Source organism: Vibrio sp. 10N.261.55.A10 (genome assembly GCF_041470825.1).
GTDB classification, from domain to species: Bacteria; Pseudomonadota; Gammaproteobacteria; order Enterobacterales; family Vibrionaceae; genus Vibrio; species Vibrio crassostreae_C.
In genome coordinates, this window is record NZ_JBFRNC010000021.1 from 1 (window position 1) to 57671 (window position 57671).

Below are 57671 nucleotides of genomic sequence, written 5' to 3' on the forward strand. Positions count from 1 at the left end.
CGTATTTTAGGACGAGACATCAAACACGACATTGTGCTGATGAATGAGCAACCCAAATAGGCGGTCGCTCAAACTCAATAATTAGTCGCGGAAGTTGTCAAACTGGAAAGGTTGACCAAGTTCACCGCCGCGAACTAGAGCCATAACAGCTTGTAGGTCATCACGCTTCTTACCAGTAACACGAACTTTGTCGCCTTGGATAGAAGCTTGAACTTTAACTTTGTTGTCTTTGATTAGCTTAACGATCTTCTTAGCGACATCAGTTTCAATGCCTTGCTTAAAGATAACCGTTTGGTGCCAAGTGCGACCTGTTTGGTCTGCCGCTTTCGCTTCCATCGCGTTAGGATCAACATTACGCTTCGTTAGGTTGCTGCGAAGGATATCGCGCATTTGCTTCAGTTGAAAATCGTCTTGAGCAGTCAATTTTACTGATTCATCTTTGTAATCAAAGCTAGCGTCAACGCCGCGGAAATCGAAACGAGTCGATAGTTCACGGTTTGCGTTGTCTACTGCGTTACGCAGTTCTACTGCTTCTACTTCAGAGATAATGTCAAATGATGGCATTGTGTTGTTTCCTTAAGCTAAGTTTCTATCTTTAATTGCTGTTGCAAGCATGTCTAGCATTGTTGCAGTATCTTCCCAGCTTAGGCATGGGTCAGTAATCGACTTGCCATATTCTAGGTTGTTGATATCTGTCATTGGCTGGTTGCCTTCAATAATGAAGCTCTCTGCCATAATGCCTGCAATTTGGTTCTTGTTAGATTTAATTTGCTCACAAATGTCTTGTGCAACTTCTAACTGCTTACGGTGTTGCTTCTGACAGTTAGCGTGGCTAAAGTCTACAACCAAACGTTGAGGTAGATCGAATTCAGCCAGTTGCTTACATGCAGTATCTACAGATTCAGCGTCGAAGTTAGGGCCTTTATCGCCACCACGTAGAATAACGTGACCGTATGGGTTGCCAGAAGTACGGTAAACCGTCATGCGGCCGTTCTTATCTGGAGAGTAGAAGTAGTGTGAAGCATGTGCTGCACGAATTGCATCGATAGCAATCTTGATGTTGCCGTTGGTCGCGTTCTTGAAGCCAACAGGGCAAGACAGTGCAGAAGCCATTTCACGGTGAATCTGAGATTCAGTTGTACGAGCGCCAATCGCACCCCAAGTGATAAGGTCTGCAATGTACTGACCTGTGATCATATCAAGGAATTCAGTCGCGGTAGCTAGGCCAAGCTTGTTGATATCTAGCAGAAGCTTACGAGCTTTGTTCAAGCCTGTTTCAAGTGCGTATGAACCATCAAGGTTAGGATCTGTAATCAAACCCTTCCAACCTACAACAGTACGAGGCTTCTCGAAGTAGGTTCTCATTACAACGAACAGTTCATCTTTGTACTGGTCTTGAATTTTGCTTAGGCGCTCAGCGTAATCAAGTGCCGCATCTGTATCGTGAACAGAGCAAGGGCCTACGATAACTAATAGGCGGTTATCACGACCAGTTAGGATATCTTCGATTTGGCGGCGAGAATTTTTAATGCGCTCAGCAACGTCGTCAGTAATAGGGTGTGAATTGCCTAGTTCGGCAGGAGTTGGCATAGGACCCAGAGCTTGGGTTCTCAACTCATCAGTTTTTAATGGCATGTGATAGCTTTTTTATTCTATTGCGAAGTGGTTAAGATAACGGAATTGAACAGAGGAATAAACTCTATTGAGTCAAAGTTATCTCAGTTATTGCTAATATTCTTATTTTTATCAGCAGGCCAGCGTCAAATAAGGGATTTTCACTTGTATTAACAGGCAGCTATCGGTATTTTCGTTTGAACACAAAATAAAAATGCTGGAGCAGCAATGACTCAAGAAAATCAAAGCACTTTGCACCCAGAACTCGTCTTAGGTGATGTGCTGCCTTCTTACAACGATAATAATAATTCTAACCACTTATACGTTTCATTATCAGAATTAGTGATGGATCGTGTCTTCTACCACCCAAGTATCGAGAGTCACTTAGATACTTTGACTGATATTGAAAAAACGTCTTTAGAAGCGATCCTTGGCGATAAAACAGTCGATGAGCATTTTGTTTCGACCTTAGTGATTGCCATTCAAGCTGCCGTTCAGCCAAATCACACTTCTGTTCGTATCGCATTAAGCAGTGCAGACAGCTATGGATTCCGTTCGCTGCTTGGCGGGAACTGTGAAGCAGAAGAGATTAACCCTGCACTAGGTGTTCGTGGCGTTGCTCGTTACGCGACACCAGAATACAGCAAGGCTTTCGCTTTAGAATGTCAGGTTATTAAGGCATTACGTGAGCAGGGCATCAACGTTGAAGTAGTTGTGCCTTACGTTCGTGCGTTAAGCGATGCCGCTAAGATTATTGACCTGCTTGCCGAGCAAGGGCTACCACGCGGCCTTAACGGTTTGAAAGTACTGTTCTCGTGCGATGTGCCGTCTGCAGTGCTACTGAGCGAACGTTTACTGCATTACTTCGATGGTGTAGTGGTAAACGTTGATAGCTTAGCGTCTTTCACTTTAGGCGTAGACAAACACAATGAAGCTCAGCAGCACGCTTTTGATCCACAAAACGAAGCGGTTATTACCTTGTTGGATATGATTGTTAAAGCAACCCTGAACGCGAAGAAGCCAGTGCTGCTAGTAACTCAAGGCTTAGTGGATTACCCACGTCTACAAGGTTACATAGCTGATCTTGAATGCGTAGAAACGGTCGTGACTGCGTAAATCGATTAGCTTGCCTGATAAGCCGACTTAAGGCGCTAATGCTTTGAGAATGAAAGAGATATCATTGTGCGATGATATCTCTTTTTTGTAACATTTTTTTGACATTCTTATCGCTAGTCGATTAACTGGTCTGATGACTAACTTGGCTAGGTAATTCGAATGTTGACCCCTCTACAAAAAGCAAATTTCTACTTAAGCATGTTTGGCTTTTTCAAAGTCCCACTTATCTGGTTGTGCCGACCAAAACTACTCGCGTTGGACAACCAACATGTTGAAGTGAAAATCCCGCTTAGAAGGCGTACTAAGAATCACCTTAACAGTATGTACTTTGGCGTTTTGGCTGTAGGTGCGGATGTCGCGGGTGGGTTTCTTGCGATGAGCAAATCTCAGCAGCAAGGTGAAAAGATCTCGTTGGCTTTTAAAGAGGTGACGGGTAACTTTTTGAAGCGCCCTGAAGGTGATGTGCATTTCACTTGTAACGACGGTGAGCTGATCAACACTATGCTGGCAGAAACCATGTCGACCGGAGAACGGGTCAATCAACCCGTAACCATTATCGCGACTTGCCCATCTTTACATGGTGACGAGCCGATGGCGGAGTTCACGCTTACGCTTTCAATTAAGAAAGTCCCTTCAAGAAAATAGCGATTAAATAATAGATTTTGGTTTAGAAGTCATGGGTAACGTTGAAGAGATAAAACAACGGTATGTGAATGGTTTCCACATACCGTTATAGAGAACTTTATAACGGCTCTATGACTCTTGAGTGATCTGCTCAATATCAACTATTTTTGAACGGTTCATAACGATCTTCCAACGGTAGTAGGTTGGTTCGTTATCATGGTTGTTCTCTTTAATGATCAGGTTGAGAAGATGACGCTTTTCTACTGATTCGCGGCTCACTTGTCCTTCATTCAAGCGGTAGATCTTGTTTGAGCCTTTATCCATCAACCGTGTCAGCGCTCTTAGGCTGATCGATAACGTTTCACGAGTCTCCTCATAACCACTCATAAAGGTCGATGTCGACATCTCAGTATGAGAGCGGTAATGCAAGATTTGCTCTTCACGTTGTACCACACGCTTTTTACGGATCGACTGAATGCGATCTGCAAGCTTAGAAAAATTTGCGTAGTCCAACCATTCCAGTTTATGGCCTACTGACTTGTTGGTCGTTGGATCATAGTAACGACGCTTCCATTTTGGCTTGCCTTTACGCAGCCAGCGCCAAAGGATGTCTCTCAAGTCATCTTTAAAGATCTCACGCAGTGCGTAAATGAAAGACATTGCCACGATGAAAGAGGCGGTAATCTCACCAAGAAAGTCACGAGCCAAGATAACAGTAGTGGTCACGACAACCATCACCAAACCGGTCGCGATGCCTTTCACGGCACGCTTAACGTTCTTACCCATCGACGTTGTCTTTTCTTTAAGCACGATAGGGTGTTCAATCAAACGACGCAGCAAACGCATCTTGTTACTCAAGCGGGTAACGTCCTCTCGAACTCTTGCTGAGTTGTAGCGGTTCAGTTTACGGTGCGCGGTCTCTTTATCACAAAGCGTTAAGAGTCGTTCTTTAATCGTTGAATATTCACTACCTCGTGGCATGTGTGAAACTAGCGATAGGAACTTTTGCTCGGTATACCAAGATAGGTAGTTATCGATATTAGCGTAGTAGCGCTTGAGATTTTCTTCGTAAGGGATGCTTCGGCGTAGCTTCTTCAAGATATCTAAAGCCAATTCAATGACTTCATCTACTTCATCAGCCGTTACGTCGTCACTATCAGTTTTATTTAAGCTGCTGACTGCTTTATCTAACGCGATAACATATTGGTAGGCAAACAGACTCAAACTGACACGATACTGTGTTGTAGATAAGCGTCCACGTTTTGCCAAGCGACTGTGTACCAAAGGTAAAAGTGTTTTGTCACTATAGTAGGCACGTTTTTGAGTGATTGAGCTGTAGAAAAAGGCACTTTCAGAAAGCACTTCAGGAGTCAGTCCAAGTTCACCGGGAATGAATAGATAAACGTCCATGTCGAGCTTTTTGGTCTTAGCCATGGCATGGTTAATTTTAAGTGTTATCGCATCTTGTTTATCAACGGTGATCAACGATGTCTCCTAGAATGTAAAAATATGAATGAAACTAGCGAAAGCATATCAGAGATCACGTATAATCTCCGCCAAATTTAAAGTAGAGACAACCTTGATGATTAATATTGGTCAAATAAACAACTTAGAAGTAGTAAAACAAGCAGACTTCGGTGTATTCCTTGACGCGAGCGACTATGGAACCGTGTTGCTGCCGAAACGATTTACTCCTGAAGGTGTTGAAATTGGTCAAAAGCTAGATGTTTTCTTATACATAGATTCTGACAACCAGATCGCTGCAACGACTGAAAAACCAATAGCTCAAGTAGGCCAGTTTGGTTTGATGACGGTTGAAGGTGTTAACAGCACTGGTGCATTCATGAGCTGGGGCGTGAAAGGTAAAGACCTTCTTGTTCCTTTCAGCGAGCAGCGTGGCCGTTTAAACGAAGGTCAGTCAATCTTAGTATATGTGTATATCGATAAAGCATCGAGCCGTATCGTTGGTACAACGAAGTTCAACAAATGGTTAGACAACACGCCTGCGACTTATAAGCAAAATGAGCAAGTTGATCTCATTATCGCTGAGCGCAGCCAATTGGGTTACAAAGCGATCGTGAACGGTGAACACTGGGGTATGATTTTCCCATCTGACATCATCGGTAAGCTGTTCATTGGTAAAACACTAAAAGGCTACATTAAAAACGTTCGTGAAGAAGACGGTAAGATTGATTTGTCTCTTCAGAAGGTTGGTGTGGCTAAGATGGATGACCTAAGCACTAAGGTTCTTGACCTGCTTGAGAAGAAAGGCGGTTACCTGCCTTTGAATGATAAGTCTTCTCCTGAAGTTATTTTCTCTGCATTCAGAACCAGCAAAGGTACGTTCAAGAAGACAATTGGTGGTCTATACAAATCTGGCAAGATCACTATCGACAAAGAAGGTATCAGCTTAGTTAAGTAAGCGGTCCTTTCGGTCAAAAAAAAGCCCAAACCTTCCTGTTTGGGCTTAGGGGAAAGGGCTCCGAAGAGCCTACGCTAATCGTTTTAATCTTTTGACTGTTAGATTGAAGTCTAGTTTAGATTCTCTAAATTGCGATTTTTCTTTTTGGAAATAGTGACTTGAATTGATATTTATATAATTAGCTGTTGATTTACAAGCGCTCGCACACTGACTTATATGGCCGATAGAATAGAAAAAGCCCAAACAATTAACGTTGTTTGGGCTTTTTGTTTATTAAGGTGTACTCAGTGCGAACGCTTTTAGAAAAGGTTCTTATCGCGCACGAGTTCGCGTGGTAAACCGTTCTTCACTCGGTTGCCAACCCACTTACCAAGGCCGATGATTGCACCATTGTACTTCACTAGTACTTCACCTTTTCCTGACAAGTTTTCAGGGCGAACATCGCGGCCCATGAACCATTCACGAGCATCTTCAATACTAAGCTCTACAACATTAGCTTCATTACCTGTTGCGAGCGTTGTCGCTACTTGGTGCTGCCAGCGGTAACCTTTTTTATGGGTTTCAGCGATCTTGATTCCCATGCGAGAAAAACGGAACTCACCGATCATCGGCTCTAGCGCTTCTGGGAATAGCCAAACGTCTTTGTCGCGAATCCAAACCTGAGTATCGCTTGGCAATTCGATATCGAGAGTACTCATTAGTTGTTCAGCGACTTCTTGCTGAGTTTTCTTTGATGCTTTTTCAAATGGGAATTTACCCATACGTTTTTTAACTTCTGGTGGAGTAACAGACGCTAGTTTACGGATACGTGCAACAAAGAAACCTTCAGAGTCATAGACCTGTGGGAAGATGTGAAGAAAGCCTTCTTCTGTCGTGGTTGCTTTTGCGTTGTCGAATAGTGATTCCAGAGATTCGAATTCAACCGCATCACCAAAGGTTTCTTTTAGGTGATGACACACTTGTTGGTTCTCTTCGGTGCTAAGCGTACACGTTGAGTAAACCAAAACACCATTAGGTTTAAGAGCATGGAATGCACTTTCAATCAGATCTTTTTGCGTGTCGGCAATGTCGACCACTGATTGATACGTCCAGTTCTTCATCGCATCGGCATCTTTACGAATGGTGCCTTCGCCAGAGCAGGGTGCGTCTAGCAACACAGCATCAAACTGTTCTGGTAACCAACCACCAAAAACTCGACCGTCAAAGTTACTTAGAGCGGCATTACGAACGCCACAACGTTCGATGTTGGCGTGAAGGACTTTCACACGGCTTGCTGCATACTCATTGGCAACCAATACACCGCGATTATTCATTAGCGCAGCGATTTGCGTTGTTTTAGAGCCGGGTGCAGCCGCAGTGTCTAGCACCGCTTGGTAATCAGCTTCGCCTTGGAAAAGTGCCGAGGGTGGCATCATCGAGCTGGCTTCTTGGATGTAGAAAAGACCAGACATGTGTTCTGCCGTATTACCTAGTGGCGCTTCACTTTCGTCCGCTGTAATCCAAAAGCCCGTTTCACACCAAGGTACAGGTTCCAGTTCCCAGCCTTTCTCTTTTGCTCGTACTAGGAAGTCTTCAACACTGATTTTCAATGTGTTGATTCGAATACTTTTACGAAGTGGTTTTTGGCATGACGCAACAAAAGCAGCCATATCTAGATGACTAGGCATGATTGCTTCGATGTGCGTTAGGAATTCTTCAGGAATATATACGTTAGCGTGCAAAAGAGTATCTCGATTTATTGCATTAATGCGGGGAGTTTAAAGCAAAATGAGGCCGTCCTAAACCATATTTGCAGCAAACAACAAAAATGCAGCCTAATGGCTGCATTTTGATGAAGAATTAATCTTCCAGAAACGTCAGAGAGTTCACTCTATGGACGAGGAATTGCGGTTCTCCATGATTTCCACTCATCTTCGGCTTGAGGATAGAGGTAGAAAGACTGATCTTCGCTTGCTACTGGTTGAAGTTCATTTGTCGGTGGCGTTGAGAATGTAATACCACCTCTTAACAAGCTGTCTACCGTTCCGGCTTTGATGTTTGCGCCTGACAGGCCGATAGAGACATCGACGCCCGACACGTTCCAGAACACGGTGTTTGCGCGGATTAGATACGCGTAGTCAGGTTCTATTTGAATCGTAGATATGATGCGATCAGCAAACTCGCCCAGCTGAACATCTATAACACTGCCAATTTCTAGTTCACGGAATAGGATAGGTGTACCTTCAGATACTGAGCCGCGCGTTTCGCTTTGCAGTTGGAATATCTTGCCTTCAGGCTGCACAGGTCCTTTGCTAAGCTCAAATTTCGTGTTTCTTTCACCTTTGCCCGGGTCTACGTTGATGTGTTTAGAGAGCAGCGCAGAGACGTTTTTGATGCCATTAAGGCCAATCTCAGGTTCTGCCAACCAGAAGTGACTGTTCGTCACGGCAATCTTGTCGACGTACTCAGGTAAAATACGCGCAGTAATTTCAATGCCGCCCTTGTTGAAGTTCGGAATCACCAAAGTAACCTCACCAACAGTGACACCTTGATATTTGATCGCCATGCCCTTGTTGACTTCTTGATCGCCAGAAGAGGTGATAGTAATCGCGCGGCCAAATTTTCGAGCGGATTTCGAATCTTTATAAAGCTTCCACACATCACCAAGTTTGTTGTCGATTCCCGGCAGAGAGTCAAAAGCAATACCGCCTTGGATAAGAGTTTTAACTGGCGCCGCTTTAATACTGATACCCGATAGTGACGCATCAACCTCAACGCCTGAACGGTTCCAGAAAACGGTATGCTTATTGAGCAAGTGCGTATAACGATTTTCGATCGTGACTTTGATTCTTACACCACCGTCTGCAAGCTGAAAATCAGAAATACTACCCACTTGTAGGTTGCGATAGAGTAGTGGGCTGCCTTTAGAAATTGAAGGTAACTCACTGGCAAACAACGAAAGCGTCTTTGAGCCGGACTGATTAAACTTAGCGATTTCTGCTAACGATTTACTTTGGAAAAGTTGGTAGTCCGTTCGAGCTTCAGATTTACCTTCACTTACAAAGCTAATCGAGCCAGTCAGAAGCTGTTTTGCTGGTGGAACAGTAACACTCAAACCTGATTCGGTAAGCTCCGCGGTCGCACTGCCTGTCACGAAGAAACGGTTGTGACTTTTGATAAGGTGCGCGTACTCGTTGTCGATAAGCGCATCCATGAACACTTCGTGCTTATCAGAGCCCGTACCAACACCATCAACTAATCCCACATGGATGATAGAGCCAACGGCAATGCCTTTGTAGAGAAGTTGTGTACCGACATCTAACCCGAACGAATTGTTCGACGTTAAGCGAATCGCAACGGATTTCTCTTGTTCCTGACTGAATTCATTTTTGCGGATTGCAGTAAATCGACGCGCCTTTTCACCTTCACCCGGTACCAAGGTTAAAAAGTTACCTGTCACTAAATTGGCAATGTTTTTCATGCCAGTAAGCGACAGTTCAGCCTCTTCTAGAACGAATTTACTGCCGCTGTTTAAAAAGTCACTGAATGCCGGTTGGATAGCGGCAGATGCAACGACGTTTTCACGCCCTTCACTTAGCGATAAATCAGTGACTTGACCGATTTCAATGCCGCGATACATGATCGGAGCACCTGTTGCACTGATTTTATTATCATCGGGAACGGCAATCTTGATAGAGATACCTCGACCCGCTGTTTTCAGATCTGGGTAGAGTTTGAACTTAGTATTCATCTCAACCGGTTGGCCTTCTCCTGGAGAGTCGACCGCAATTGAACCGCCAAGCAATGCACTTAGGCTCTCTAAGCGAACATCAACACCAGAAAAGCCAATACTGGCACCTAAGCCACTGACATTCCAAAAACGGCTTTGGTCGGTAATGATATGGCTGTATTCATCTTTAATCGACGCTTGAATCGTAACGGATTTCGCGTTGTCGTTTAACTGGTAGTTGTAAACCTCACCAATTGGGATTTTACGGTAAACGATTTGAGAGCCAACAGACACGCCGCCCAGATCTTTGGTCGTCAGTGAAATGTTCAAACCTTCAGAAGCCAGTAAGTCAGAAGGGGAGGATTCTAACGCTTGGAAAACGGTTTCTGGGTCTTGTTTGGTTTCGCTCGGGTGGATAGCAATATAGTTACCTGAAACAAGCGCGTCCAATCCTGAGATACCCGACAAACTAGCGGTTGGTTTTACTAGCCAAAACCGTGTGCCTTTTGAGAGTAGCTTCTTCGCTTCTGGGTAGATGTCAGCATCGACATAGATGCTCGATAGATCTTTGGATAAAGTGATGTCACGCACCATACCCACCTCTAAGCCTTGGTAACGAATCGTTGTTCGACCTGCGACTAAACCTGCGGCATCTGAGAAGTATATCTGCACACGTTGTCCAGCATCGTGTATCGATTTCATGACCAACCAACCGGCTAAGGCGACGGTTAATATCGGCAGAATCCACAAAGGTGAGATGCCTTTGTTTTTCCTTACTTCTGGTGAATATGACGTTTGTGATTGGTTATCGTTGTTCATTCACTGACTCATCTTTAGAGGTGTAGTTATCCCAAATTAGCCTAGGATCTAAGCTTTCCGCTGCTAGCATCGTGAGAACAACTACGACGCCAAAAGCGACTGCACCATAACCTGGTGTAAAGTTTAAAATTTGCCCGCGGTCGACCAAGGTCATCATGATCGAAATAACGAACAGATCCATTACCGACCATTTCCCCACCCATTTCACGATGAAATAGATGGTCATACGTTGCCTGTGGTAAACGGCGCGCTTCATCTTGATACAGATTAAGATGTACGCGAGGCCCAGTATTTTCGCGACTGGCACGACGATACTGGCAATGAAAATGATCGCAGCGATGCCATACATATCGCTATTAATCAGCGAAGCGACACCGGAAATGATGGTGTCTTCTAGCCTTTGACCGTTGGTAATAAGAATAGAAATAGGAATGACATTGGCTGGCACGATAGCCACTGATGCGGCAAACAACAGTGCCCATGTCTTCTGTATAGAGTAGGGCTTGCGGTGGTATAAGTCATGGTGACAACGCACGCAAGTATGCCCATCCGGTTGAGATAGGTGGCAGTTGTGACAGTGTACGTTCTTACTTTCAGTAAATGAGTAGTCAGATTCTTTTGTCCAAGCTTCCCAGTAGCGACGCACGCTGATGCGGCTTACCAACAATACACTGAAAAGCTGCAGAAGAATGAGGCCAACCAATCCAGGGCCGACAAAAATATCTGAGTAATCTTGCAGTTTGAAACATGAGACCGCCAAACTTACCAGAAACACATCCAACATCATCCAATGTTTTAATGTCTGGATGATGGCTAACGCATACCTAAATGGTGTAAAAAATTTGAATCGCAATGATAAATGGGTAATGAGTACCGATGTACACACGAGCAACGGAGCGATCGAACTGCAGAACAGGATCAGCAAACCAAGTAGAGGAAAGCCTTCGCCCATTAAGGTAAAAACACCCGATGGTAACGTCGCGGGTATCATGACGCCAATCAGGCGAATACTGATGAATTCAAAAAAGTGCGATGGGATAAACAGTAATAAGCAGGTAATTGCGATTGCTAGGTTTCCAGAGAGGCTAGGGGTACCGCCTCTATAAAGCTGAGTTCCGCATCTTGGGCAGTAAGCTGATTTCCCTAAAGGGATGTCCATTTTATCTACGGGAAGTTCGCAGCCCTGGCAAAGACGCACTGAGCTGCTGTCGCATTGGTGTTTTGTTGATAAAGGGTTGGTTACGGATGGGGAGGTCACGCGACCTCCCAAGTTGAAACGTAAGTTAGGTTAGCAACCCGACTTAAAGACTCAGAGCCACAAACATCAGGCGTGCGATTGCACACTGCCGTAGAGTGTTTGATAGAGTCCTTGTTGTTCAACCAATTCACCATGTGTTCCCGTCTGTGTGACTTGTCCATCTTCTAAAACATAGATTAGATCGGCTTGTTTCACCGCTGATAATCGATGAGCCACTATCAAAGTTGTGCGACCTTTCAAAAACTCGCTCAACGCTTTATGCAGTGCTGACTCTGTTGCTGTATCGAGTGCAGATGTCGCTTCATCAAGAATAACAAACTTAGGATTGCTCAGCACCATACGAGCTATTGCTAAGCGTTGTCGTTGACCACCAGACAGTCGAACGCCATTCCTACCAATTTGTGTATCTAAGCCATTGCTCAGTTGCTTGATGACATCTTGCATTTGAGCGACTTCAAGCGCACGCCACAACGACATTTCGTCGTATTCAGCACCAAGGGTCAGATTATGCCTTAATGTATCGTTAAAGAGTATAGGTTGTTGTAAAACAACGGCAATTTGATTGCGTATTACATCAAAGCTGATGTCATCGGTTGTTTCACCGTTATAGCGAATGCAACCTGAGTCTGCTTGGTAAACCCCAATCAGCAACTGGATTAGCGTGGATTTACCCCCTCCACTCGCACCGACCAAAGCGACCTTTTTACCTGCAGGGATGTGCAGCGATAGCCTATTTAAAACAGTGTTTTCTAATGTGTAAGAGAATGTAACGTCTTCGATGTCAACTGTCACTTCTTGATCTTCAGTAAATGGGTTCACTTTACTGATAGGGCGCTTCTCTTCTTCTAACTGAAGAAGATCGTTGATGCGTTGCAGTGCCGCTTTCGCGCTATACCAAGAGAATTGAATCCCTAGTAGCTCTTGGACCGGGCCTAACATGAACCACAAGTAGCCAAATACCGCGAAAATCTGACCAATGGTTAAGTCACTGAATAACACCATTAGCATAGCGACGGCACGGAAAAGCTCGAAACCTAGTAAGAACAGCAGAAACGAAACACGGCCAGCAGCTTCAGATTGCCAAGCGTATTTGTCGGCATCGATTCTTACTTGGTTTGCTTGAACCTTAAGTTCATCGAGAAAGATACGTTCTTTATTCGCCGCACGCAGTTGGTAAATGCCGTCTAAGGTTTCCACCAAACGGTTTTGAAAGCGCTCAAAAGATTGGTTTTCGTATTTCTTAAGGTGTTTGACCCTGCTGCCTAGTTTACGGGAGAAATAAATTACAACAGGATTGACCAATAAAATGAACAATCCTAAACGCCACTCTAACCACAACAGCACGATCGCTGTCCCGAACACGGTCAGGAAGCTGATGATAAATTTAGAAAGAGTCGAGCCAATGAACTTATCTATTGTCTCTATGTCTGTTATTAGGTGGGCGTTAATACCGCCACTGCCTTTGGTTTCGTATTGTCGAATACTGATGCGGCCAAGCTTATCTATCATCTTGCTGCGCATTTGATAGGTAATTGTTTTGGACACAAGCGTAAACTGCCGCCCTTGCAGAATGTTCAACGCTTGGCTAACGGAGCGCATGATAATCACTAACAACAAAGTTAGTGCTATATAGCCAGTCGGTGTTTGTAATGAAGATGGAAGTAGGTGGTTCATCATCTCTAAGCCTGAAGCGGGCTTATCGAGTAATACTTCATCAACCATTAATGGCATGAGCAACGGGATAGGGACACTAATGAGAGTTGCAAATATGGCAATAATGTTAGCAAACAGTAATTTGGACTTGTGTTTTTTTACTTGAGTTATTAACCAAGAACGGCTAATAGTGTCTTCTGAATTGTTCATTGTAATGAGAATAAGTCCTATTTAGTTTGATAGCCGCATTCTACTGCGTTCTCTTGATAATGGAAGTCTCAATTTAATTGGAAGTTAATATGAAAATAGAACATTACCAACGCTTAACCAAACAAGCCGTTGCATTAATTGAATCAGAAACCGATCTAACTGCTAATCTTGCTAATATCAGTTCATTATTATTCATGGAATTGGATGACTTGAATTGGGCGGGTTTCTATTTAATGAAGCAGGATTTAGCTAAGGAAAAAGACGAACTTGTACTGGGCCCTTTCCAAGGTCAACCTGCTTGTGTGCGAATTCCGGTCGGGCGTGGTGTGTGTGGAACTGCGGTTGCGACGAATACAGTTCAGCGCATTCATGATGTTCATGAGTTCGAAGGTCACATCGCTTGTGACGCTGCAAGTAACTCAGAAATCGTTATTCCGTTCTCGATTGGCGGAAAAATCGCGGGTGTTCTTGATATTGATAGCCCAAATGTTGGTCGTTTTTCTCAAATTGACGAGGACGGATTAACATTTTTCATGGCAGAAGTGGAAAAGCTGCTTAATTCGCACGCGAACAAGGCATAAATTATTCTCTTACTGTGGTTTTTCCCAAGCATCTCTCTATAATACGTAAAAATATTTTCTTAATGCTCGCGGAAAACCGCAAAAACCAGGAACCCACATGGAAAACACTGAAAAGTTAAAAAACAGCAAAGAAGTTATCGCATATATTGCTGAATGTTTCCCTAAATGCTTTACTCTAGAAGGTGAAGCGAAGCCACTTAAAATTGGTATTTTTCAAGATCTTGCTGAACGTCTAAATGAAGACGAAAAAGTAAGTAAGACTCAGCTTCGTGCAGCGTTAAGACAGTACACATCATCATGGCGTTACCTGCACGGCGTAAAAGCTGGCGCAGAACGTGTTGACTTAGACGGCAACGCGTGTGGCACTCTAGAAGAAGAGCACGTTGAACACGCTAAAGCTACACTTGCAGAAAGCAAAGCGAAAGTTCAGGCTCGTCGTAAAGAACAAGCACAAAAAGCTCGTGAAGAAGGCAAAGCGAAACCTAAGGCGAAGAAAGCTCAACAGCCTCGTCGTCAAGCGCCTAAAGCACCAAAAGTAGAAAAGCCTGTAGAAACACGCGCTTTGAACGCTGACGAATTCATCGCTGGCAAAGAAGTAAATGTGAACATGGGTAAAGGAAACATGGCTGCGACCATTGTTGAAATCAATAAGGAAGATGTGCGTGTTCAGTTAGCAAACGGCCTACAAATGGTTGTTAAAGCGGAGCACTTGCGCGCTTAAAGGAGATACTCCTACGCATGAAATGCCGTTCAAAATTGACACTGATTGCTGCTAGCTTTTGGCTAGCAGCTTCAGCTCAGGCTCTTGAAGCCAAATTAGATCAGGACGATTTACCTCTACTCGCTCCTGAGGTCCAACACGAAACTGCTAGTAAACGTGTTACTTCTCGATTTACTCGTTCTCACTATAAACACTTCAATCTCAACGATGATTTCTCTCAAGCTATCTTTAATCGTTACTTAGAGATGCTGGATTATAATCGTAATATCTTCACTCAAGCTGATATTGACTCTTTCGCTGCGTCATCTACACAAATTGATGATCAACTGAAAGCAGGCAATAACCAGATTGCATTCGATGTTTATAATTTGTCTATGCAGAAGCGTTTTGAACGTTTTCAATATGCATTGTCTTTGCTAGATACAGAGATTAAGTTTGATACCGATGAAAGTATTGAGCTCAATCGTAGTGAAGCGGAATGGCCAAAAGATATCGCTGAAGTGAATGAGCTTTGGAGAAAACGCGTTAAATATGATGCGTTGAATCTAAAACTTACTGGTAAAGAGTGGCCAGAGATTCAAGAAGTTTTGGAAAAGCGTTACAACAATGCGATGAAGCGTATTACGCAATCGCATAATGAAGATGCTTTCCAGATCTACATGAACGCATTTGCGCGTGAAGTTGATCCTCACACAAGTTACCTTTCTCCAAGAAATGCAGAACAATTCCAATCTGAGATGAACCTATCTCTAGAAGGTATTGGTGCTGTGCTTCAGATGACAGACGACTACACCGTTATTCGCTCTTTAGTTGCTGGTGGCCCTGCGTCAAACAGCAAACAATTGAGTGATGGAGACCGCATTGTTGGTGTTGGTCAAGATGGCGAAGAAATTGTTGATGTTATCGGCTGGCGTTTAGACGATGTAGTACAACTTATTAAAGGCCCTAAAGGGACCAAAGTTAAGCTACAGATCTTGCCAGATGGTAAAGATGCAAAAAGTCACGTTGTCACAATTGTTCGCGATAAGATTCGTTTAGAAGACCGCGCTGTTAAATCAGAAGTGATCGAGAAAGACGGCAAGAAAATTGGTGTATTAGAAGTACCAAGTTTCTACGTTGGCCTTTCTAAAGATACCGATAAACTGATCACCGAGCTTAAAGAGCAAGGTGTTGAAGGTATTATTGTTGACCTCCGAAACAACGGTGGTGGTGCACTGACTGAAGCAACTGAACTCTCTGGTTTGTTTATCAAAGAAGGACCTGTTGTTCAGGTTCGTGATAGCTACGGTCGTGTCAAAGTGAACAGCGATACTGATGGTCAAATCAGTTACCAAGGCCCGTTAACGGTATTGGTGAATCGCTACAGTGCTTCAGCGTCTGAAATCTTTGCAGCAGCGATGCAAGATTATGGCCGTGCAATTATCTTGGGTGAAAACTCTTTCGGTAAAGGTACGGTGCAACAGCATCGCTCTTTGAATCATATTTATGATTTGTTCGATAAAGAGTTAGGCTACGTTCAATACACAATCCAAAAATTCTACCGAATCAATGGTGGTAGTACGCAAAACAAGGGTGTAGTACCTGATATTGCTTACCCAACGCCAATTGATCCTGCAGATACTGGTGAAAGTGTTGAAGACAACGCTCTTCCTTGGGACAGCATCGACAAAGCGAAGTACTCAGTGTTACAGCGTAACGATGAGCAGATCGCAGCGTTGACGGCTAAACACGAAGCTCGTATCGCAACAGACATGGAATTTGGCTTTATCGCGCAAGATATTGAAAAATATAAGGCAGATAAAGACGACAATGACCTTTCTCTTAATGAAAAGGTTCGTCAACAAGAGAGTGATGATGCGGATGCGCTTCGTCTAGAGCGTATTAACCAACGTCAAAAAGCCGCTAAGTTAGAGGCATTTAAAACGTTGGATGATATTCCAAAAGACTACGAAGCCCCGGATGCTTATCTTGATGAATCAGTTGCTATCATGCTGGATATGATCAAGAAATAAACAAAATACCTGTTATAAGGTGATTGTTTAAAGACGTACTATTTGAAAAGCGAGCTTAGGCTCGCTTTTTTTGTACCTGTGTTCTTGCCTCGAATAATGTCATGTTAACGGCATGCTTCCTCGCTTTTTAACTTGCTGCAGAACCACTGTTATTTGATTTTCGGCTGTGAAGTACACTGTAAAAATAACTAAACTTAAGTATTATTTTTCGAGTGATAATGACATTTAAGTTACTTCGCACTTAAAATTTAGTGACTTAGATCATATTTTTTCGCTTTCTATTCATTACGTGCCTAAGCTTAAAGAAAACGAGGGGACGCTTATGAAATGGATTCTACTATTTTTATCTTGTTTAAGTTTTGTGGCTTTTGGGAGCGAGGTCGCTTCGAGTAACCAACAATCAAAAAGTGATAGTAATCTATCTCATTTTGACCTTCCTTTGCTGCTTGGTGATTGGTATTTGATGAATCCTGATCCTGAGCAAGGCACTGAAAACTTTAGAGCGATCAAGCTCACTCTTGATTCAAACTACTCATTCACTATCGATATCCAAAAGAAAGACTACAGTGTCGATCATTGGGAAGGTTTGTATAACGCCAATGAAGACACGATTATTTTGGGTTTGAATACCTCAGAACCTCAGGTTTACGCGTACAGCAGTAATCACAACATGCTGAATCTTAACGGTGTTATGTTCACTAAGGCCTTGCCAAATGCATTGGCGGGAATCTGGTCAAGTGCCCAACTGTCTGGAAGCGATCTACGTGCGAGTAACATTCAAAAAATGGATTTAGTCCTTCAGCCGGACTTTATATTCATGTTCCGAGTATCAGATGAAGAAGGTGGTGAAGTCATTCGTCGCGGGGTGTATTACACAGAAGGCGATCAACTAGTGTTACTTTATGAGAACGGTGAACACGGCACTCGATATACACTGAACAGCGATGTGTTAACGCTGCAAGGTGAAGAGGGAGATATGTTTGCGGTACTCAATCGCATTCGATAATCGTGAGTTTTAGCAGTAACGGCGTACTCGTTGATAATATTGTGCACAGTTCATTTCTTAGGCGTTCCTGTCTGATTTGATTGATAAAATAGCAAAACATGGAGGCATTTTCTTACAATGCCTCCTTTTTTTAATATTCCCCTTGTTTTATTGGCGCTCAACCTTTAGATATATACAGTTAAAAAATAATTACGTATAACGATCAAAAGGAACCCGTCATGGCACATACACCTCAAGCCAAGTATCGTAAAGATTATCAATCACCATCTCACACGATTTCTGAAATCGATCTTACTTTCGATTTGTACGACTCAGCATCCATTGTTACGGCTGTTTCTAGTGTTAAGCAGGAGAAAGACAGCACGACATTAGTACTTGATGGTGAAGGCTTGAAGTTGGTTTCTGTTTTGGTTGAAGGCAACGAATGGACTCAGTACGAGCAGTCTGAAACTCAACTTACGCTGAATGACCTTCCAAAAGAATTTACTCTAACCATCGTTACCGAAGTTAACCCTGAAGGGAACAGTGCACTTGAAGGCTTGTACAAGTCGGGTGGCGCGTTCTGTACTCAATGTGAAGCTGAAGGTTTCCGCCGTATCACTTACTACATGGATCGCCCAGATGTGTTGGCGAAATTCACTACAACGGTAATTGCAGACAAAGCAGAGAACCCATTCTTATTAAGTAATGGTAACCGTGTAGATGAAGGTGAAGGTGAAAACGGTCGTCATTGGGTGAAGTGGCAAGACCCACATCCAAAACCAGCGTACTTGTTTGCTTTAGTAGCGGGTGACTTTGATGTACTTCGTGACGCATACACTACACAATCGGGTCGTAAAGTTGACCTAGAAATCTTTGTTGATAAAGGCAATCTAGACCGTGCGAGCCACGCGATGGTTTCTTTGATTAACTCAATGAAGTGGGACGAAGAACGTTTCAATCTTGAATACGACTTAGACATCTACATGATCGTAGCCGTTGATTTCTTCAACATGGGTGCGATGGAAAACAAAGGCTTGAACGTATTCAATTCGAAGTTCGTTCTAGCAAACGACCAAACTGCAACGGATACAGATTACCTAGGTATTGAAGCAGTAATCGGCCATGAATATTTCCACAACTGGACAGGTAACCGAGTGACGTGTCGCGATTGGTTCCAGTTAAGTCTGAAAGAAGGCTTAACGGTATTCCGTGACCAAGAATTCTCATCTGATCTTGGTTCTCGCGCAGTAAACCGTATTAACAATGTACGTATCATTCGCGGTCCACAATTTGCAGAAGATGCTAGCCCAATGTCTCATCCAATTCGTCCAGAAAAAGTGATAGAAATGAATAACTTCTATACTTTGACCGTGTACGAAAAGGGCAGTGAAGTGATCCGTATGATCCACACATTGTTGGGCGAAGATGGTTTCCAAAAAGGCATGAAGCTGTACTTCGAACGTCACGATGGTACGGCTGCAACATGTGAAGACTTCGTCGCGGCAATGGAAGATGCGTCGGGCATCGACCTATCTCAGTTCCGTTTATGGTACAGCCAATCTGGTACGCCGACGCTGTCTGTTGAAAGTAAGTACGACGCAGAGAAGAAACAGTACACGTTAACAACTCGCCAAGTAACAGCGCCAACTCATGAGCAAACGGAAAAGCAGGCTCTGCATATTCCTCTTGATATCGAGCTGTACACAGCTGCGGGTGAAGTTGTTGAGTTACAATGTAACGGTAAGCCAGTTCATAATGTATTAGATGTGAAAGAAGCAGAGCAAACGTTCGTGTTTGAAAACGTTTCTGAGCAACCGATCCCATCATTACTTCGTGAATTTTCTGCGCCAGTGAAATTGGAATATGACTACTCAGATGAAGAACTGATCTTCTTGATGGTGAATGCTCGCAATGAATTCTCTCGTTGGGATGCGGGTCAAATGCTATTAGCGAAGTACATCCGCAGTAACGTGGAGAAAGTTCAGCAGGGTCAAGCGTTTGAGCTTTCTGATTCTGTTGTTGATGCATTCCGTGGCGTACTGCTGAGTGATTCACTAGAGCCTGCGTTTATTGCAGAAATGCTTTCTCTACCAAGCCACAATGAAGTATCGGGTTGGTACGAGCGCGTTGATATTGATGCGGTCGCATCGGTTCTTAACTCAATGAAAGTCACACTAGCTGCAGAACTTGAAGACGAGTTAGCGGCGGTTTATCACAGCCACGCACTAACAGAATACACGGTCGATCACGATTCGATTGGTAAGCGTACTCTACGTAAAGTTTGCTTAAGTTACTTAGCTCATACTGGGCAGGGTAATGACTTGGTTGTTGCGATGTATCAACAAGCGAATAACATGACAGATACGATGGCAGCAATGGGCGCGGCAAACAGTGCACAACTACCATGTCGTGAAACCTTGATGGTGGATTACAGTGACAAGTGGAAACACGATGGTCTTGTTATGGATAAGTGGTTTGCATTGCAAGGTACAAACCCAAGTTCAAACGCACTTGAAGTGATCAAAGCGTCGATGTCGCACCAGGCGTTCAGTTTGAAGAACCCGAACCGTACCCGTAACTTGGTCGGTTCATTCTTAAACATGAACCCGGTTCAATTCCACGACAAGTCTGGTCAAGGCTATGCATTTGCAGGCGAGATCTTACGTGAACTGAACAGCAGCAACCCGCAAGTGGCTTCACGTCTGATTGACCCGCTACTTAAGTTCCGTAAGTACGATGATGAACGCCAAGCTCTGATCAAAAAAGAACTAGAGACGTTAAAGAACATGGACAACCTAGCAAAAGACTTGTTTGAGAAAGTGACGAAAGCACTAGAGGCTTAAGTCAGCGCGCATTCAGGTAACTGTTTGCTATAATGAAAGGTCATCAGTGGTAGAGAATATCTGCCACTGATTTTTTGTTTCTGGTTCATCGAATTTTCGATAAGCTAGAGCAGCTTCAAGTTCAGTTTCACCGTCAGACATCTAAAAGTGCCAAAAAACACTGGCACTGTATATTTATACAGGTATCGTATGAATCGCTATATTTTCCAACTTAACATCTCATATCAGCAGTTTTTGGCCAGCTATTCTGGCGCCGCAAGTAAAGTTCAAGTGATAACAACAACAGGTTTACGCTTACAGTTACCTGCAACTCGGTTCAGACCATTTCTTACACAAATAGGGGTTAGAGGGCAGTTTAGGCTGACAACTGACCAAAAAAATAAGTTTATTAAGTTAGAAGCTCTGTAAACCTTGGCGTGCCTAGTGAGTTAAAAGGAATCTTAATCACATAATCAAACATTTCAGCTCTTACCACCTCCAAAACAATTAACTATTTTTCAATAATGCTTTTACAATAAATGAATGCATTACCTTTGCTTAACTCGTTAGTAGAAAAGCGCTCAACGGCACGTTTCAAACACCAGATTAAGTGATCCCCCTAATAATAAAATATAATTCTAATTGTGGAGTGTGACTATGACCGCACGTGAAACTGTGGTTCCAGTTTTACTTGAAAAAGTTTACAAGCTGATTCAAGACAAACTTGACCTTGCTCATCGACCTCTCGTAACTCAACTTGCTCAACACTTGTTTAGTAACGTTTCTCACGACGATCTAACTCAGAGAAACGAATCCGATTTATATGGTGCTGTAGTTAGCTTATGGCATCACATCAATGAAAAGAAAGCCGACGAAATCTCTGTACGCGTATTCAACCCGACGGTAAGTCGTCAAGGTTGGCAGTCTACTCATACTATCGTTGAGATAGTCGTTCCAGACAGTCCATTCCTTGTTGATTCCGTAAAAATGGCATTGACTCGCCTAGACCTTTCTTCTCACCTTATGCTTCATAACCCAACACAAATCTCTCGCTCAGATAAGGGCAGTGTTGTCGGTGTAAGCAATAACGAAGGTGCATTCCAATCGCTTTTCCATATTGAGGTTGACCGTCTTAGCAGTAAAGCTGAAATGACAGCTCTTAAAACGGAGCTACTGGATATCTTTACCGATACTAGCTTAGTTGTGAACGATTGGTTGAAGATGGTAGAACGACTTGAAGAAGTAACCAATCAAGTAGAAAAGCAGAAAGAGAGCATTCCTGTAGATGGCCAACGTTTTGATGAAACGTTGGCGTTTCTTCGTTGGTTAGGTGAACACAACTTTACATTCATGGGTTATAAGGAATATGACCTAGTTTCAGTTAACGGCGACACTGAACTGCAACCGACCAAGGAGCAAGGTCTTGGTTTGTTTGCGAACTCAGATCGTGTACGTAACGTTAAGCTATCTGAGTTTTCTGATTCGGCACGTCTTGAAGCGAAAAAGCCTTATGTGCTTATCGTAACCAAGGGCAACACGGCTTCACGCATTCACCGCCCAGCTTACAACGATTACATTGGTATTAAGAAGTTCGATAAGAACGGTAAGGTCATTGGTGAGCACCGCTTTACTGGTCTTTACACATCTGCCGTTTATAACCAAACCGTTGAAACGATTCCTCTTGTTCGCGAGAAAGTAGAACGTATTTTGGATGCGAGTGGTTACCGTGAAGGTTCATACTCTTACAAAGCGCTGCACAACATTCTTGAAAACTACCCACGTGATGAACTGCTGCAAGCTCGAGAAGAAGAGCTACTAGAAGTCGGTACGGGCGTAGTACAAATGCAAGATCGCGATCTCCTGCGTTTGTTTGTTCGCAAAGACCCGTTTGGTCGTTTCTTTAGCTGCATGGTTTACGTAACAAAAGATCGTTACAACACTGAGCTTCGTCGCCAAACACAGCGCATCTTGAAACAGTACTTTGGTTGTGAAGAAGAGGTTGAATTTACAACGTACTTCTCTGAAAGCCCGCTAGCAAGAACGCACTATATTGTTCGTGTTGATAACAACAACATGGATGTGGACGTGAAAACAATTGAGCAAAATTTAATGGAAGTATCGTCTACGTGGGATGACCGTCTGTCTGAATCTATCATTGCAAACTTCGGTGAAAGCAAAGGTCTTCCATTGTCGAAAGAGTACATGCGTGCATTCCCACGTTCGTACAAAGAAGACATGATGCCAGGTTCTGCTGTTGCCGACATTGAACGTTTAGAAGCGCTAAGTGAAGACAACAAACTGGGTATGCTTTTCTACCGTCCTCAAGAAGAAGCGGCAGATTCAAAAGCCGTTCGTTTGAAGTTGTTCTATCACAGCGATGAGCCAATTCACCTTTCTGATGTTATGCCAATGCTTGAAAACTTTGGCCTACGCGTTATCGGTGAATCTCCATATGAAGTGCGTAAAACCAACGGTGTGACCTATTGGATCCTTGATTTCTCTATGCTGCACAAGAGCGATAAGACCATTGATCTTCGTGAAGCTCGCGATCTTTTCCAACAAGCCTTTGCGGCAATCTGGGCGGGTGAGTTAGACAGCGATGGTTTCAACCGCTTAGTACTTGGCGCTGGTCTTTCTGGCCGTGAAATCTCAATCTTACGTGCTTATGCTCGTTACATGCGTCAAGTTGGTTTCCCATTCAGCCAACAATACATTGAAGACACATTGTCTCATTACCCAGAATTAGCGAAAGGGCTAGTGAGCCTATTCGGCAAGCGTTTTGACCCGAAACTGAAGGGCAGCGTAAAAGGCCAACAAGATCTTATTAAGAAGATCACTGAACAGTTGGATCATGTAGAAAGCTTGGATGATGATCGTATCATTCGTCGCTACATGGAAATGATCACTGCAACGCTTCGTACTAACTACTACCAAGTAGACGAGAATAAGCAGTCTAAACCTTGGTTGGCTCTGAAAATGAGACCAAGCGAGATTCCAGATATCCCTGCGCCGGTTCCTGCGTTTGAGATCTTCGTTTACGCACCAGACATTGAAGGTGTGCATTTACGTGGCGGTAAAGTAGCACGCGGTGGTTTACGTTGGTCAGACCGTCAAGAGGACTTCCGTACTGAGATTCTAGGCCTAGTTAAAGCGCAACAAGTTAAGAACACGGTTATCGTACCGGTTGGTGCTAAAGGTGGTTTCGTTTGTAAGCGTCAACACATGATGTCTGGCCGAGACGAGATCTTTGCTGAAGGTCAACGTTGTTACAAGCGCTTCATCCGTGCATTGCTAGACGTTTCAGACAACATCATTGAAGGTGAGGTTATCCCACCTAAGAGCGTTGTTCGTCACGATGAAGATGACCCATACTTGGTTGTTGCAGCCGATAAAGGCACCGCGACATTCTCAGATCTAGCGAACTCAGTAGCTGAAGAGTACAACTTCTGGCTAGGTGATGCGTTTGCATCGGGTGGCTCTAACGGTTACGACCACAAAGCCATGGGTATCACGGCGAAAGGTGGCTGGGAATCGGTTAAACGTCACTTCCGCGAAATGGGTATTAACTGTCAAAGCACAGACTTCACTGCCATTGGTGTGGGTGATATGGCGGGTGACGTATTTGGTAACGGTATGCTGCTATCTAAGCACATTCGCTTGCAAGCTGCGTTTAACCACATGCACATCTTCATTGACCCGAATCCAGAATCAGCATCAAGCTGGGTAGAGCGTGACCGTCTGTTTAATCTGCCTCGTTCAAGTTGGGAAGATTACAATAAAGACCTGATTTCTCAAGGTGGTGGCATCTTCTCTCGCCGAGCGAAGTCTATCTCTTTGACACCTGAAATTCAGAAAATGCTGGGTACCAAGAAAGCATCAATGGCACCAAACGACTTGATCAAAGCGATCTTGTCTATGAAAGTTGATCTACTTTGGAACGGCGGTATTGGTACTTACGTTAAGTCTTCTAGTGAGACTCATACCGATGTGGGTGACCGTGCAAATGACGTGCTACGTATCGATGGCCGTGACCTGAAAGCTAAGGTTGTTGGTGAAGGCGGTAACTTGGGTATGACTCAATTGGGTCGTATTGAATACGCTCTAACGGGCGGTCGAGTTAATACTGACTTTGTCGATAACGTTGGTGGTGTAGATTGCTCGGATAACGAAGTTAACATTAAGATCTTCTTGAATGGCTTGGTGTCTAATGGTGATCTTACCGTTAAGCAACGTAACCAAGTTCTTGAATCTATGGAAGATGAAGTAGGTGAAATCGTACTAGACGACGCTTACTGCCAAGCTGAGTCTATCTCTGTTACTGAGCATCAAGGTGTAGGCTTAGTGAAAGAGCAAATCCGCTTTATCCACACAATGGAAAAAGCCGGGTACTTAGACCGTGGTTTGGAATACATCCCAGATGACGAAACGCTGCTAGAACGTGAGAAGCAGGGCCAAGCACTAACAAGACCAGAGCTATCAGTATTGATCGCTTACGGTAAAATGGTTCTAAAAGAAGATCTTGTGAGTGATGACATTGCGAATGATGAGTTCCATGCTCAACAACTGATGCAATACTTCCCAACAGAGTTACGCCGTAACTACTCTCAGCACATGGATAACCATCCACTTCGTGCAGAGATCATTGCGACTGCGCTTGCTAACCAAATGGTTAACGAGATGGGCTGTAACTTCGTGACTCGCTTGCAAGAAGAGACGGGCGCGAACATTGTTGATATTGCGAATGCTTACGCGGCATCACGTGAAATCTACGGCCTGGGTAAGGTATTGAAGAGCATCCGTGAACTGGACAACATCTCAAGTTCTGAAGCTCAATACGAATTGCTTTACCATGTACGTCGTACGCTTCGTCGTCTAGCACGCTGGTTGCTAAGAAACCGTACCGGTAAACAGTCAGTGAATGCATTGATTGAGCTTTACCAAGGTGATGTCGTCGCAATTACTGAGAAGCTGGATGAAAACCTAGTGGCTTCAGAAGTAGAAGAGCATCAAGCAATGGCTCAAGTATGGATTGACCAAGGTGTAAACGCTGAGCTGGCTAATTCAGTGGCTCGTTTGTCTAGCCTGTACTCAGCACTGGATATATCTACAGTGGCTCGTGAAACAGGTAAAACAGTACAGCAAGCGTCTAAGCTTTACTTCAACCTAGGCGACCGTTTGTCACTGCACTGGTTCTTGAAGCAAATCAATGGCCAAGCTATAGACAACAACTGGCAAGCACTGGCGCGTGCAGCATTCAGAGAAGATCTGGATTGGCAGCAACGCCAGTTAACTGGTCAAGTACTTAACTGTGGTTGTGCTTCAGATATCGATGTGATTAAAGCGCTTGATGACTGGATGGAAAGTAACTCTGTTTCTCTACATCGTTGGGAAAGCATCCTAAACGAATTCAAAGTAGGTTCTGTTCATGAGTTTGCTAAGTTCTCAGTAGCACTGCGTGAATTGATGCTGTTGAATCTAAACTGCATGTCAAAAGACTAGTTACTAGATAAGACGAAAAAGTATAAGGGCAGGCCAAAAGGTCTGCCTTTTTCGTTTCGGTAAAGTGGAAACAATAGGCCTAACGACTTTTGAAGAACAAACTTCGACGCAAACGTTGTTTGTTGTTAAGTGACCTGATGGCTGTACTAAGGTTGAGATTAGAAATGGCTTAATAACTTGAAGAAACGATAACGTTTGCTTAATAATGAACCTCATTCGTTAGCAAACTTGATTATCTTACCCTTACAGACAGTAATAGATTGAATAGTTGGGTAAATAAGTAAATAATAGCGCCCCGTTTACACGGGGCTTTTTTCTATCGGAGGCACAATGCTTTACCGTCTAGCCAGAACTGGCTTTTTCCAACTTGATGCCGAAAAGGCACATGATCTTGCAATTCAAAATTTCAAGCGCTTCACAGGCACACCTATTGATCTTTTGTATCGCCAACAATTACCTCACCGACCTGTAGAGTGCATGGGTCTTACTTTTAAAAACCCAGTTGGCCTTGCTGCTGGCCTAGATAAAAACGGCGAATGTATTGATGCATTTGGCGCAATGGGTTTTGGTTTCGTAGAAGTAGGAACAGTGACTCCGCGTCCGCAAGCGGGTAACGACAAACCTCGTTTATTCCGTCTTGTTGAAGCTGAAGGTATCATCAACCGCATGGGTTTTAACAACCTAGGCGTCGACAACCTTGTTGAGAATGTTAAGAAGTCGAACTACGATGGCATCTTAGGCATTAACATTGGTAAGAATAAAGACACACCAATTGAAAAGGGCGCTGAAGATTACTTGATCTGTATGGAGAAGGTATATCAATACGCTGGTTACATTGCTGTGAACATCTCTTCACCAAACACTCCAGGACTTCGTTCTCTACAATACGGCGAAGCTCTAGACGATCTATTGTCTGAACTTAAAACGAAACAATCTGAACTGGAAGAGAAGCATGGTAAATATGTTCCTCTTGCTCTTAAGATTGCTCCGGATCTAAGCGACGACGAAATTCGCCAAATTTGTGAATCATTGATCAAAAATAAGATCGATGGTGTGATCGCAACAAACACAACATTGGATCGTTCAATCGTTGAAGGTATGAAACATTGTGATGAAGCGGGTGGCCTAAGTGGACGTCCTGTTCAATCTCGTAGTACTGAAGTAGTTCGTAAACTTCACGAAGAGCTGGGTGACAAACTGCCGATCATTGGAGTAGGTGGTGTTGACTCGTATGTTGCTGCAAAAGAGAAAATGATGGCGGGCGCGAAGCTTGTACAGGTTTACTCTGGTTTCATCTACAAAGGCCCAGGCCTAGTTGGCGACATCGTTAAAAATCTATAAGCTGAAAATTGCTTTTATTTTTGAAAAGCGACAATCTGGCATCGTCTTACTAAAAGAGACACTGTAACTCACTGAGTTGTAGAGAAAAGCGATAAGAAAGAGGAATTCATTTCCTCTTTTTTTTTGCCTATTGCTCAGTAAAATTACTGTAATTGAAGGTAATTTTGCGTTTTACCTAATGGAATGGTTCAACAGTGTGAGACGAAATGATGCTTAAACCTAGCGATACATGGAGTTGGTATTACGATGAGCAGCAATGTTCATTAATGCTAAACCTCGGAGAGGATATGATTTTCAAAACGAATCTGGTCCGAAATAAGCTGGTGGACTGCGCGTTTAGAGATAATGAATTCACCGTTGATGACGCATCTTCATACCAAACCTTCAAAGAACAAATTTCTGGCTTAGAACTGTCTGAGCCTCGCCAAGCTGAACTCGCGCTTTATTGCGTGGCAGCAAAGCGCTTCCACAAGCCTGTACAGCCTAAGAGTTGGTTCTTCGACTCACAGGGCGTTGGCCACGAATACCCTCAAGAAGGGGATATCGTACAAATGAATAACGAGCATAGCTTAGGGTATTTCATTGTATTAGAAGTGGGAGAGTGTGCGAGCCTATGTGCATTTGTCGATCTAGAAGAGTTTCTGCTTACACCTTCAAAAGGGTTACGCTTTGGCGACTCGATTAAGGTCATGCACGATAGAATGATAGACGCGAACGCTATTCTTCATCAAACGCACATTGCGATGGTCGGTTAGCCTTCAATCTAGTCCATCATTTCTCAAACACATCGCAACGCATCAACCTGTCAAATCTTCCCCAAAATCGGCTCATTAGCCGATTTTTTTTGTGCCTAAAAAACCTCATCCTGATAAATACATCACTGCTTAACCATTTAAATAGTGAACTTACGACTATTTTTTCGCCTTAATTTCTGCCTGTTTTTATCTCCAGAAGTGTAATTTACCCATCTTTATTCCCTGTTTATGTCCTTTTGTAGCTAACTTCCACACTAAATTCACTCTTGGTATATACCAATTTTAGGGTGAATATAAATTCACATTGTCGCTTTGGTCGGTATTTGGTCCTGAATCGTGTTGGTTTGATAGGTCTTATGTTCTAAGGGAATGTGGGTAAGCGATCGCTTCAACACTGTGCGTTTGCTAGCCAGTTAGAAGAAAGATTCAATGAAAAGACGAGTTTAGTGTGATGCTCTAGTAACAAATTCAGGTATAATCGAGCTCATTTTTATCAATAAAAGAACACTATGAATCAATATCTAGCGGTTACCTCAAATGGCCTTGAGAATTTATTAGTTGAAGAACTAACCCAACTAGGGATTACAAACGCAAAACCTGTTCAGGCAGGTGTTAAATTCAAAGCCACCAATGAGCAAATTTATCGTTGTTGTTTGTGGAGCCGTTTGGCTTCTCGATTTGTACGTGTCCTTTCTGAATTCACTTGTATGGACGACATGGATTTGTACCTATCAACCACTGCGGTTAACTGGGTAAATCAATTCCATAGCTCTAAGCGTTTTGTTGTTGACTTCAATGGTACGAACAACGAAATCCGTAATAGCCAATACGGTGCAATGAAAGTAAAAGATGCCGTTGTTGATTGCTTTGAGAAGAAATCTCTGCCTCGTCCTTCTATCAGCAAAGAGAATCCAGACATTCGCATTCACGTTCGTCTACACCGTGATAAAGCGATTCTTGGTGTTGATATGGTTGGCAGCGGTCTTCACCAACGTGGTTACCGTCCAGAATCAGGTCGTGCACCTCTGCGTGAAACACTTGCTGCAGCGATTCTTCTTCGTAGTGGTTGGGATGCGACTAAGCCTTTCCTAGACCCTATGTGTGGTTCAGGTACGTTAGTGATTGAAGCGGCAATGATGGCTGCAAACATGGCTCCAGGTGTTAAACGTCAGAAGTGGTGTTTTGAATCACTAGAAGATTTCGAACCAGAGCTATGGGCTGAAGTGAAAGCTGAAGCGAACGTTCAAGGTCGTCGTGGTGTTAAGAAAGTGGAATGTAAGTTCTATGGCTACGACAATGATGAACGTATGATCAAAACTGCGCGTGACAATGCTCGTCGTGCCGGTGTTGAAGAGTTGATTGAATTCGAAGTAGGCGATGCTGCAAAGCTTAAGCGTCCTACAGAGTTTACTGATGGTGTGATTGTTTCTAACCCGCCTTACGGTGAACGTCTTGGTACCGAGCCGGGTCTTATTGCACTTTACACAGCATTCGGTGCACAGCTCAAAGCTGAATTTGGTGGCTGTAACGCATCTATCTTCTCTAGCTCAGACGAGCTACTAAGCTGCTTACGCATGCGTGCAGATAAACAGTTCAAGTTGAACAACGGTGCGTTACCGTGTCACCAAAAGAACTACTCAATTTCAGATCGTCCGATGTCAGAGCGTCCATCAGGCGAGCAAGAACAATTGATTGCTCCTGACTTCGCAAACCGTCTTAAAAAGAACATCGGTAAAATTGGCAAGTGGGCTAAGAAAGAGCAATTAGATTGTTACCGTATCTACGATGCGGACTTACCAGAATACAATGTAGCGATTGATGTATACCCAGGTCATCTTGTGATTCAAGAATACGCAGCGCCTAAAGATGTACCGGAAGAGAAGGCTAAACGTCGCTTAACCGATATCATCCGTGCTTCTATTCAAGTAACAGGCGTAGAAGCAAACAACGTTGTGCTTAAAGTTCGTCAGAAACAGAAAGGCCGTTCTCAATACCAGAAATTGGCTCAAGACTCATCGAACTTAGAAGTGAACGAGTATGGCGTTAAGCTGATTGTTAATCTTCATGATTACCTAGATACCGGGTTGTTCCTAGATCATAAGATCACTCGTCGTCGTATCGGTGAGATGGCCGCAGGTAAGGATTTCCTAAACTTGTTTGCTTATACAGGAAGTGCATCTGTTCATGCTGCTGTGGGTGGTGCTCGTTCTACAACTACTGTTGATATGTCTAATACCTACCTAGAGTGGGCGAAAGAGAACATGGAGCTTAACGGTCGTGTTGGTCGTCAACATCAGTTTGTTCAAGCTGACTGTCTACAATGGCTAGCTAAAGAGCAGGGTTCTTATGATCTGATCTTTATTGATCCACCTACGTTCTCTAACTCAAAGCGTATGGATCAATCTTTCGATGTTCAACGTGATCACATTCAGCTGATGGAAAACCTTAAACGTCTTCTTCGTGAAGAAGGCACGATTGTGTTCTCTAACAACAAGCGTCACTTCAAAATGGACTTGGAAGCTCTAGATGAGTTAGGTCTTAAGGCTCAGAATATCTCAGCGAAGACACTTCCATTGGACTTCTCTCGCAATAAGCACATTCATAACTGCTGGTTGATTACACATAAGTAGTTAAGAGATCGTATAAGGATATATAGTGCTGACTCTCTACAGTACAGAAGGGTGCCATCTATGTGAGATGGCATTCCAACTCACGGAACAGTTAAACATTAGCCATCACGTCAACGTTGTTGACATTGCATTTGATGATGAGCTCTTTTCCCGTTACGGGGTCACTATTCCGGTGCTCAAATTTGAAAGCTCTGACCTTTCTCAAAGCTCAGAGCTTAACTGGCCATTTGGCTTGTTAGAACTTAATGATTGGTTAAAGAAGAATGGCATTACTTACAATTCATAATGGGCAATTAGCGTTTGGTGATCACCCATTATTAGATCGTGCGGACTTCGTGCTGCAAGAAAACGAACGTGTATGTTTAGTAGGGCGCAATGGCGCTGGTAAGTCGACATTGATGAAAATCCTATCTGGAAACATCATCATGGACGACGGTAAGATGCAAATCACGCAAGATGTGGTTGTGTCTCGTCTAGAACAAGATCCACCGCGTAATGAACAAGGTACAGTTTATGACTATGTTGCTGGTGGCCTTGCTGAAATCGGCGAACAGCTGAAGATCTATCATGATCTTCTGGATCTCATCGCGACAGACCCAAGTGAAAAGAATCTAAACCGCCTTACTCGCGTTCAAGAACAACTGGATCATGCTAATGCATGGCGTTTTGAAGATCGTGTAAGTAACGTATTGGCAGCACTTAAGCTGACTGCTGAAACCAAACTGACAGATTTGTCTGGTGGTTGGCAACGTAAAGCGGCACTTGCTCGTGCGCTTGTATGTGACCCTGACGTGCTTCTACTCGACGAACCGACTAACCACTTGGATGTTGCAACCATTGAATGGTTAGAGGGCTTCCTGAAAGACTTCCGCGGTTCAATCATCTTTATCTCGCATGACCGTGCGTTCATTAAATCGATGGCAACACGTATTGTCGATCTTGATCGCGGTAAATTGAGCTCTTTCCCGGGCGATTACGAAAATTACCTTGTTGAGAAAGAAGAGGCGCTTCGTGTTGAAGAAATGCAAAACGCTGAATTCGATAAGAAGCTTGCTCAAGAGGAAGTTTGGATTCGTCAGGGCATCAAAGCTCGTCGTACTCGTAACGAAGGCCGTGTTCGTGCGCTTAAGAAGCTACGTGAAGAACGTTTGAACCGTCGTGAAGTGCAGGGCAAAGCGATTATCCAAATCGACGATGGCCAGCGTTCAGGCAAGATTGTATTTGAAGCTGAGAATCTTAACTTTGGCTTTGAAGGCAAAGAAATTGTTAAGGACTTCAGCTTCAATATCATGCGTGGTGATCGTATCGCTCTAATTGGCCCGAATGGCTGTGGTAAGAGTACGGTACTTAAACTGCTTCTTGACCAGCTTAAGCCTGATTCAGGTCGTTTGCATTGTGGCACTAAGCTTGAAGTCGCTTACTTTGACCAATACCGCGAAATTCTAGACCCTGAGAAGTCTGTAATTGATAACCTCGCAGATGGTAAGCAAGAAGTGACCGTAGGTGGCCGTGAGCGTCATGCTCTAAGCTACTTACAAGATTTCTTATTCTCTCCAAAACGTGCTCGCACTCCTGTTAAAGCACTATCTGGTGGTGAGAAAAACCGTCTGTTATTGGCGCGTATTTTCCTTAAGTCGAACAACTTGTTGATTCTCGATGAGCCAACCAACGATCTAGATATCGAAACTTTGGAACTTTTAGAAGATTTGCTTGCCAACTATCAGGGTACGCTGCTTTTAGTGAGTCACGATCGTCAGTTTGTTGATAACACAGTGATGACAAGTTGGATCTTTGAGGGTAATGGCGTTATTGAAGAATTTGTTGGTGGTTACCACGATGCTCAGCAGCAAAGAAAGCAAGCATTAGAGTACCGACAGGTTGAAAAGCCATCAAAGCCAGCGAAAGTAGTTGAGGAAACTCCCAAAACTGCACCAGTTAAAGCTAAACCTAAGAAGTTATCGTATAAGCTACAACGAGAGCTAGAAGCGTTACCAATGCGTTTGGAAGAATTGGAAACTCAAATTGAAACTCTTCAGGAAGAAGTCAACGATCCAAGCTTCTTTTCAAAATCTGTAGAGCAGACACAACCAGTATTAGATAAGCTATCTGCAGCAGAGCAGGAGCTTGAAGTTGCTTTTGAGCGCTGGGAAGAGCTCGAGGCACTACAACAGGAAAGTTAAGAAGTAATAATGACTTGTACTAAATTCAAATTAACAACTGTTGCAGCCCTAGTTTTGGCTGCAACTAATGCCAACGCTGCGCTTTACAAGGTCGTTGAAGTCACTCCTTCAATTACAGGTGCCTCTGAAATCTATGGTGTGGCGATTCAACCTGGTGTTGCGACAGACGGAACGAATGAGCTTGCGTTAGGTTGCTTCGATTCAGCTGCAACCAACTGTACCGATAGTGCATTTAAACTTGCTGGTGAGACTCGCGATACGCTTGAAGCGGTAAGTTATCGTGAAGAAGTACCATTCGCAATGGATGCACCATTTCAGTACATTCAAGAGCGTGATGATTTCGAAAACTATTGTTATCGAGAGCTGAGATATTCTACATGTGAAAGTTGGGCTGAAAACCGTTGGAATGACACTTGGAGTAAGGAAAGAAATGACCTTACTCACGTAAATGCGAAAGCGTTTGTTGAAGGTGGGGATACTTTTGAAACTCGCAATACGGTAATCAATTCTTTAGATGAGAATGCCCAACCTGTGGGGATCAAATCCAAAGATGATATTCGCAATAATGCATTGTTTACGACGACAGCGGCGCCAACTGGAGCTTCAGAAACTCGTGCTTGGAAAGCGATAACGGCAAGCAACGGTACCGTTTACAATGTAGGTAGTATCTCTGAAGAGTTTGATCCGACTGACACTTCTGAACCAGATAAGGCGTTTGCTTCTAAAGCGGCAATTTGGGGTGGCACAACAACAAAAGAAATTGATTGGGTCAGAAGTGGTAATGCCCAACAAGGCGATTATTTTGCTCAAGGCAGTATGCGTTCAATTGTTGAGTCGAGTTCGATCTTTTATGGTGTCGGTTACAACACTGTAGATGGGAATGGCGACCTTCAAGACATGAACGCAAGTGTTTTTGTTAGTGATTCATTAGACATTTCAGGCTCTTGGTCAACGAAAGTTATTAGCGGTGCAGAGGTTAAGTCTGGTTCATCTAACGATGATGCTAGATACAGTAACTCAGTAGCAACCGATATTAACGACAACTTGTTTGCAGTTGGATATTCAAAACGTAACGGTTATGTTCCTGAAAATGGTAGTGCCGGTAATAAGCCTTTTATTGTAACGGATGCTAAAAACCCAACAGCAACGTATTTGTCTGGCGGTATCTTCTTCAGTGGCTCAAGCGGTGAAGCTAAAGCGGTAAATAATTACAATGAACTTGTTGGCCAGATCGATGCGGAAACGACGCGTGAAGTCGATGGCAGCGAAAGAAGACACAGAGGCTTTATTTACCCTTACGATCTCCCGTCTTCAACTGATGAACGCCGTGTTGATATTTTTGGTGGTAAAGCATGGTGGTTAGATGACTTAACAAATGATGGTGATGCGTCTAGTCACAATAACCAATTTAGAATCATTGATGCGACGGATATCAATGATGCTGGCGTGATTTCAGCAACGGCTATCAAATGTACAGTCGACGGTAATGATAAGCCTTATGACACAACATCACACAACTCATACTGTGGTGGTGCCTCATCTAACGCAGTCGAAAAGGTTGTAGCTGTTAAGCTTATCCCAATCAAGGGAGCAAGGTATGACACTGGCTCTGACATTGATAGCGTAGTAACTCGTAGCACCGACACCGAGAAAGTTGAGCGCCAAGGTGGTAGCCTAGGTTGGTTAACTTTGACTGTGCTTGGTCTATTAGGGTTCCGCAGAAAATTTAAATAATTTTATCTCCTGAGCCCGAGTTCACAATTCTGAACTCGGGCTTTTTTTCACCTTGAGAAAAGTGAAAATTTGACCGATTCTTAAAGTTGGAGTCACAAAAACTCCGTAAAGTTGTAATCATTGTATGTTAGTAAATGTAACACCCGTATGAGGACTGCACTATGAAGAGACAAAAGCGTGATCGACTAGAACGAGCACAATCTCAAGGCTACAAGGCTGGTTTAAATGGACGGTCGCAAGAAGCTTGCCCATATAGCCAAATGGATTCTCGGTCTTATTGGTTAGGTGGATGGCGTGACGCCAAAGATGACAAGCAATCAGGTCTCTATAAGTAGATAGGGCGTAAAGAATTCAAGGTCAGGGCTCCATTGTCTGTTGATTACAACGGCTGGAGCCTTGTTAGTTTCAGAACAACACAAAGACTCCCAGAGCTATGTAGCATTCTAGTTTCGCTATCATAAGCGTATCGCTGGTGGATTTATCCTGTTTCAAGCTTAATACGGGATACTTTAATGCACTATAACTAAACTTATTGGAACGAAAATAAAGCAGCCATGGGCTGCTTTACTAAAAATCTAACTATTAGATTAGAATGCTGACGTATCTTGGAAAAGGCCAACTTTCAAATCTTTAGCAACGTAGATCTCTTTACCATCAACAAGTACGCGACCATCCGCAAGGCCCATAACTAGACGACGGTTAACAACACGCTTCATGTGGATCTCGTAAGTTACTTTTTTCGCAGTAGGTAGAATTTGACCAGTGAATTTCACTTCGCCAACACCTAGAGCACGGCCTTTACCTTCGCCGCCAACCCAACCAAGGTAGAAGCCAACAAGCTGCCACATTGCGTCAAGACCTAGACAACCAGGCATTACTGGGTCACCCGGGAAGTGACAATCGAAGAACCATAGGTCAGGAGTAATATCCAGCTCAGCAAGAACTAAACCTTTACCGTAATCACCTTCAGTTTCAGACATCTTAGTGATGCGATCCATCATTAGCATGTTCGGTGCTGGTAGTTGAGGGCCTTGTGGCCATAGTTCGCCTTGGCTTGATGCTAGAAGCTCTTCGCGAGTGTAAGAATCACGTTTGTTTTGCATTATCAATTACTCCGATTTTTGATAGGTGCATATTAGTGAACAGGTGTACGCTAAACAAGTCCGATCAGTACTAGACAAACCAGTTTTTAATGCGTCCAACGATTCCAATAGGGTGCTCATGTCTTTCAAAGTTTTCAATACGTTCCGCGATTTTACTCAGAACGCTTTCTTGTTCATCGTCTCTAAATGGCTTGTTCATAATGAGAGGAATTGCTTCGTCTACATTAGACACAGACCAAATATGGAATTCTTCATTCTTAATGCTTTCAATAAGGTCAGGCTTTAGTGCAAGATGCCTTAAGTTCGATCTTGGAAGGATCACACCTTGTTCGCCTGTTAAGCCGTTGTGCTTACACACATGGTAGAAGCCTTCGATTTTCTCGTTTAGCCCGCCAACAGCTTGCACACGTCCAAATTGGTCAACTGCACCTGTAACCGCAATTTGTTGATTGATAGGGTATTCAGACAAAGCACTCACCAGAGAACAAAGCTCAGCAAGAGAAGCACTATCGCCGTCTACTTCGCAATACGATTGCTCAAACACAACAGAAGCAGCGTATGGCAACGGATCTTCAAGGTTTAGTGCGCTGCTCACAAATGCTTGCATGATCATCATGCCTTTAGCATGAAGATTACCACCCAGCTCGGCTTTGCGCTCAACATCGGCAATATCACCATCACCAAAGTGAATAACACAGGAAATTCGTGCAGGTTCACCATACGATATTGGGTGTCCCGGTACATCGATGACCGTCAATCCATTAACTTGACCAACTTGTTCACCTTCAGTTTCGATAATGACTTGGCCATCACGAATATCATCAAGGGCGCGTTCTGGTAGATAAGATTCACGGTTGTATTTGTGCTGTTGAGCTTGCTGGATATGGTGAATATCAATCTCACCATTGTCGGCTTCAATCAAAGCTTCGTTCAATAACGCGTTGTGCCAAATAGGGCACAGTGGGATATAGCTTTGATCTTCGGTTTCTCTTGCTCCGGCAGTAAGAATGCCAGTCAACGCTTGTTGCGTGATGGTTGGCAATTCATAATGTTGTTGAAGCCACTTAAGGTAACCAAGATATTGAGTCAAAGTCTCTTCAGAGAGCTTGATATCTTGTTCAATTTCGCTAAATAGGCAAAAACCGGTTTGAATATCGCTGTCCAGGTAATCAAGGTCACCTAGTTGAGCTCTGTCTCCAACCACAATCAACTTAATGTTGTAAGTCAAAGGCAAAGTCGGGGATTGGTTCAAGTGCTCTGGATTACTGCTGATTGGTTCTACGACTTCACCAAGCAGTGCTGATTTAAGCAGTAACCAGCTTCCTGGGTTGGCCAAGATCAAGTTTGCTGAAACGATCAGATAGCCGTTGTTTGCTCTAGCCAGTAGGCCGGGCTTTGTCGCTACAACCTTACCGTCTTTTGACTGAACTTGGTCAAACAGAGAGACAGCATTTAAAGACTCAGTTTTTATAACCGGTAGAGTGTGATCATCTAAAGCAGTGACTAGAGATTCAACAATCATTTGACGATAGATCGAATTGTCTGGAGCGTTTACAAGTAAAACACGCGAAAGGTTAGACAAACGGACAAAGCGGGTTAGCGCATCTTTGAATCTATGTTGAATATCTGAAAACGGGAAAGGCGAGATGTCAGGGAATTGCTCTAATTGAGCGCTATATTCGTCGTACTGAGGCGTAACATGTCGCCAATCTACTTGAGTCATTTAAGTTTCTGATTATGATAATGAGGTAGGGAGTATATAGAAAAACCGATCTCGCTTGTAGCTCTATGTTGTAGTTACTAATCACTAAGCTAATATAAGTATGATCTTGGTCTATTATTTCAAGATCATAATTGTTAAATAGCCTATTTTGGGTTACGCTGTCACTAGGATTAACTCTCGAGATTAGACATGAAATATCAGCAACTTGAAAACTTGGAATGTGGTTGGAAATGGAACTATCTGGTCAAAAAATGGAAAGAAGGCGAGTCGATCACCTGCCACATAGATTCAAGCGAAGCTGACGTTGCTGTTAAAGCCTTATTGAAGCTTGAACACCAACCTACAGGTGTCCCTGAGTGGATATCTAACAACATGTCTCCTGAGCTCGATAACAAGCTTAAACAAGCGATCAGAGCTAAGCGAAAACGCCACTTCAATGCTGAACAAGTTCATACAAAGAAGAAATCAATCGACCTTGATTACCGTGTATGGGAAAAGCTATCTCAACGTGCGAACGAGCTAGGTTGTACGCTCTCAGATGCCATCGAGTATTTGGTTAGCGAAGCGTCTCGTAGTGAGCAGGCCAGCAAGACGGTGACTAGCCTCAAAGAAGACTTAAGCAAGCTCCTTTCTGACGATAAATAACCATCAACAGTAGTGGTGACATTATGATGTACGTAATCTTAATCGGTGCGGTATTAGTTTTTTGGTTAGTAGCAGTCGACCGACCGGTATTGAAAATTAAATTTAGCGACGGGGCGATCGAACAAGTTAAAGGGCATCTTCCACCGAGCTTTAAACACAACCTTCAAGAGATTGGTCATAACAATACCTTTAAAGGCGAGCTAAAAGTGTATGCAAAACGTTCTGGTTACAATCTCAAGTTCACTAAAGATGTTCCTAAAAACGTACAGCAACGTATTCGTAACGTGTTCCCGCATAATGGTTTTAAGTCTAAAGGCTCAAAGAAAGCGTAATCGTTGAGAGTTACGCGTTAGCTGGTCAATCCTCATACTAAGTTAATCCTTCATTTCTCTTAAATCTCCGCATACTGTTCTCACCCTCAACAAAGAGAGAGCAGTATGAGATATCTAGTATTACTATTATGTTTTTTATCCCCAGTCGCTTTTCCCGACGATGCATTGGTTAATCCTGTAGCTAAAAAGATAAAAGTCACCGTCATGAAAGGGCTCAACAAGAGTAATGTTGATTTCGAGGGTTATTGCGATCTGATGATTGAGATGAAGCACTCTAAAGGTTATGCAAGAATCAAAAAGGTGAGAACGTCTGGAGATAGTAAAGTTTGCAAGCAGGCGAAAAAACACCTACCGACGAAGAAAAGGTTCAAATACAGCTTTCCAGAAAAGTATATCCGGCTACATATCACACACTAGCCACTCTCAACGCACTATAACTAAATATCCTTAATTTTATTGAAACAATTTCGTGAACCAATCTCTAATTTCTATTAATATTAGTTTTGTTATAAAGGCAGGATATGCCGATACAAGAGCATTTACGGCAAAGGAAAGTCACGGTTGTTGTTAGCAAATAAAAGTTATACCCCTGAAGTAGTTGAGATCTCAAGGAAGGTCTCAATCAATGTTGAAGCTCGCTTTAATCGATGGTTAATCTCACCTGAATATAAGCTCGCACAATCTACAGTAGACACGTTACTAAGTTTGGAAAATAGGTATTGTGATAGTGTCATATTTGATGAATCTGACCGCATATCTCACAATCAACGTATTTTATTGCGCTGCGAGCAGGATAGAGTCAATGCTCATCGTGAAAAAGTCGACGCGAAGCAACAAACCTTACGATACGTTATCGATGATGTCAGCAATGCCGCTTCTGCGCTAATGCTTGAGAAGCTTCAAGGTACCTTAATAAGTTCGTTGTTTTCAGACTTACCCGATTACAATCAGTTCGCTAGTGTTGCGTATTCGCCATCTTTAAACTTTTCCAAACTCCATGAAATATCCGCGAAAAGTAGGCCATTGAGCTCAAGTTTAATCGAGTTTGTTTCCAATCAAGAGTTTGCAGATAAATATGGAAAGAAATCTAAGGTAATTCTCGATCCAAAAGTTGCAGCACGACAAATAGGAATAGAAAATTGTCGTTTATTGTTCCCATTGTTAATGAGTCAACAGCTGATTAAGTGGAATGATGGCAACATTAAACACATCACACCTAAGGTTTGGCAACACTTGGTCGTGACGTCAAATGCGACTCGAATTCGACTTCAAGAAACGTCGGTTAAAGATCCTAACGTAGGCATTTTACTTGGTGTGTTGAGAGTTCTGCCTTTTTTTTTAATTTGTAACCACTTTTCTTCAACGTTTGAAGACGCATTGGTAAAAACGATGCTTGGTTATCGTGAAGCAAGTGACAAGCATGACGAATATTATGCTTGTACTGAGGTGATGCCAAACACACAGTTTCTTGAATCAATGGTCGAGCAGCTAGAGCTTAAGCTACTAAAAAACCTCGTTGAATTTATAGATTGGAGCCCTGGAAATCAGTTCATCAAGAGGGCACTTCTAGAGGAAGTGAATGACATTCCAGTACTTGAGCGAACGGTTTATGGTGCAGCTTTGGCTCAAGGTAGAAAATATTCTGTTTTCGAGGCGTTAGATAATAGTGAACTATTTAACGTTAAGCACCGACCTTATTGGTTTTCAACTGTTCAAATGTCTATCGCGACGATTGAGCAGATGCAAGATAAAGGATTGGGAAAGCTTACGGTGAACATGTAATAAAAAGAGAGAGTCTCATTAATGTCGCTCTCTTTTTTGTTGCGCTGTAACTTTATGTGAATGTCTTGTTTTGGCGCTAAACAGTAGGATTACACTCTACTTAACTGACCACTTCGAAGGTAAACGACTCTTGCTTTGCTATTGCGTGTTTAACAGGGATACCAAGGCGCTGGCAAGTCATCAGAACTTTCAATTTCCTGTCGGCAGGAGCGTGCTCTGACAGAATCACCGAGCTTAGGCACTCTCTATTAAGGTAGAGTTTATTTCCGATCATCTCGTCATCAGGTAATACCCAGCGGTATTCCTTTTCATAACGCCAATTAGAATGCTTAATTTTGAATATCTCAGCTCCCAGTCTTGATGTTTGTAAACCTCTTAGCGATGCCGGGCGGAACATATTCGGTTCGTCTTCATACTGGACTTCAAAACAGTTGAGATTGGCCTCACCGTTATAGCAGTTGAGATCATACTCGATACACATGCCTTTAAAGTTGTCACCATACTGCGACCATAGTATTGGGTGGTCGTTCGACTGAGAGAAACACATGATCTTAAAGTTTTGTTGAAGCTCTTTGTTGAATGCGTGGTTAGATTCAAAAGGGTTATTAAAAGTTTTAGCGTAATCAAACCACAACGAACACTCGGAAATAGATTGTATGTTTCTGTCGTGGAGTGATCTGAACTTATAAAGTTTAGGCAACATATCAAACACCTAGTTTACAAAATTGCCTGATGTTAACACTTTAATTTATTTTTAAGGATTGAATGCATAGCATTTGATTGCTTAATCACCAAATTTATTCGTATAACTGTTTGATAGATCAAAATTTAAACACGAAATAGTAGCCTGTTAAAGTGGTTTATTTTGCGTTAGGGCAAAGCTTTCAAGTTGTAACTTTTTACAGAAGATACAACGTAACTTTATTTATGGTTGAATTGTCTTGTCAAAGTAGAGGTCGAGTAGGGAAATAGGTGATCAAAATTAAAGCCGAGCTTTAAAAGGACGGCTTTAGTAGTATTGAGCCTACGAGTGAATCAAGTTTAGAAGTGGTACCTTGCACCTAGGTAAGCGGTTTGAGGTGACACATCGATGGATTCAATTTCAACGTTTGCATAGCGGTAACCAATATGGATATCGATGTTGTCTGTTACCATCGCACCAAGCTCAGCACCAACTTGGTAGGCTGCTTCAGACTTAGAGTCTGATACTCCAAAAGCTTTCGCTTCCATATCCATAGAGCCAACACCGGCTAATAAAGATACATACAGATCTAATACGTCACCTTCAACAATAAACTTTGGTTTAATGTTTACGAAGAAAGCATGGCCTTCAATATCCATTAAGTCGTTATAGCTAACTTTTCCGATTTTTCGGTACTCGGCTTCTAGCCCCAGTTTGACGACATCATGTGTATTGAATTCGTAGCCTCCAACCAAGTTATAGCTAAAGTCTGATAGATCAGATGAATCTTCAATGGCGCTGCCACGATATTCTAATTCAGTTTCATTATAAAAGCCGATATCAACACCAGCATAAAAATGACCATGCTCTCTAGGTGAGTTTTCGTTTTCACTAGCAAGCGCCTGCGAGCTGATGCCAAAAAAAGCGGTGAATAGCGATAGGGCGATTGTACTGATTTTCATGTAAAGCCTTCTAAGATAATAAGTTATTCTGTTCCAGAATATGTTAACAAACAAAAGATACTCTAACTAATTGAGAACTAGCCTAAAGATCTGATTTTAAAGACTTGTTGGTAATAGAAGTGTCATTATCGCAGTTATGAGACAAGTTAATATAGTCCAGACAGAGGTTAATAGAATTTATGTTGCACTGTAACTTACGATTAGCCAAGTCGTTTATAGAAGTTCGTTTTGGATGGCAACGCAGTTTGGTAACAATGACCGTTGGGCATCAGAAAATTCAAAGTTAGTGGTTTGAAAAACGAGTACGGATGTTACTGATGACGTTGATAGTTGATTCAATTTGGTGAAGAACAAGCCAACATAGGTAAACAAGACTAGATGATTCGGGAGTTCGCTTGGTCTTTTGGGACCGTTAAATCTAGCGAACAAGAGTAACCAAGTCTTTTCAGTTTATTGGTAGTACGGACAATAGACCGAGAGTTAGTGGAAGCGTTAATCATCTAGGTTCTTTTGGTAAGCAAAATCAGGGTAATAGCTTTTAACACTCAACCAGCAGAGACTCTGGACTAACTTTGGAGAGGCATCCGTAATTAGAAGTCTTAATTAAGTTTGAGCAGACATGTGATAAAGCCATCACGATTTAATCCAATTAACGCGGAGTCAAAGCCAGCCAGTAATTAAATAGATAGATTCATGCGGCGCTGTACGTAAAATTACGCGAGTAACAGGCCCTGAAACCTCTCAGATTTCAATCTCCTTTTTGGTGCGTATTATGTATATTATGTTAAATGGTGTTTGGTATTTATAAGGCAGGTATCTTTGTGCGATGCCCTGCCTCTTGTTTATCTACCAAATCGATGTTCTATTTAACAGTAAGGCTATTTACCATAAAATACCTAATAAACATATTTCCTAATCTTCGATTAAGAATACGTTTATTAGACTTCAAGCATTAATCGATCAATTGCTTCTGTGATCTCTTTAGTTCTTACTGGCTTGGTCACGAAATCATTCATGCCGACATCTAAGCACGAACATTTGTCTTCTACTGATGTGTGTGCTGTTAGCGCAACGATTGGTGTTTTGATGTTTGCGTCTCTCATGTATTTGGTTGTGGTTAATCCATCCATGACCGGCATCGACACATCCATTAAGATAATGTCTATTGATTCGTTGCCTCTTTCAATAAAGCCAATCGCTTCTTCACCATTACTTGCGATGAAAACCTCGTGGCCTTGTCTTGTAAGGATTAACTTTATCACCATTTGATTCGTTGGATTGTCTTCGACAACTAACACTGAATAACGGCTTCTTAACTCTCGTGAAGATTCGTCTTCTTTGTTAGCCAGATTATTCGTAACTCTAGTAAGCACTGGCAACTGTACTTCGAATTTGGAGCCTTTTCCAGGCTCACTCTTTACCGATATGCGCCCGCGCATCAGTTCAACCAGTCTTTTAGTGATGGCCAAGCCTAAACCTGTGCCACCAAATCTACGTGTGATTGTGCTATCAGCTTGCACAAATGGACTGAACAGCGACGAAAGTTGTTGCGAGCTAATGCCAATCCCTGTGTCTTCCACCGTTATATAGAAAGAGCTCTGCTGGTACTTTATAGAAACATGGACATGCCCACGCTCAGTGAACTTAATCGCGTTACCGATCAAATTAAATAGGATCTGTGCCAAGCGACTTGGGTCGATGTAATGAAGTTCACCTTCAGGGATATCGCTAGTTACTGTTAGCGGCAAACCTTTATCGTCTGCTGTCTTCTTTTGTTCAGATAATACAAAAGTTACAGTGTCTCTTACGTTGCTCCATTGAGGAGCCAACGAGAAACACCCAGATTCAATCTTAGAAAAATCCAATACGTCACTGATAATTGCCAGCAATAGCTCAGATGATGTGCTCATATTAAGCAGTATAGACTGTTGTTCTTCGTTCAATGATGTGGATTTTAGGGTGTCTATTAGGCCAATTATGGCATTTAGCGGTGTTCTTAATTCATGACTCATCATCGCGAGGAATTCAGACTTGGCCTTGTTGGCTCTTTCTGCGTCTTTTCTTGCTGTGACAAGCTCTGCGGTACGTTCTCGAACGGTTGCTTCAAGCTTTTCTTTGTTCTCAATATCGAAAACAGCACGCTCTATCAACGGTCGAAAACGGTTTAGTGTGGCCTTAGTTTCAATACTAAAGTGCTTGGTATTCGAGTGGATAAAGATGATGACGGATTGTGTTAGTCCGCTATCGATACCAGTAATTAGAACAGAGTTGATTTGATCGAGGATAATGGGATGTAAGGAATTGAATTCACCCAGAGACTTGGGTTCAAAAAGGATGGCGCATTCTCCATTGATCACTCGAGATAACTTGCCACAATCACTCCAATTCATCTGTTCGAAGACTTTGTTATTGCTTAGCAGGGTTTTGAAACTGCCTTCGTTCCCTACCCTTGATACCACGATAAAGTCATCAAACTTAATGTATTTTTTGAGCACGAACTCGAGACTGGAGAATATCTCAGATATGTTACTTGCCTTACTGATCGCAGAGATGGTTGATAAGATCACCCTGTTCTCTTCAGCCAGCTTTCGCTCACGGGCTTTTAGTTTTTGCAGTTCAATACGTGCTTCTTGCAGCGCTTCTTGACCTTCAGAACCCATTACTTTTTCAACCTATAAAACGTTGCAGACGATACCATTAAATTCCCGTGTGCATTCTCGCCACCAGAGAGCCTGCCTTGTTCACCAAACGTAAATGGACATATGTATGGGAGCCCATTAAGTGCTTGATTTATTTGGTCACAAACCTCATCCATATCTTGTTTAAGGTTCAACATTGGGCCTGCACAAAAGATATTGATCGCCCCTAGTTTCTCTTCAAGATCCATGTCGTTGTAGTATGAGGAGTGAATGATATTCGCGGCGCGGCTAATCAACTGCTGCTTAGACCCTTGCATCAGGTAGATGGTGTCGCCTTCACTGATGTCTGTGAACAGCTCAATCCCATTACACTCCGTCTCTCTGATCGAATGAGACAATTTGAAATATGGGTAATCGTAAGAAGAGCCGACTTTCCTGCCTAATGGGTAGACTGACGACTTTTCGAATATGTAGCCATCATCACTGCCATCTAAGTGGAAATTAGTCCATTCGTTGTAAACGGTGACGGCTGGCCTGTGGTCTATCTCCAACAAAATTCGGTTTCTTACTTTGGTCACGGTGCCTGAATACCGCGTAGGCGTATGACCCGCGCTGAAAGAGGAATAGATGGACTGAGACGCAAACACTACCGTTAAAGACACACCATTTATAGACAGCGACTCTTCGGTGAAGATACTCCAATTTCCGGAAACCTGGTTGTCTGCAGCACTGCCACCAATAATTGGCACTTCAGTACCAAATTTCTTATCGATAGCCGCCATCACCTTTTCTTCGTTACCCGGTGTGGAATGCAGCAAGATAAGATCAGGAATTTCACCTTCTCGGTTGGCGTTCTTGAGTGCTTTGTCTATCGCGCTGAAGGTACTGCGGTCTATGGAGTCGCTGAAATGTTCGATTCCCGTACCATAGGCGTTGATCCCCGAGTCATGAATAATGAGGACGCCAATGACTGGACCAGAATGAAAACCAGTTTCGGTCATAATGCCGTGACAAGTAGTACAGCCATGTATGGGAGTGTTCGGGAGAGCATCTACGAAATATCTCTGCACAGCGAGTGTCGAATACTCTTCTGTGCAGTAGCAAATAAGACAAGCAATATCGTCAGGGTTTTCCACCCCGCTGAGCAACTCATCTACTGCGATTTTATCATCTAGGGAGTAAGAGACTTTTGATAGAAATTTCATAGATTCTGGGTAACTTTATTAATGCTCTCTTTATAACACTTTAATGCATTGTGTTTCACTGATTTGGTACATGTTTCTATCAAAAGAACCGAGGTGTGCCCCAGTTTCTCTCTGTTACTCCTTAGAAAGGTTTACAGAAAACGTGCTCAACTGTTGTGGAAATGTAACCGTTATTGAGGAGGTCTTATCACTAGTTTGTAACAGCCAATTTGATGGTCCTTTTTCTTCCAGAATTCCGCTTTCATTATAGCTAATGATAAATTTGCCAGTTTTAGATGTTTCGATCGAATACCCTAGGTTATTGCTTGAAACTGAAACATTATGATTATCAATACCAAATTTACAAGGTTTTGAAACTATACAGTTTACTGTTTCGTTATTATCGTATGTTACTGTTCTCCAAGTAAATGCAGCTATTAAAATAACCAACATGACGATAATTTGAACAAGCCTGCCTTTTGTTAGCTTTTGTGCCGCCATTATAATCTTTACTCCTTGTTACAAAGTTCAAAGTTTTTAAATAAAAATCCAATTCCAGACCAAGCGTAAGGTTACTACTCTGTCATTGATTTGTTAATTCAAGTATAGTGTCGCGTTGAAAATGCCACTTTTTTTTAAAATCAGCAAGTGGAAATAAAGCCCTGAATAGGCTGAATTTCCTTTTCTAATTTGGGTGGCATTACGACGTGAGTCGTGTTGGAAGTAAAGTGTAGTAAATAAGAAATTGGAAGCATGCAAATGAGCCAAGAAAAGCAGCTTGAACAAAACTACAACTATACGGTCGTCCGTCAATTTACCCTAGTTACAATTTTGTGGGGTATTGTCGGTATGGGCGTTGGTGTTTTGATTGCCGCTCAATTAGTTTGGCCACAGCTAAACTTTGATACGCCGTGGTTGACGTACAGTCGTTTACGTCCCCTGCATACTAATGCGGTTATTTTTGCGTTCGGTACAAGTGCGCTGTTTGCAACATCATATTATGTTGTACAACGTACCTGTCAGACGCGTCTCTTTGGTGGCCCTCTCGTAGCCTTTACCTTTTGGGGTTGGCAAGCGATTATCCTGTCCGCTGCAATTACTTTACCGTTAGGTTTAACCTCTGGTAAAGAATACGCAGAACTTGAATGGCCAATCGATATTGCTATTACTCTTGTGTGGGTAGCTTATGCGATCGTGTTCTTCGGAACCATGATTAAACGTAAGACATCGCACATTTACGTAGCAAACTGGTTCTTCGGAGCCTTCATTATCACGGTTGCCGTGTTGCACATCGTTAACAGCCTAGCTGTTCCTGTCTCTGCGTTTAAATCGTACTCGATTTATTCCGGAGCGATCGATGCAATGGTGCAATGGTGGTACGGACACAATGCGGTAGGCTTCCTATTGACAGCTGGTTTCCTAGGCATGATGTACTACTTCGTTCCTAAACAAGCTGGTCGCCCTGTTTACTCTTACCGTTTGTCGATTGTTCACTTCTGGGCTCTCGTGTCTCTGTATATCTGGGCTGGTCCTCACCACCTACACTACACTGCACTTCCTGACTGGACTCAATCTCTAGGTATGGTTATGTCTTTGGTTCTGTTTGCTCCATCTTGGGGTGGCATGATCAACGGTATTATGACTCTATCTGGTGCGTGGCATAAGCTTCGCTACGACCCAATCCTACGTTTCCTAATCGTTTCTCTATCATTCTACGGCATGTCGACTTTCGAAGGCCCAATGATGGCAATCAAAACGGTTAACGCACTATCTCACTACACGGACTGGACTATCGGTCACGTTCACTCTGGTGCGTTAGGTTGGGTTGCAATGGTTTCTATCGGTTCGGTTTACCACTTAGTTCCTAAACTATTTGGTCAAGAGCGTATGTACTCTGTATCCCTAATCAATGTTCACTTCTGGTTAGCAACGATTGGTACGGTTTTCTACATTGTAGCAATGTGGATCTCTGGCGTGATGCAAGGTCTGATGTGGCGTGCAGTTAACTCTGACGGTACATTAACTTACAGCTTCGTTGAATCTGTAGAAGCGTCTTACCCGTTCTACTTTGTACGTTTCTTAGGTGGTTTCATCTTCCTATCTGGTATGTTCTTAATGGCATACAACACGTACAAAACTGTTTCTGCACCTAAAGATAGCCTTAAAGCTATCCCTCAACCGGCTTAAGGAGATTTAGAATGAGCTCAAATTCAAATAATCGCCATGAGTTGGTAGAGAAGAATGTTGGCCTACTAGCGATTCTTATCGTTATTGCTATCAGTTTTGGTGCTTTAGTAGAAATTACCCCACTTATTTTCCAAAAGCAGACTACTGAACCTGTAGAAAATCTACGTGTTTACTCTGCTCTGGAAATGGAAGGTCGTGATATCTACATTCGCGAAGGTTGTAACGTATGTCACAGCCAAATGATTCGTCCTTTCCGCTCTGAAACTGAACGTTACGGTCACTACTCTGTAGCTGGCGAAAGCGTTTGGGAACACCCATTCCTATGGGGTTCTAAGCGTACTGGTCCTGATTTAGCGCGTGTTGGTGATCGTTACTCTGATGAGTGGCACCGCGTTCACCTTATCGACCCTCGCGAACTTGTTCCTGAATCAAACATGCCTGGTTTCCCATGGCTTGCTGAGAATGTACTTGATGGCAAATTGACTAAACAGAAGCTTGAAATCTTCCGTAATCAATTTGGTGTTCCTTACACAGACGAACAAATTGCTAACGCTAAACAAGATGTTGAAGGAAAAACAGAGATGGATGCAATCATCGCTTACCTTCAATCGCTTGGCCACGCAATGAAATAAGGAATAATTATGGACATTATTACATTTCAAAGTGTTTGGACTGTTACTGTTTTTGCTTGTTTCATCGGCATCGTTTGGTGGGCTTTCGGTAAAAATCGTAAGTCGCGCTTCGACGAAGATGCAAACCTAGTGTTCGCTGATGAAGCACCTGCGAAAGATAAAAATCAAGGAGTGACGAAGTAATGAGTACATTCTGGAGTATTTGGGTAACAGTAATCACAATCGGTACATTGATTGGCTGTGCAGCCTTACTTCGTTGGTGTTCCAACGATAAAACAGGTGTAGAAGAAGGTCAGGATATGGGCCATGAATACGATGGTATTCGTGAGCTTAATAACCCGCTACCTAAATGGTGGACATACCTTTTCGTTAGCACAATTGTGTTTGCAGCTGTTTATCTAGCTCTATACCCAGGCCTTGGCAACTTTAAAGGTCTACTAGGTTGGACGAGTTCAAACCAAACAGTTCGTAGCGTAGAAGAGTCTCGCTCTGCAATCGCTGCTGCGCAAGCAAACAAACAGTTAGACGCATACGCGAAAGAGCTTGATGATGCAGACACCTACTTTGGTGAAGCATTCAGAAAGCTAGCTCACGACGAAAATGGTCTACGTTCCGTCCCTGACATTGCATCAGATGCTGATGCAATCAAAGTGGGCCAACGTTTGTTCCTACAAAACTGTTCTCAGTGTCACGGCTCTGATGCACGTGGTCAGAAAGGTTTCCCGAACCTAACTGATGACGCATGGCTATATGGTGGTGAACCACAAGCTATCGTTACTACCATCATGCATGGTCGTGTCGGTCAAATGCCAGGTTGGAAAGACGCTCTTGGCGAAGAAGGCGTAAAAGAAGTAGTTAGCTACACGCTTAGCCTTTCTGGTCGTAGCGTAAACGCACGTGAAGCAGAGGCTGGTAAAGCGCGCTTTGTAGTGTGTGCAGCCTGTCACGGTACTGATGGTAAGGGTAACCCTGCTGTTGGCGCACCTGACTTGACTGACCGCGACTGGCTATTTGGCGATTCTCGCGCTGATGTGACGGAAACAGTCATGTACGGACGTTCTGGTGTAATGCCGGCTTGGAAGGACATCCTCGGTGAGGATAAGGTTCAGCTCGTCTCTGCCTACGTCTGGAGCCTCAGCAACTCAGATAAAGAGTAACATAATAATAACAGCCCCTTCTTAAGGGGCTGTCTTTCTTTTACAGTTATAACCTTAAGTGTTTGTAAAAATTAGTTTTATTTCATTGTATATATTGAGAATAATAATATGGAACAACCTTGGTATAAGCAGTTTTGGCCGTGGTTTTTGATCTTCCTAACCGTTGGCGTTTCTATGCTAACATTGGTTCGAGTCGCGATACTTACCAACCATTCAGTTAACGTTGTCACTGAAGATTACTATAAAAAAGGTAAAGGTATTAATGTCGACATTTCGAAAGTAAATGTTGCTAAAGAGCTTGGCTTATCAGCTTCAGTTAGCGAGAAAGGTAACTCAGTTATCATTACTCTCGACAAAGGCAAACTAGACCACTTCCCTGCTATTAGCGCAATGTTCGTGCACCGAACGCTGCCTGACCGTGATTTTACTCAGCTACTGACCGCTGATGCGAGAGGCAACTACACGTTGACTCTGGATCATGAAATGCAAGGTCCATGGTTTATCGAGCTTTCTCCGCATGATTCTGAATGGTTAGTGCAAGGTCGCATGAACTTCCCTATTGATACTCCTACTCAACTAACGAACTAAATCTTATGTGTGAATCCTGTTATCACTGCGGTGAAGATGTACCAGCGGAAACGGATTTTAAAGTAGAAATCTTAGGATCGGTGCGACCTATGTGTTGTCCGGGTTGCGAAACCGTAGCCCAGACAATCGTTGATAGCGGTCTGGTCTCTTACTACCAATATCGTACCGCTCCAGCTGAAAAAGCGGATCTCGTGCCAGAGCAACTTCTGGCACTCAGTCATTACGACAACGAAGATGTTCAATTGGAGTTCGTCCGTAACTCTGAAAACACCTCTGAAGTGACATTGTCACTAGAAGGTGTCTCTTGTGCTGCTTGTGCTTGGCTTATTGAAAAGCAAGTCTCTTCAAAGTTAGGGGTTGTTAGTATTCGTGTTAATACCACGACTAACCGCGCCCTGCTCAGTTGGGACAACACTCAGACGAAACTGAGCGAGCTGTTGTCTGCAATCCATACCTTAGGCTACAAAGCCGCACCTTTTGAGGCTGATCAACAAGAAGCCGCCTATCATCGATCGATGAAGAATTATCTCTATCGTCTTGGCATTGCTGGTTTAGCAACCATGCAGGTCATGATGCTGGCTGTTGCGCTTTATCTTGAAGTCTTTGGTAACCTTGAGCCCGAATTCAAAAGCTACTTCCGTTGGGTGAGCTTAATCTTTGCAACACCGGTTCTGCTCTACTCTGCATTGCCTTTCTATATCAACGCGTGGCGTAGCCTCAAAGGTCGAACATTGGGTATGGATGTACCTGTGTCGATCGCTCTTTTGTTTGCCTACGTTGCAAGTTTGGTCGCAACGGTGACAGAGAAAGGTGAAGTATTCTTCGAATCTATCTCGATGTTTACCTTCTTCCTACTGCTTGGTCGTTTCCTTGAAATGCGCGCTCGTCGTAAAGCCGCCGCTGCTAGTGGTAACCTGCTTAAGCTCGTTCCTGCTATGGCAACAACGTTAGATGGCGAACAAGTTCCAGTCAAAACCTTAAAAGTTGGCGACCAAATTCGCGTTCTACCGGGTGAGCACATTCCTGCCGATGGCAAAGTATTGTCTGGCAGAGTTCATATCGATGAATCGATGCTGACTGGCGAATCTATCCATGTGGTCAAAAACGAAGGCGATACCGTCTTTGCTGGTACATTGAATGGTGATGAATCATTTGAATTGGAAGTAATGACGTCAAAAGCGGATTCGGTTATTTCCAATATCGTTCGCCTGCAAGACGAAGCGCAATTGTCTAAACCCCGCATTGCAGAAATTGCTGATGTTGTGGCTCGATACTTTGTTGCGGTGATCTTAATCATCTCATTCGGTACTTGGTTTTACTGGCACCAAACACGACCAGAAGACGCTTTCTGGATCATGCTTTCGGTATTGGTAGCAACGTGTCCTTGTGCTCTGTCACTGGCAACACCGACGGCGATTACTTGTTCAACGTCTCGCATGGGTAACTTCGGTATTTTGCTGCGCAAAGGCCACGTATTCGAAACCTTGTGCAAAGTGAATCACTTGATCATCGATAAAACAGGTACATTGACTGAGGGTGATATTCGTATCAGCCAAGTTGAAACCTTCGCTGAACTTGATAAAGACACTTGTCTCAAAGTAGCGGCGAGCCTGGAACAACACGCTAACCACCCTATCGCTAAGGCGTTCAAGACTCATCTTTCTGATGAGATCGAAGTAGAGTCAGTTAATAACGTGATTGGTTCAGGTATCACTGGTGAGTGGAATGGCCAAGAAGTTGCGATTGGTAGTAGTGAATTCATTCTAGGTGAAGCTCAACCATCGGAAAGCAACGGCATTTACTTGTCGATGGCGGGTCGTCATATCGCTACATTTACTTATGAAGATCCAATCCGTAAAGAAAGCATCGAGTTTATTAAGCAATTTAAAGAAGCGGGCATCAAAACAACTCTGCTTACTGGCGATTCTTTGATTAACGCGAAGCCTGTTGCTGAAGAGATTGGTATTACTGATATTGTTGCTAACGCGAAACCTGAAGATAAACTTGCTTACCTGAACTCTCGAGATGCAAGTGACATTACCATGATGGTTGGCGATGGCATTAACGATGCCCCTATTCTTGCAGGTGCCCACCTTTCTGTCGCTATGGGCGGCGGTACAGACGTGGCGAAAGCTTCTGCGGATATGGTGTTACTGGGTGATAAGCTCGATAGATTACTTAAGTCGCGTACTTTGGCGTTAAAAACACGTAAGATAATTCGTGAAAACCTAGCTTGGTCATTAGGATATAACTTACTTATCCTTCCATTGGCTGTCGCGGGTTTGGTTGCTCCATACATTGCCGTTGTGGGCATGTCTGCCAGCTCTATTATTGTTGTGTCTAACTCGTTAAGGCTTTTAAAAGAGCAAGGTAAATAATGGAAAGTTTATACATCCTGATCCCCATTGCGATTGTACTGGTGTGCATCGCTGTTGGTATTTTTCTATGGGCGGTGAAGAGCGAACAGTTTGAAGACCTAGAACGTCAAGGTCACAATATACTGTTTGATGAAGACGAAAAGGCTCACAACCATTCTGATAGTAAACCTGTCAAGAATGAGAAAGCTAACAGCGAAAGCCAAACTAACGTAGACAAAAAGAACGATGACGCCTGATTGGATCGGAGCCTTTGTTGTTGGATTGATCGGCGCAGGCCATTGCATGGGAATGTGTGGTGGTATTGCGTCGCTTCTTTCGATTGGCAACAGTAAACCTTCCCCTGTTATTCCCCTACTTTATAACCTAGGGCGCTTGCTAAGTTATGCCGTGATTGGTGGTGTGATTGGCGGTGCAATCTCTTCGATAGGTCAGCTAAGCGATTTTAACGCTCTGCTAGGTTGGCTGCGATTATTTGCAGCTGGCTTTATGATCGTCTTAGGTTTGTATATCGGTAAATGGTGGTTCGGCTTGTTGTTCTTTGAAAAAGTCGGACAGAAGCTATGGCGTTATATCTCTCCTTTAGGTAAATCATTTCTACCCTTGAAGCACCCTAGCCACGCTTTGCCGTTTGGCTTTATTTGGGGTTGGCTACCATGTGGCTTAGTTTACTCAATGCTTACGTGGGCGGCCGTATCAGGAAGTTGGTACAACGGTGCAGGTATTATGCTTGCTTTCGGTTTAGGGACGCTCCCAGCGATGCTGACGGTTGGTATGGGTGCTAATTTCCTCAAGAAACTGCAACAAGCTGACTTATTTCGCCAACTAGGCGCAATTTTAATCCTCATTTACGGTTTCTATACCGGTTATATGGCACTACAGCTCATTATTTATACCGTATAGCCATTCTTTAAATCCGGTTTTTTTACTACCCAACTGGATAAAGGAATGCTAAAATATTGACGTATATCAAATAGTGAAAGATTGTTATGATTTCTGAAAAGCCTGTGACGAAACGCGTTCAGTCTGGTGGCTGTGCGATCCATTGCCAGGATTGTAGTATTAGCCAGCTCTGTATTCCGTTTACTTTGAATGAATCTGAACTCGATCAACTTGATCAGATCATTGAGAGAAAAAAGCCTATTCAAAAAGGCCAAGAGTTATTTAAAGCCGGTGACGAGCTTAAATCTCTATATGCTATTCGCTCTGGAACGATCAAGAGCTACACGATTACCGAGCAAGGTGATGAGCAGATTACTGCATTCCACCTAGCGGGCGATCTTGTTGGCTTCGATGCGATTACTGGTGACCAACACCCTAGTTTTGCACAAGCGCTAGAAACTTCTATGGTATGTGAAATCCCATATGAGATTCTTGATGACCTATCAGGAAAAATGCCTAAATTGCGTCAGCAAATTATGCGCCTGATGAGTAACGAGATTAAAGGTGACCAAGAAATGATTCTGCTTCTTTCTAAGAAGAACGCGGAAGAGCGTCTTGCTGCATTCCTTTACAACCTTTCGACTCGCTTCTCTCAACGTGGCTTCAGCCCGCGTGAGTTCCGCCTAACGATGACTCGTGGCGATATTGGTAACTACCTTGGTTTGACTGTTGAAACAATCAGCCGTCTTCTAGGTCGCTTCCAAAAAGCAGACATCTTGAGCGTTAAAGGCAAATATATCACTATCGAAGATCACGATGCGTTGATGGAACTTGCTGGCGTTTCAAAAGAATAGTCTAGATATCAATGATGTAGTTCAATAATGAGCTACATCATGTTTCTCTCTTAAAACCTCTTATATTTCTCTTAATCTCTCCATAACTACGCTACATTATTTATATGTTCGGTCTGAAAAGTAGGCTTAGTTATGAGTATCTATAACAAAATTTTAGTTGTCGCAGACATTAATCACGATGAGCAGCCTGCTCTAGTTCGTGCTATCCAACTTGCTAAGAAAAGCACCTCAACAAGCCACATCACTTTCTTTTTGTCGATATACGACTTCTCGTATGAAATGACATCTATGCTCTCTATCGATGAAAGAGACGCAATGCGCAAAGGCGTAATTCACCAACGCGAAATTTGGATGAATAAAGTCGCAGAACCTTACCTAGATGATTCTATTGAATTTAATGTACAAGTGGTTTGGCATAACCGCCCGTACGAAGCGATCATCGCTGAGGTTTACAGCGGCGAGCACGACATCTTAATCAAAGGTACGCGTAAACACGATACTTTGGAATCTGTCATCTTCACTCCAACCGATTGGCATCTGTTGAGAAAGTGCCCTAGCCCAGTGCTATTGGTTAAAAACGATTTCTGGCCAGATCACGCGAAGATTTTTGCTTCAGTTCATGTAGGTTCTGAAACAGAAGCTCATTTAGAGCTTAACGATACGATGGTCGACAGATTGCTAGAGATCACCGGTCGTTTGGATGCGGAACCGTTCTTGGTGAATGCCTACCCTGTGACACCTGCGAATATTACCATTGAACTGCCAGAGTTTGATCCAACGTCTTATACCGATGCGGTTCGTGGCCATCACTTAACGGCAATGAAAGCATTGCGCCAGAAGCACGGTATGTGTGAAGAACAAACTGTGGTTGAACAAGGCTTGCCAGAAGATGTTATTCCTCGCGTCGCTTCTGAAAATAACGCTGCGATGGTGATTCTGGGTACAACGGGTCGTACTGGCTTGTCTGCCGTGTTTATTGGTAATACCGCGGAACATGTTATCGATAAGATTAACTGTGATGTGTTGGCTCTTAAACCGTCTGGTTACGTCAGCCCACTAGACCCTAACCTTTCGAAAGGTTAGGTCAGGGATAGTTTAACTTATAAAAAAACGCCTCAAGCATTGCTTGAGGCGTTTTTGTTTGTCTGTTGTAGGCGCATCTATTGCTCTACAACGATTATTCTTATTATACGTTCGTTACGTCGATGAACATTGACTCATCGATGTTAGAAGATGAAATTTCAGCTTCTTCGAATTCGTACGCTTTGCGGTCTTCACTACGGTCTAGTGGAAGGTTCACGAAGTCAAACAGCTCGCGGTCAGCCAGTTGGCTTGGACTTACGTTCTGGATTGACTTGAAGATCTTCTCAACACGACCGGGCGTTTTCTTATCCCAATCAATTAGCATCGCTTTAATGTTCTGACGCTGTAGATTCTCTTGAGAGCCACATAGGTTACAAGGAATGATTGGGAACTCTTTATGTTCTGCGTATTTGATTAGGTCCGTTTCACGACAGTAAGTCAGTGGACGAATAACAACGTTACGACCATCATCTGAACGAAGCTTTGGTGGCATAGCCTTTAAGCGCGCACCGTGGAACATGTTTAGGAACATGGTCTCAACGATGTCGTCTAGGTGGTGACCCAGAGCGATCTTAGTTGCACCAATCTTCTCTGCGAATGAGTACAAAGTACCACGACGAAGACGAGAACATAGGCCACACGTTGTTTTACCTTCTGGCACTTTCTCTTTAACCACTGAATACGTGTCTTTATCTACGATGTAGTAAGGAATGTTCAGCGTTTCAAAGTACTCAGGAAGAATGTGTTCAGGGAACCCAGGTTGTTTTTGATCTAGGTTTACTGCCACAACATCAAATTTGATCGGTGCTGCTTCACGTAAACGTAGCAAAATATCTAACATCGCAAATGAATCTTTACCGCCACTAATACATGCCATTACTACGTCATTCTCTTCGATCATGTTGTAGTCGATGATGGCATTTCCAACATTTCTTCTCAGACGTTTCTGAAGTTTGTTGAATTCAAGTGTTTCTTTTCTATTATCGTTTTGGTTCATTGCGACTCTCACACCGTCGTATTACCGACTGTAGATTGCTAGTGGGACTGTTTTAGGGCGTGGATTATACGGATTTTTATTTGATGTTGAAATAGTAACGGCCGGATAAACAAGCTGAGTAATAGAAAGATTCTGCTTTTATTGTTCGATAAGCGCCTAAACGGCAGAGAAACGCGGCTTCACAAGCTCTCGGTTGGTATCATAGATAAAGAAAAGCAGCCTGATCTTATTCGATGAGGCTGCTTTAAGATATGTCGCAAAAACTTAGGGGGATGATTTCGCTAAGCTTTTACTTCACTAACAATGATTCTGTTAAAAATTATTGCGCGGGAATGTACGGCAATACGCGAACTGTTGGTTCTGGCAACGTGATGCTGTCACTTCCATTCAGTTCTTCTAAGGTGAATTTCGCTCGCCCTTCTTTGATTGGTAGTTGCTTACCATTTGAAAGCTCGATGTTACCTTCCAGCTTATTAGCGAACTCTAGCGTTAACCCTTGGATATCTGGCGTGAACCAACCAGAGAACATGCCGCTGACGTCTTCAAGCATCGCCTGCATCTGTGGCAATAGGTTTTCTATCTGTGCAACTTCTACTGTGCCAGCTAAAGGCTCTTGAGTCATCACAACTAAAGAATACGCACACTCTTGTTCTTTAGTTTGTACAAAGATAAGAGGATTTGCCGAGCGTAGATTTTGATCTACCGGTAGAAGCAGTTCATTGGCTGGAGAGACTTTTAGCTCTTCGTAGTGCTCTTCTTTTTCCATCCAAGCTTTGCTGATGTGACAGGTTTGCTGAGCTTGTTGATCAACAAAGAAGACCGCAACTTTGACATCATCATGCCCTTCTTTGGTGTTGTTTTTCAGCTGAGTATAAAGCTTAGAATACGTGAACATGTATTCTTGCGCTGAAGCAGGAAGAGAAACCCCAAGGCTTAATGAGGCTAATAAAGCGAGTGCTGTCTTTTTCATTATTATAATCTTGTCGAAGTTGAGCGTTTATAAATAGAAAGAGCAGCCAATGAGCTGCTCTTTTTGTGATATTACTGGTATAAGCCGACTATCGAAGGCAACCAAGTTGGTATCAAAATGAGTTACTTTTTCCAGTATACCTCGTTGTGACGGATCATAGCTTGTAAATCAGTCACATAGTCGGAACCTCGCTCAGAATATTTTAA

48 protein-coding genes (1 of these 48 running past the window's edge) are annotated in these 57671 nt (G+C 43.1%); 31 read left to right on the plus strand and 17 right to left on the minus strand.

All coding sequences use genetic code 11. The features are described 5' to 3' along the window. Positions 1 to 81: 81 nt before the first annotated feature. Positions 82 to 564 carry a YajQ family cyclic di-GMP-binding protein gene (locus tag AB4274_RS05690; protein ID WP_017063832.1) on the minus strand — a complete coding sequence of 161 codons (483 nt, stop codon included), beginning with the start codon at positions 562 to 564 and terminating at the stop codon, positions 82 to 84. A gap of 12 nt (positions 565 to 576) precedes the next feature. Continuing rightward, positions 577 to 1635: a 3-deoxy-7-phosphoheptulonate synthase gene (locus AB4274_RS05695; protein ID WP_372111293.1), complete on the minus strand. Its 1059-nt coding sequence runs from the start codon at positions 1633 to 1635 to the stop codon at positions 577 to 579. A gap of 207 nt (positions 1636 to 1842) precedes the next feature. On the opposite strand from AB4274_RS05695, the gene AB4274_RS05700 reads away from it, so the two are divergent. Both AB4274_RS05700 and AB4274_RS05705 read left to right on the plus strand, forming a co-directional pair. After that, positions 1843 to 2730: a putative PEP-binding protein gene (locus tag AB4274_RS05700; RefSeq protein WP_017066315.1), complete on the plus strand. Its 888-nt coding sequence runs from the start codon at positions 1843 to 1845 to the stop codon at positions 2728 to 2730. A 159-nt stretch (positions 2731 to 2889) separates the two neighbouring features. Next, positions 2890 to 3375, plus strand: a complete 486-nt coding sequence (locus AB4274_RS05705) for a PaaI family thioesterase (protein WP_017059696.1) — start codon at positions 2890 to 2892, stop codon at positions 3373 to 3375. Between the two features lie 108 nt (positions 3376 to 3483). Here the strand turns inward: AB4274_RS05705 and AB4274_RS05710 are convergent, their stop codons facing one another. Continuing rightward, positions 3484 to 4839 carry a hypothetical protein gene (locus AB4274_RS05710; RefSeq protein ID WP_017063834.1) on the minus strand — a complete coding sequence of 452 codons (1356 nt, stop codon included), beginning with the start codon at positions 4837 to 4839 and terminating at the stop codon, positions 3484 to 3486. Between the two features lie 28 nt (positions 4840 to 4867). Between AB4274_RS05710 and AB4274_RS05715 the strand changes: the two genes are divergently transcribed. Further along, a complete protein-coding gene (locus tag AB4274_RS05715) occupies positions 4868 to 5776 on the plus strand; it encodes a S1 RNA-binding domain-containing protein (protein ID WP_017059694.1) in 909 nt (302 codons plus the stop codon). A gap of 299 nt (positions 5777 to 6075) precedes the next feature. Here AB4274_RS05715 and rsmF read toward each other — a convergent pair whose 3' ends face one another. From rsmF to AB4274_RS05735, 4 genes are all read right to left on the minus strand, one after another. Next, the gene (gene rsmF, locus AB4274_RS05720) at positions 6076 to 7497 is read right to left on the minus strand and encodes a 16S rRNA (cytosine(1407)-C(5))-methyltransferase RsmF (RefSeq protein ID WP_372111295.1); all 1422 of its coding nucleotides are present in this window, start codon (positions 7495 to 7497) and stop codon (positions 6076 to 6078) included. Positions 7498 to 7646: 149 nt separating this feature from the next. Continuing rightward, the gene (locus AB4274_RS05725) at positions 7647 to 10304 is read right to left on the minus strand and encodes an MlaD family protein (RefSeq protein WP_372111297.1); all 2658 of its coding nucleotides are present in this window, start codon (positions 10302 to 10304) and stop codon (positions 7647 to 7649) included. Beyond that, positions 10291 to 11574 carry a PqiA/YebS family transporter subunit gene (locus AB4274_RS05730; RefSeq protein WP_372098701.1) on the minus strand — a complete coding sequence of 428 codons (1284 nt, stop codon included), beginning with the start codon at positions 11572 to 11574 and terminating at the stop codon, positions 10291 to 10293. Before AB4274_RS05730 ends, AB4274_RS05725 begins: the two co-directional genes overlap by 14 nt. Before the next feature lie 54 nt (positions 11575 to 11628). Continuing rightward, the gene (locus tag AB4274_RS05735) at positions 11629 to 13425 is read right to left on the minus strand and encodes an ABC transporter ATP-binding protein (protein ID WP_372111300.1); all 1797 of its coding nucleotides are present in this window, start codon (positions 13423 to 13425) and stop codon (positions 11629 to 11631) included. 89 nt (positions 13426 to 13514) lie between these two features. Here AB4274_RS05735 and AB4274_RS05740 point away from each other — a divergent pair, with 89 nt between their 5' ends. The 14 genes from AB4274_RS05740 to rmf all read left to right on the plus strand — a co-directional run bounded on the left by AB4274_RS05740 (position 13515) and on the right by rmf (position 35023). Then, positions 13515 to 14006 (plus strand): GAF domain-containing protein, encoded by a 492-nt coding sequence (locus AB4274_RS05740; RefSeq protein ID WP_017059689.1) that lies wholly within the window; start codon positions 13515 to 13517, stop codon positions 14004 to 14006. 97 nt (positions 14007 to 14103) lie between these two features. Continuing rightward, complete coding sequence (proQ, locus tag AB4274_RS05745; RefSeq protein ID WP_017057223.1) at positions 14104 to 14727, plus strand: RNA chaperone ProQ; 624 nt, start codon at positions 14104 to 14106, stop codon at positions 14725 to 14727. A gap of 17 nt (positions 14728 to 14744) precedes the next feature. Beyond that, positions 14745 to 16739, plus strand: coding sequence for a carboxy terminal-processing peptidase (prc, locus tag AB4274_RS05750; protein WP_017066965.1), 1995 nt, complete (start codon positions 14745 to 14747; stop codon positions 16737 to 16739). Between the two features lie 322 nt (positions 16740 to 17061). Next, a complete protein-coding gene (locus tag AB4274_RS05755) occupies positions 17062 to 17745 on the plus strand; it encodes a hypothetical protein (RefSeq protein ID WP_017068918.1) in 684 nt (227 codons plus the stop codon). Between the two features lie 218 nt (positions 17746 to 17963). Next, entirely contained in the window at positions 17964 to 20570 is a 2607-nt protein-coding gene (pepN, locus tag AB4274_RS05760; RefSeq protein ID WP_372111303.1) for an aminopeptidase N, read from the plus strand. A 189-nt stretch (positions 20571 to 20759) separates the two neighbouring features. Beyond that, positions 20760 to 20978: a DUF2835 domain-containing protein gene (locus tag AB4274_RS05765; protein WP_004733645.1), complete on the plus strand. Its 219-nt coding sequence runs from the start codon at positions 20760 to 20762 to the stop codon at positions 20976 to 20978. Positions 20979 to 21206: 228 nt separating this feature from the next. Beyond that, on the plus strand, positions 21207 to 26048 hold the full coding sequence (locus tag AB4274_RS05770; RefSeq protein WP_017063846.1) for an NAD-glutamate dehydrogenase: 4842 nt from the start codon (positions 21207 to 21209) through the stop codon (positions 26046 to 26048). Positions 26049 to 26378: 330 nt separating this feature from the next. Beyond that, positions 26379 to 27389, plus strand: coding sequence for a quinone-dependent dihydroorotate dehydrogenase (gene pyrD, locus AB4274_RS05775; protein WP_017063847.1), 1011 nt, complete (start codon positions 26379 to 26381; stop codon positions 27387 to 27389). A 206-nt stretch (positions 27390 to 27595) separates the two neighbouring features. Next, positions 27596 to 28144 (plus strand): cell division protein ZapC, encoded by a 549-nt coding sequence (locus AB4274_RS05780; RefSeq protein ID WP_145575834.1) that lies wholly within the window; start codon positions 27596 to 27598, stop codon positions 28142 to 28144. A 509-nt stretch (positions 28145 to 28653) separates the two neighbouring features. Next, complete coding sequence (gene rlmKL / locus AB4274_RS05785; RefSeq protein ID WP_017059679.1) at positions 28654 to 30774, plus strand: bifunctional 23S rRNA (guanine(2069)-N(7))-methyltransferase RlmK/23S rRNA (guanine(2445)-N(2))-methyltransferase RlmL; 2121 nt, start codon at positions 28654 to 28656, stop codon at positions 30772 to 30774. A 25-nt stretch (positions 30775 to 30799) separates the two neighbouring features. Continuing rightward, positions 30800 to 31060: a glutaredoxin family protein gene (locus tag AB4274_RS05790; RefSeq protein ID WP_019823251.1), complete on the plus strand. Its 261-nt coding sequence runs from the start codon at positions 30800 to 30802 to the stop codon at positions 31058 to 31060. Continuing rightward, the gene (locus AB4274_RS05795; protein ID WP_372111306.1) at positions 31038 to 32954 is read left to right on the plus strand and encodes an ABC transporter ATP-binding protein; all 1917 of its coding nucleotides are present in this window, start codon (positions 31038 to 31040) and stop codon (positions 32952 to 32954) included. Before AB4274_RS05790 ends, AB4274_RS05795 begins: the two co-directional genes overlap by 23 nt. Positions 32955 to 32963: 9 nt before the next feature. After that, positions 32964 to 34688: a DUF3466 family protein gene (locus tag AB4274_RS05800; protein WP_102321154.1), complete on the plus strand. Its 1725-nt coding sequence runs from the start codon at positions 32964 to 32966 to the stop codon at positions 34686 to 34688. A gap of 161 nt (positions 34689 to 34849) precedes the next feature. Next, positions 34850 to 35023, plus strand: a complete 174-nt coding sequence (gene rmf, locus AB4274_RS05805) for a ribosome modulation factor (RefSeq protein WP_017059676.1) — start codon at positions 34850 to 34852, stop codon at positions 35021 to 35023. A 252-nt stretch (positions 35024 to 35275) separates the two neighbouring features. Here rmf and fabA read toward each other — a convergent pair whose 3' ends face one another. Both fabA and AB4274_RS05815 read right to left on the minus strand, forming a co-directional pair. After that, positions 35276 to 35791, minus strand: coding sequence for a bifunctional 3-hydroxydecanoyl-ACP dehydratase/trans-2-decenoyl-ACP isomerase (gene fabA, locus AB4274_RS05810; protein ID WP_017059675.1), 516 nt, complete (start codon positions 35789 to 35791; stop codon positions 35276 to 35278). 70 nt (positions 35792 to 35861) lie between these two features. Then, positions 35862 to 37514, minus strand: coding sequence for an AAA family ATPase (locus AB4274_RS05815; RefSeq protein ID WP_372111308.1), 1653 nt, complete (start codon positions 37512 to 37514; stop codon positions 35862 to 35864). 189 nt (positions 37515 to 37703) lie between these two features. Between AB4274_RS05815 and matP the strand changes: the two genes are divergently transcribed. From matP to AB4274_RS05835, 4 genes are all read left to right on the plus strand, one after another. Next, the gene (gene matP / locus AB4274_RS05820) at positions 37704 to 38159 is read left to right on the plus strand and encodes a macrodomain Ter protein MatP (protein ID WP_102321156.1); all 456 of its coding nucleotides are present in this window, start codon (positions 37704 to 37706) and stop codon (positions 38157 to 38159) included. A gap of 23 nt (positions 38160 to 38182) precedes the next feature. After that, the gene (locus tag AB4274_RS05825) at positions 38183 to 38491 is read left to right on the plus strand and encodes a DUF3634 family protein (protein ID WP_017059672.1); all 309 of its coding nucleotides are present in this window, start codon (positions 38183 to 38185) and stop codon (positions 38489 to 38491) included. A gap of 105 nt (positions 38492 to 38596) precedes the next feature. Then, positions 38597 to 38908, plus strand: a complete 312-nt coding sequence (locus AB4274_RS05830) for a hypothetical protein (protein WP_017059671.1) — start codon at positions 38597 to 38599, stop codon at positions 38906 to 38908. A 144-nt stretch (positions 38909 to 39052) separates the two neighbouring features. Then, positions 39053 to 40273, plus strand: a complete 1221-nt coding sequence (locus AB4274_RS05835; protein ID WP_372111311.1) for a hypothetical protein — start codon at positions 39053 to 39055, stop codon at positions 40271 to 40273. Between the two features lie 100 nt (positions 40274 to 40373). Here the strand turns inward: AB4274_RS05835 and AB4274_RS05840 are convergent, their stop codons facing one another. From AB4274_RS05840 to AB4274_RS05860, 5 genes are all read right to left on the minus strand, one after another. Beyond that, positions 40374 to 40976, minus strand: a complete 603-nt coding sequence (locus AB4274_RS05840) for a DUF2971 domain-containing protein (RefSeq protein ID WP_017059669.1) — start codon at positions 40974 to 40976, stop codon at positions 40374 to 40376. 338 nt (positions 40977 to 41314) lie between these two features. Next, positions 41315 to 41917, minus strand: a complete 603-nt coding sequence (locus AB4274_RS05845; RefSeq protein ID WP_017059668.1) for a porin family protein — start codon at positions 41915 to 41917, stop codon at positions 41315 to 41317. Positions 41918 to 42855: 938 nt separating this feature from the next. Next, positions 42856 to 44577, minus strand: coding sequence for an ATP-binding protein (locus AB4274_RS05850; RefSeq protein WP_017059647.1), 1722 nt, complete (start codon positions 44575 to 44577; stop codon positions 42856 to 42858). After that, positions 44577 to 45761, minus strand: a complete 1185-nt coding sequence (locus AB4274_RS05855) for an FIST signal transduction protein (RefSeq protein WP_017063855.1) — start codon at positions 45759 to 45761, stop codon at positions 44577 to 44579. Before AB4274_RS05855 ends, AB4274_RS05850 begins: the two co-directional genes overlap by 1 nt. A 114-nt stretch (positions 45762 to 45875) precedes the next feature. Then, complete coding sequence (locus tag AB4274_RS05860) at positions 45876 to 46241, minus strand: hypothetical protein (protein ID WP_372111313.1); 366 nt, start codon at positions 46239 to 46241, stop codon at positions 45876 to 45878. A gap of 252 nt (positions 46242 to 46493) precedes the next feature. On the opposite strand from AB4274_RS05860, the gene ccoN reads away from it, so the two are divergent. The 10 genes from ccoN to uspE all read left to right on the plus strand — a co-directional run bounded on the left by ccoN (position 46494) and on the right by uspE (position 55498). Continuing rightward, entirely contained in the window at positions 46494 to 47927 is a 1434-nt protein-coding gene (gene ccoN, locus AB4274_RS05865; RefSeq protein WP_102424429.1) for a cytochrome-c oxidase, cbb3-type subunit I, read from the plus strand. Between the two features lie 11 nt (positions 47928 to 47938). After that, a complete protein-coding gene (gene ccoO, locus AB4274_RS05870; protein ID WP_017059643.1) occupies positions 47939 to 48559 on the plus strand; it encodes a cytochrome-c oxidase, cbb3-type subunit II in 621 nt (206 codons plus the stop codon). A 9-nt stretch (positions 48560 to 48568) separates the two neighbouring features. After that, positions 48569 to 48742: a CcoQ/FixQ family Cbb3-type cytochrome c oxidase assembly chaperone gene (locus AB4274_RS05875; RefSeq protein ID WP_004733679.1), complete on the plus strand. Its 174-nt coding sequence runs from the start codon at positions 48569 to 48571 to the stop codon at positions 48740 to 48742. After that, the gene (gene ccoP / locus AB4274_RS05880) at positions 48742 to 49716 is read left to right on the plus strand and encodes a cytochrome-c oxidase, cbb3-type subunit III (protein ID WP_017063857.1); all 975 of its coding nucleotides are present in this window, start codon (positions 48742 to 48744) and stop codon (positions 49714 to 49716) included. The genes AB4274_RS05875 and ccoP overlap by 1 nt, the downstream gene beginning before the upstream one ends. A 108-nt stretch (positions 49717 to 49824) precedes the next feature. After that, complete coding sequence (locus tag AB4274_RS05885) at positions 49825 to 50304, plus strand: FixH family protein (protein ID WP_017059641.1); 480 nt, start codon at positions 49825 to 49827, stop codon at positions 50302 to 50304. A gap of 5 nt (positions 50305 to 50309) precedes the next feature. Beyond that, positions 50310 to 52682 carry a heavy metal translocating P-type ATPase metal-binding domain-containing protein gene (locus AB4274_RS05890; RefSeq protein WP_029235846.1) on the plus strand — a complete coding sequence of 791 codons (2373 nt, stop codon included), beginning with the start codon at positions 50310 to 50312 and terminating at the stop codon, positions 52680 to 52682. Next, on the plus strand, positions 52682 to 52918 hold the full coding sequence (ccoS, locus tag AB4274_RS05895) for a cbb3-type cytochrome oxidase assembly protein CcoS (protein ID WP_017059639.1): 237 nt from the start codon (positions 52682 to 52684) through the stop codon (positions 52916 to 52918). The genes AB4274_RS05890 and ccoS overlap by 1 nt, the downstream gene beginning before the upstream one ends. Next, positions 52908 to 53582 (plus strand): sulfite exporter TauE/SafE family protein, encoded by a 675-nt coding sequence (locus AB4274_RS05900; protein ID WP_017070548.1) that lies wholly within the window; start codon positions 52908 to 52910, stop codon positions 53580 to 53582. The genes ccoS and AB4274_RS05900 overlap by 11 nt, the downstream gene beginning before the upstream one ends. Positions 53583 to 53668: 86 nt before the next feature. After that, positions 53669 to 54415, plus strand: coding sequence for an FNR family transcription factor (locus AB4274_RS05905; RefSeq protein ID WP_017059637.1), 747 nt, complete (start codon positions 53669 to 53671; stop codon positions 54413 to 54415). 132 nt (positions 54416 to 54547) lie between these two features. Beyond that, on the plus strand, positions 54548 to 55498 hold the full coding sequence (gene uspE / locus AB4274_RS05910) for a universal stress protein UspE (RefSeq protein ID WP_017070547.1): 951 nt from the start codon (positions 54548 to 54550) through the stop codon (positions 55496 to 55498). Positions 55499 to 55601: 103 nt separating this feature from the next. Here the strand turns inward: uspE and ttcA are convergent, their stop codons facing one another. From ttcA to AB4274_RS05925, 3 genes are all read right to left on the minus strand, one after another. Next, positions 55602 to 56495 (minus strand): tRNA 2-thiocytidine(32) synthetase TtcA, encoded by an 894-nt coding sequence (gene ttcA / locus AB4274_RS05915; RefSeq protein ID WP_017059635.1) that lies wholly within the window; start codon positions 56493 to 56495, stop codon positions 55602 to 55604. 319 nt (positions 56496 to 56814) lie between these two features. Beyond that, entirely contained in the window at positions 56815 to 57465 is a 651-nt protein-coding gene (locus tag AB4274_RS05920; protein WP_372111315.1) for a DUF2987 domain-containing protein, read from the minus strand. A 122-nt stretch (positions 57466 to 57587) separates the two neighbouring features. Then, a protein-coding gene (locus AB4274_RS05925; RefSeq protein WP_372111318.1) for a glucosaminidase domain-containing protein crosses the window boundary here: on the minus strand, positions 57588 to 57671 show its final stretch. It continues 768 nt past the right edge of the window; the window shows 84 of its 852 coding nt (coding positions 769–852); the start codon falls outside the window, past its right edge; its stop codon occupies positions 57588 to 57590.

What these genes read in the sequence shown, in the direction of transcription:
- AB4274_RS05905 (WP_017059637.1), top strand. Translation starts at nt 53,669, where the DNA reads ATGATTTCTGAAAAGCCTGTGACGAAACGCGTTCAGTCTGGTGGCTGT.
- AB4274_RS05885 (WP_017059641.1), top strand. Translation starts at nt 49,825, where the DNA reads ATGGAACAACCTTGGTATAAGCAGTTTTGGCCGTGGTTTTTGATCTTC.
- ccoS (WP_017059639.1), top strand. Translation starts at nt 52,682, where the DNA reads ATGGAAAGTTTATACATCCTGATCCCCATTGCGATTGTACTGGTGTGC.
- AB4274_RS05920 (WP_372111315.1), bottom strand. Translation starts at nt 57,465, where the DNA reads ATGAAAAAGACAGCACTCGCTTTATTAGCCTCATTAAGCCTTGGGGTT.
- AB4274_RS05740 (WP_017059689.1), top strand. Translation starts at nt 13,515, where the DNA reads ATGAAAATAGAACATTACCAACGCTTAACCAAACAAGCCGTTGCATTA.
- fabA (WP_017059675.1), bottom strand. Translation starts at nt 35,791, where the DNA reads ATGCAAAACAAACGTGATTCTTACACTCGCGAAGAGCTTCTAGCATCA.
- prc (WP_017066965.1), top strand. Translation starts at nt 14,745, where the DNA reads ATGAAATGCCGTTCAAAATTGACACTGATTGCTGCTAGCTTTTGGCTA.
- AB4274_RS05755 (WP_017068918.1), top strand. Translation starts at nt 17,062, where the DNA reads ATGAAATGGATTCTACTATTTTTATCTTGTTTAAGTTTTGTGGCTTTT.
- AB4274_RS05735 (WP_372111300.1), bottom strand. Translation starts at nt 13,425, where the DNA reads ATGAACAATTCAGAAGACACTATTAGCCGTTCTTGGTTAATAACTCAA.
- AB4274_RS05705 (WP_017059696.1), top strand. Translation starts at nt 2,890, where the DNA reads ATGTTGACCCCTCTACAAAAAGCAAATTTCTACTTAAGCATGTTTGGC.
- AB4274_RS05845 (WP_017059668.1), bottom strand. Translation starts at nt 41,917, where the DNA reads ATGAAAATCAGTACAATCGCCCTATCGCTATTCACCGCTTTTTTTGGC.
- rlmKL (WP_017059679.1), top strand. Translation starts at nt 28,654, where the DNA reads ATGAATCAATATCTAGCGGTTACCTCAAATGGCCTTGAGAATTTATTA.
- AB4274_RS05700 (WP_017066315.1), top strand. Translation starts at nt 1,843, where the DNA reads ATGACTCAAGAAAATCAAAGCACTTTGCACCCAGAACTCGTCTTAGGT.
- matP (WP_102321156.1), top strand. Translation starts at nt 37,704, where the DNA reads ATGAAATATCAGCAACTTGAAAACTTGGAATGTGGTTGGAAATGGAAC.
- AB4274_RS05725 (WP_372111297.1), bottom strand. Translation starts at nt 10,304, where the DNA reads ATGAACAACGATAACCAATCACAAACGTCATATTCACCAGAAGTAAGG.
- AB4274_RS05900 (WP_017070548.1), top strand. Translation starts at nt 52,908, where the DNA reads ATGACGCCTGATTGGATCGGAGCCTTTGTTGTTGGATTGATCGGCGCA.
- AB4274_RS05840 (WP_017059669.1), bottom strand. Translation starts at nt 40,976, where the DNA reads ATGTTGCCTAAACTTTATAAGTTCAGATCACTCCACGACAGAAACATA.
- AB4274_RS05780 (WP_145575834.1), top strand. Translation starts at nt 27,596, where the DNA reads ATGATGCTTAAACCTAGCGATACATGGAGTTGGTATTACGATGAGCAG.
- AB4274_RS05765 (WP_004733645.1), top strand. Translation starts at nt 20,760, where the DNA reads ATGAATCGCTATATTTTCCAACTTAACATCTCATATCAGCAGTTTTTG.
- AB4274_RS05695 (WP_372111293.1), bottom strand. Translation starts at nt 1,635, where the DNA reads ATGCCATTAAAAACTGATGAGTTGAGAACCCAAGCTCTGGGTCCTATG.
- AB4274_RS05860 (WP_372111313.1), bottom strand. Translation starts at nt 46,241, where the DNA reads ATGGCGGCACAAAAGCTAACAAAAGGCAGGCTTGTTCAAATTATCGTC.
- ccoO (WP_017059643.1), top strand. Translation starts at nt 47,939, where the DNA reads ATGAGCTCAAATTCAAATAATCGCCATGAGTTGGTAGAGAAGAATGTT.
- pyrD (WP_017063847.1), top strand. Translation starts at nt 26,379, where the DNA reads ATGCTTTACCGTCTAGCCAGAACTGGCTTTTTCCAACTTGATGCCGAA.
- proQ (WP_017057223.1), top strand. Translation starts at nt 14,104, where the DNA reads ATGGAAAACACTGAAAAGTTAAAAAACAGCAAAGAAGTTATCGCATAT.
- uspE (WP_017070547.1), top strand. Translation starts at nt 54,548, where the DNA reads ATGAGTATCTATAACAAAATTTTAGTTGTCGCAGACATTAATCACGAT.
- rmf (WP_017059676.1), top strand. Translation starts at nt 34,850, where the DNA reads ATGAAGAGACAAAAGCGTGATCGACTAGAACGAGCACAATCTCAAGGC.
- AB4274_RS05795 (WP_372111306.1), top strand. Translation starts at nt 31,038, where the DNA reads ATGGCATTACTTACAATTCATAATGGGCAATTAGCGTTTGGTGATCAC.
- AB4274_RS05800 (WP_102321154.1), top strand. Translation starts at nt 32,964, where the DNA reads ATGACTTGTACTAAATTCAAATTAACAACTGTTGCAGCCCTAGTTTTG.
- ccoN (WP_102424429.1), top strand. Translation starts at nt 46,494, where the DNA reads ATGCAAATGAGCCAAGAAAAGCAGCTTGAACAAAACTACAACTATACG.
- AB4274_RS05855 (WP_017063855.1), bottom strand. Translation starts at nt 45,761, where the DNA reads ATGAAATTTCTATCAAAAGTCTCTTACTCCCTAGATGATAAAATCGCA.
- pepN (WP_372111303.1), top strand. Translation starts at nt 17,964, where the DNA reads ATGGCACATACACCTCAAGCCAAGTATCGTAAAGATTATCAATCACCA.
- ccoP (WP_017063857.1), top strand. Translation starts at nt 48,742, where the DNA reads ATGAGTACATTCTGGAGTATTTGGGTAACAGTAATCACAATCGGTACA.
- AB4274_RS05850 (WP_017059647.1), bottom strand. Translation starts at nt 44,577, where the DNA reads ATGGGTTCTGAAGGTCAAGAAGCGCTGCAAGAAGCACGTATTGAACTG.
- AB4274_RS05815 (WP_372111308.1), bottom strand. Translation starts at nt 37,514, where the DNA reads ATGACTCAAGTAGATTGGCGACATGTTACGCCTCAGTACGACGAATAT.
- ttcA (WP_017059635.1), bottom strand. Translation starts at nt 56,495, where the DNA reads ATGAACCAAAACGATAATAGAAAAGAAACACTTGAATTCAACAAACTT.
- AB4274_RS05825 (WP_017059672.1), top strand. Translation starts at nt 38,183, where the DNA reads ATGATGTACGTAATCTTAATCGGTGCGGTATTAGTTTTTTGGTTAGTA.
- AB4274_RS05830 (WP_017059671.1), top strand. Translation starts at nt 38,597, where the DNA reads ATGAGATATCTAGTATTACTATTATGTTTTTTATCCCCAGTCGCTTTT.
- AB4274_RS05890 (WP_029235846.1), top strand. Translation starts at nt 50,310, where the DNA reads ATGTGTGAATCCTGTTATCACTGCGGTGAAGATGTACCAGCGGAAACG.
- AB4274_RS05875 (WP_004733679.1), top strand. Translation starts at nt 48,569, where the DNA reads ATGGACATTATTACATTTCAAAGTGTTTGGACTGTTACTGTTTTTGCT.
- AB4274_RS05715 (WP_017059694.1), top strand. Translation starts at nt 4,868, where the DNA reads ATGAAACTAGCGAAAGCATATCAGAGATCACGTATAATCTCCGCCAAA.
- AB4274_RS05690 (WP_017063832.1), bottom strand. Translation starts at nt 564, where the DNA reads ATGCCATCATTTGACATTATCTCTGAAGTAGAAGCAGTAGAACTGCGT.
- AB4274_RS05770 (WP_017063846.1), top strand. Translation starts at nt 21,207, where the DNA reads ATGACCGCACGTGAAACTGTGGTTCCAGTTTTACTTGAAAAAGTTTAC.